Below are 57,411 nucleotides of genomic sequence, written 5' to 3'. Positions count from 1 at the left end.
CGGCAGGTTCTTATCGCCTGGCCGACGGACGCGGTGGTGGCGGCACCGGCAATCAGCGCTTTGCGCCGCTCAACTCCTGGCCGGATAACGCCAATACCGATAAAGGCCGCCGCCTGCTGTGGCCGATCAAGAAGAAGTACGGCAACAAAATCTCCTGGGCCGATTTGATGATTCTTTCCGGCACCATGGCCTATGAAGTCGCGGGTTTGAAAACCTTCGGCTTCGCGTTCGGTCGCGAGGATATCTGGCACCCTGAAAAGGACACCTACTGGGGCGCTGAAAAAGAGTGGCTGGCGCCTTCCGACAGCCGCTACGGCGACGTGGCAAAGCCCGATACCATGCATAACCCGCTGGCCGCCGTGCAGATGGGTCTGATCTACGTGAACCCGGAAGGCGTGAACGGACAGTCCGACCCGCTCAAGACCGCCGCCCAGGTGCGTGAAACCTTCAAGCGCATGGCGATGAACGATGAAGAGACGGTTGCCCTGACTGCTGGTGGCCACACCATCGGCAAGTGCCACGGTAACGGCACGCCCGGCGATCTAAGCCCGGAGCCCGAAACGGCTGGCCCCGAGCTTCAGGGCCTTGGCTGGATGAAAACCAAGGGGCGTGGCATTGGCCGTGATACTCTGGTAAGCGGTATTGAAGGCGCCTGGACCAAGAACCCGACGCAGTGGGACATGGGCTACTTCGAGATGCTGTTTGGCCACGAATGGGCGCTGAGAAAATCCCCCGCCGGTGCTTCGCAGTGGGAACCTGTCGACATTAAAGAAGAAGATATGCCGGTAGACGTGGAAGACCCTTCCATCCGCTGCATGCCGATCATGACCGATGCCGATATGGCCATGAAGGTCGACCCAATTTACAACGAAATCTGCCAGCGCTTCATGGCGGACCCGGCGTACTTTGATGATGTCTTCGCCCGCGCCTGGTTCAAGCTGACTCACCGCGACATGGGCCCGAAAGTACGCTACGCAGGCCCGGACGTACCTCAGGAAGACCTGATCTGGCAGGACCCGGTGCCCGCAGGGCCAGCCGACTACGACGTTGACGCCCTGAAAGCGCGTATTGCCGCCAGCGGTTTGAGTATCAGCGATATGGTCAACACTGCCTGGGACAGCGCACGCACTTATCGTGGCTCTGACATGCGCGGCGGCGCCAACGGCGCACGTATCCGCTTGGCACCGCAAAACCAGTGGGAGGGCAACGAACCCGAACGCTTGGCCCGAGTGCTGGCCGTGCTTGAGCCCATCGCCCAGGCAAGTGGCGCAAGCCTTGCCGATACCATCGTGCTGGCGGGCAACGTAGGCATTGAACAGGCGATAAAAGCCGCAGGCTTAAGCGCCACGGTGCCCTTTGCCCCCGGCCGCGGTGATGCAACGGATGAGATGACCGACGCCGAGTCGTTCGAGGTGCTTGAGCCGCTGGCCGACGGCTTTCGCAACTGGCAGAAAGATACCTACGTGGTCAGCCCCGAAGAGATGCTGCTGGACCGTACCCAGCTGCTCGGCCTGACCGCAGCGGAAATGACCGTACTGGTAGGTGGCATGCGCGTATTAGGCACCAACCACGTAGGCACTAATCACACAAACATCAGGCACAGCGTGTTCACCGAGCGCGAAGGCGCACTGACCAACGACTTCTTCGTCAACCTGGTGGATATGGCCAATACTTGGCACCCGGCGGGCGACCATTATGAGATTCGTGATCGTCAAACCGGTCAGGTGAAATGGACCGCCACCCGTGTGGACCTGGTGTTCGGCTCCAACTCGATTCTGCGTGCCTATGCCGAAATTTATGCGCAGGATGATCACGTCGAGAAATTTGCCCGCGACTTTATTGCCGCCTGGACAAAAGTAATGAACGCTGATCGGTTTGATCTAGCGTAACGTCACGCGCCCCAGAAAGGGCGCGTGAGCAGTAAGTACCATTGATGTACCCAGTCTTGCCCGCATCGAAAGATGCGGGCTTTTTTAGGGTAGAAGAAAAGGTTTAAAACGCTTCCCACTCGGGCTCGGCGACGGCCTTTCTGGGCTTGAGCGTTGAAGGCGCAGGGGAGGCGGCCGGTAAGCGAGGGCTGCTTGCTGGGGGAGTAGCGCTTGTGGAGATAGCTAGCGGCTGTGAATCGCCCAAAATAAACTCGCTCATCAACTGAGCCAGGCGCTCGGCGTTGTTACGCATCTGCGCGGCAAGGGAGGCATTCTGGCTAACCATGGAAGCATTCTGCTGCGTCATGGTATCCATTTCCGCAACGGCGGTATTGACCTGTTCGATACCTGCGGTTTGCTCGCGGGCGCCAGCGGTAATTTCACCAATCACGTCAGACACCTGAGTGATGCTGCGATGAATTTCCTGCATCTGCTGGGCGGCAGATTTAACGATATGGTTGCCTTCCTTGGCATGATTAACCGACACATCGATCAGCGCGCGGATATCTTGAGCAGCAGTTGCCGAGCGACTGGCTAGCGTACGTACTTCGTTGGCCACTACCGCAAAGCCGCGCCCCTGCTCACCGGCTCTTGCGGCTTCGACCGAGGCGTTAAGCGCCAGGATATTGGTTTGGAAGGCGATGGAGTCGATCAGGCCGATAATATCGCTGATCTTGTTGGACGACTCGCTGATCGCGCCCATCTTGCTTTCCATCTGGGTCATGGATTCAGTGCCGCGTTTGGAAGCGCCTGCGGCTTCAATCGCCAGGCCATTGGCCTGCTCAGACGCTTGCGACGTGTGCGCCACCGTTGAGTGGATCTCCTCCATAGAGGCGGAGGTTTCCTGGATGTTGGCCGCAGCCTGATCGGTACGTGAGGAAAGCTCATGAGTGCCATCCGCCATGTCGCTGGCACCAGCGAGTACCGTTTGGGCGTTATGGCGCACTTCCTGAAGGGTGCCCTGCATACGCTCAACGAACGCATTGAAACCGCGCGCCAGATCACCGATCTCGTCTTGTGATTTAACCTCCAGACGGCGAGTCAGATCACCCTTGCCCTGAGCAATATCGGCCATGGCACTAGCCGTATGCTTGATTGGCGCAAGCGAGCGGCGTGCCGCATAGGCAACTACCACGAGAAGCAATATCAGCAGCAACCCGCCCGCCAGCAGCAGGGATTTCAGCAAGCTGTTGGTTACGGCGGTAAAAGCGGACATCGGAACGGTCACGCCGACAACCCAGGAGGTACCTTCCACAGGACTCCACATAAGCCGGGTACGTTCGCCACTGGGCATGGTGATTTCACCGGAACCGGGGGCGCCGCTGAGAATTGACTGACTCAGCGCATCCAACCCCTGATACCCCTGAGTGCGGTCGGCGTCGGTATAGTTCAGCGACATGCGATACTCTTCTACCGGGTGGGCAATGACCTGACCCTGGCTGTCAATAAGCCAGCCGTAGCTCCCGTCGCCGACATTGATTGCCGAGGTGATATCAGACACAGCCGCCATGGACACGGTGATGCCGAGTAGCCCTGCGCGATTGCCGCGTTCATCGAAAACGGTATCGACTACTAACGCCGTTGGCAGTCCGCTGACCATGGAGATCACCGGGTCGACAAGCAGGCTATCCTGGCTGCCTTCAGAAATGAGTGTCTTGAAGTAGGAACGTTCCGAGATGTCTAGCGGCACGCCAGCATGGGTTATCGTGTCGCCCGAGGCATTAGAGAAAAAAAGCGACTCGATGGTGCCGCCCGGCGGGTAGCGTTTGGCGAGCCAATCAAGGTGTGAGGCGACAGGAACGTTTTCGGCGAGACGCTCATCCTTGGCCAGCACCGCATTCCAGTTACGGTAACCGTTGATCCAGCGGCCTATCTCGTCGGCGCGTGCCTCAACTTGCCGTGTACCGGCATTGTCGATCAGGTCAGGGATAGCTTGGTTGAGCTGCTGATTGACAATAACGCCGAGAATGACGGCAACAATCAGTAAAGGAAGAGCGACTGCACTCAGCAATTTTTGTGTTAATGATAGATGGGAAAACTTACTCATTTAGAGCCTCAGTAGATAGAAAGATGACCGTCAGGGTCAATGCTAATGCGCGCGTGTTTTTTTTATGGCGCAGAAACAGCTTTAGTTACTGGCGTACGTCTTAATAACGACTGTTTGTGCGCCAACTTGAATGAAATGTTAGTTTTTAACCGGTGCATACCGTGCAGAAACAAATGATTATTCATGCGCTAATAGCGACACTGCACATGCTTCTCCCAGCTTTGACAACCCAAGGTGAATCGTGAAACGAGGCAAGTGGATAATGACCGTTTGGCTAGTGGTACTGCTCAGCTGCGTAGTGCCCTACACCCTTCTGACAAACACTGCAGCCTGGTACGGCAGCTTTCTCTTCTGGGCTTGCGCTGGGCTCGTGGTGATTGCGCTCAATATCTTTATTACCCGGGATTTTAAGGAACACGATCGTGACTGAGGCGATGATCTGGGGGGCCATTGCCCTCTACCTACTGATAGCGGTCGGTATTGCGGTTCTCTCGCGGCAGGGGGCTGCGAACAGTATGTCGGGATATTTCCTGGGTAACCGGCAGATGAACGGATTTGTCTCGGCGCTTAGCTACAGCGCAACCACCTATAGCGCTTTTATGATGGTGGGGCTGGCGGGGCTAACCTACGCCGGTGGCGTCGGCGCGCTGGGCTTTGAAATTATTTATTTTGCAGGCGTTTCCCTGGTAGCTGTTTTCGGTCCGCGTTTTTGGGCTGTCGGCAAAAAATTTGGCTTTGTAACGCCAAGTGAAATGCTTGGGCATCGCTATAACAGTAAGCCTGTCGCCATGGCCGTTGCGATTGCCAGCTGCATCTTTCTGATCCCCTACTCTGCCGTTCAGTTGGCCGGAGTGGGCTATCTTCTGGAAGGAATGACGGATGGCGCCATCACGTTCACCACTGGGGTGGTCATGGCGACGGTAATTGCCGTTTTCTTTTCCTATATTGCCGGTATTCGCTCGGTGATGTGGACCGACTCGTTACAAGCGCTGATGATGATTGTCGCCTCAACGCTGGTCGCTTTTTTGGTCATTCAAGGGCTGGGTGGTTTTAGCGGTCTGTTTGGTACGCTTGAGGCTGAGCATCCCGCTGCCTTGACCGTTCCAGGGCCAGGGCTTTTTAGTCTGGTTACCTTTTTGGGGCTAAGTATTCCCTGGTTCTTTTTTAGCCTTTCCAACCCGCAGGTAAGCCAGCGTCTGTTCATGCCTGCGTCGTTGCCCGCTATGCGCCAGATGCTGATTGGATTTTTGGTGTTTGGCTTTATTTATACGCTGGTGTCAGTGCTCTGGGGTTTCTCGGCACTGGCGGCGTTTCCCGATCTTGCGCGTGCCGATCTCGCCACACCGACGCTTTTGGCCTCTGACTTTGTACCGCCAGTGTTGGGTGTCATTGTTATGATCGGCATCATGGCCGCTGCCGTTTCAACGATCGATTCGATCATGTTAACCCTTGCCTCAATGCTGTCCCGGGATGTCTTTGCCAACGCCAAACCGAATGTGAGTGAAAAGCGTCAGTTGCTAATGGGCAAAATTGTCGTTCCGGTTATTGCCTTGCTGGCACTGGGCTTCGCCGAACTGCAGCTGGATTTGATCGCCGTGCTCTCTGTCGCGGCTTCATCAGGCCTGGTAGCAATGGTGCCGGCGATTATCGGGGCTTTTTACTGGAAGCGAGGCACCGCAGCGGGTGCATTGGCAAGCGTATTGGGTACCAGTGTGTTCGTGCTGGTGATGTATGCCACGGGTAATTCGCTGTTGGGTTTGCCTGCCGGCATTTGGGGAATTGTGGTGGCGACGGTGCTCTTCGTTGGTGTAAGTCTTTTGACCACGCCGCATACAGCCTCTGCGGAAGCATTCCTGAGCGCAATTAGTGAAGTGCTGGAACGTAAGAAGGGGACTCAGACTAATGCCCCCTTATCTAAGGAAGCGGCCGTGTAGGTTATCCAGTTTGAGCGGATTGTGGATGATTTAGAAAAGTGTACTGGTCAATAGGCACCTGCTCGGTGCCTATTGTTATTTACTCCCACACCGCCAGCTGGCGGCGGTGAGTAACCTGAGCCTGGGTAGCACTTACCGGATACAGCCAGACTTGTGTGCCGGGTAGGCACTGGGAAAGCAGCGCGCAGGCACTGGGGGTGAGTGCGCCGATGCGGGGGTAGCCGCCAATCGTCTGGCGGTCATTCATCAGGACGATCGGCTGGCCATCGGGGGGGATTTGTACCGCGCCCAAGGGAATGCCTTCTGAAACCACGCCTTCCAATTTGCTTTTAAGCGCTTGGCCGGTCAGCCGAATGCCCATACGGTCGGCGCGTTGGTCGACCGTCCACGGTTGGTTGAACGCCTGATAAAGGCTGCGCCCGGCAAAGTGGGCTACTTGGGAGCCCAGCACCAGAGGAAGCTGGCAGCGCTTTTGTGGCATGGGCAAACCGGCATTGTCAGGCAGTTGGCGGGGAGACAGCGCATCGCCTTGCCAGCTTAGTTGATCGCCAGTTTGCAGTGGCTTGCCGTCTTCATGCAGGCCACCAATCATTTCCCGCGCGGTGCAGGCACGGCTACCGAGTACCTCGGGGGCCTGCAGCCCGCCGGGAAATGCCAGATAAGCGCGTAGCCCGACGCACGGCTGGCGAAACGTCAGGCACTGCCCGGCTTTGAGAGTAAAGCACGCGTTAGGGGCGAGAGGCTCGCCGTTGATGCGGGCATCGAGATCGGCCCCGGCCAGCGCAAGGCAGACGTCGCTGTCGGCTTCTAATGTCAGGTTGCCGCCCATGACGATTTCCAGCGCTGCACTATTGGCCGGATTGCCTAGCAGCCAGTTCGCCCAGTGATAGGAGATCCAGTCGGCAGCGCCACTCTGGGTAACGCCCAGGTGGCCCACGCCGAAGCGCCCCGCGTCCTGAATCAGGGCAAGCGGCCCGGCCTGTTTGACGATCATGCTGCCCTGGCTCATGCGCGCTCCTCCAGTGGTGTGGTATCGCCGCCGGCGGCTTCAAACTCAGCTCTGGAGATGGACGTGAAGCGTACTTTGTCACCGGGGCGAAATAGCGGCTCACCGCGCCGGGCGTACTCGAATAGGGGAACCGCCGTGCGGCCCAGAATATTCCAGCCACCGGGTGAGAGCAGCGGGTAGATGGCCGTCTGCCGGTCAGCGATGCCTACGCTTCCGGCGGCTACGCGACGTCGTGGTGTCTTTAGGCGTGGCGTAGTCAGGCTTTCATCCACTAGCCCCATAAACCCATAGCCAGGAGCAAAACCAAGGGCGAACACGCTGTAGTCGTGGCCGCAGTGACGCTCGATCAACTGTTCAACGCTTAACCCCGCACGCTTGGCCACCTGTGGCAGCTCAGGGCCAACGCTTTCGTCGTACCACACCGGAATCTCATGCAACTGGCCGTTTTGGGTATCAGCGGGCTGCAAGTTTTTCAGCGCTTCGCGGGCAAGGGCCGTGGCCTCGACAAAGTCCATGGCCCGACAATCGTAATGAATCAACAACGTCGTGTAAGAGGGGACAAGGTCGATTAGCGCATCGCCAAAAGCGTGACGCAGGGCGGTGTCGGCCGCCATGACCCAGGCCATGTTGCGCTCGTCGATCGCATCGAACAGACGTACTGTCAGCGCATCCATGGCAGCGGTTTCAAGACGCAGTTTCACGCGGACTCCAACGCTTTGAAGGCATCACGGATGGCCCGTACGGCCGCAATTGATTCGGGGTTGTCGCCATGCACGCAGAGCGTATCGCAGGGCAGATGAAGCGCTGTGCCATCACGTGCGGTCAAGGCTTCGCCCTTGGCCAGCGCAATGGCCTGGGCCACGATAGTCGCCTGGTCGTGATGAACTGCACCCGCCAAGCGGCGCGATGCCAAGTGACCGTTGGCCTCATAGGCGCGGTCGGCAAAGGTCTCAAACCAGAGCGTGATGCCCATTTTAGCGGCTAGTTCACGGTGTGGCTCGGGATCGGCGGTGGCCATCACCACCAGCGGAAGGCGTGCGTCAAACGCTCGCACGGCGCGCATTGCGCCTTCCAGCAGCTCAAGGTTGGCAGCCATATCGTTATACATGGCGCCGTGCGGCTTGATGTAGCTAAGTTCGCTACCCTCGGCGCGACAAATACCGGCAAGCGCGCCCGCCTGATAAAGAATCATATCTTCGACTTCAGCCGCCGAGCAGGCCATGGTGCGCCGCCCAAAACCCATCAAGTCGGGATAGCCTGGGTGGGCACCAATGCGCACGCCATGCTGGGCCGCTAATGCCACGGTGTGACGCATAACGTGGGGGTCGGAGGCGTGGTAACCACAGGCGATATTGGCACAGTCAACGTAAGGCATGACCTCAGCATCAAGGCCAAGTGTCCAGTTGCCGAAGCTTTCGCCCATGTCGCAGTTGAGTAGGGGGATGACCATAACGACTCCAATTATTATCACGAGGGTTATTTGGGATGCGTTATTCAAACCAAACTAATATAGGGGAGAGGTTCTTTCACTTGCCAATCGTTTTTCACGATACTTAATATCGGCATCTTCTATCGTATTGTTATTTCTTAGAAAAATAGTTGACGATAGGGAGTAATGCTATTATCAACTAAATAAAAGCTCTCGATATAAAATAAAGAAAAGCGCGTGTTTGACCTAAGCTACTCACAATAACAGGTCGATAAAAAAGCGTTTTCCGGAGTGAATCATGCACTTGCCAGCCACGCACCATCAACGGGGCGGTTTACTGTCAGCGTTGGACTTGAAATTACATTGCAGGGATAGCTCGCTCTGCGGGCCAGACGTCTGCTTTGTGAGTCGATGCGCTTCGATAAGCAGCGTCGGTGTCTGTTGGTCATTGTATGTGTGGATTAGGCAACATTATGCTCGATTTCAAAGAACTTGAAGCCTTTGTTTGGGCCGTCAAGTTAGGGTCTTTTCGTAAGGCAGCCGTGCGCCTGCATCTGACCCAACCATCGGTCTCAGAGCGTATCTCGCGTCTAGAGGCAACGGTAGGCGAGCTGCTGCTTGAGCGCTCCGCCCGCCCGGTGCAACCTACAATGCGCGGGCGTGAATTTTTCCTGCATGCCGAGCGCATGCTCAGCCAGCGCGATGAAGCCATGAAACTCTTCGACAGTGAAGAGGATTATTCGGCACCTCTTCGGTTAGGCACTATCGAAACTATTGCTCACAGCTGGTTCCCTGAGTTCATGCGTCAACTCACCGAACGTTATCCGCGGTTAACCATCGAGCTTACGGTGGATTACTCGCCGGCGCTCAACGAGCGGCTGATGAATAACGAGCTGGATATTTTACTGGCAATGAATGGCTACCTACCGTCCAAGCAGATCGAATACGAAGCGTTAAGCCCGTACGAAATGGGCATGTTCGTATCTCCACGCCATGCAGAGATGCTCAGTGAGAACGCTGAGACTTGGTGCAAAAAGCTGCCGTTTATTTCGTTTGGCAAGTTGGCTCGACCCTACGAAGAGCTGGTCCAGTATCTGGCCGAGCAGGGCGTTACCAGCCCGCGTATTCATAGCGTTAGCACCCTGATGACCATTGCGCGCATGACGATGGAAGGCTTGGGCATTGGTGCGCTGCCGGTAGCCACGGTGCTTGATGAGTGGCGGCGTGGCGAGCTTTTGCGTCTGGCGTTACCGGTGCCGCTACCGGCGATGAACTATGATGTGATATGGCGTCGTGCCAATCATCCCCGCTTTTGTCGAGGCGTTGGCCGTTTAGCCCAAAAAACGGCCTGTGCCTACGCGCAGGAACGCCGTGTCGAGATGACCAATGCGTTATTTTCTGGGCACTGGATTCAACCGGGTGCCCCCGTAACCACTCCCAACGTAACCACTCCACTAATATGAATAAGAGGACTTATTCCATGCGTATGCGCATTGCGACCCCCCTACTGTTTGCTACCGCCTATGGCTTGGCAGCGACAGCTTCTGCCCAAGCGGCTGAATGGAACATGGCAACACCCTACGGTGATGCCAGCTTTCACACCAAAAATACTAAACAGTTTGCTGAAGATGTTGCTGAAGCAACCGATGGCGAACTGACCATCACCGTGCATAGCGGTGGCTCGCTCGTCTCCCACGGCGAAATCAAGCCGTCGGTACGCCGTGGCACGATTGATGCTGGTGAAGTTTTCATGTCGGTGCTGTCCAACGACGACCCGATTTTTGAGGTGGATACGCTGCCCGGCGTGGCTGGCAGTTACGATGATGCTTACGCGCTATGGCAAGCCACTAAGCCTATGATTACGGAGCTATTTGCCTACGAAGGCTTGATTCCGCTTTACGCCGTTGCTTGGCCAGCGCAGGGAATTTATACCGCCAATGAGCTGACAGACCCTGCGCAGTTTGAAGGTTTACGAGTGCGGGCGCCTAATATCAATACCCAACGGTTTGTGGATAACCTCGGCGGTAGCCCCACCGAAACCGAAGAGTCAGACATCCCCACTGCGTTCAGTACCGGCCGTGTAGACGCCATGATCACGTCAAGCTCTACGGGTAATTCCATGACGGCGTGGGACTACGTGTCCTATTACACCGACGCCAACTTATGGCTTCCGAAAAACATCGTGTTTATCAGCCAGCGCAGTTTTGATCGTCTGGATGAGGCGACTCAGGACGCCTTGATGGAAGCGGCTGAACGCGCTGAAGAGCGCGGCTGGCAGATGAGTCGTGACGATAACGATGCGAGCCTCGCTGCACTTGAAGAGAACGGCATCGCCGTATCGACCCCGAATGAAGAAGTCGCCGCGGCTCTTCAGGATGCGGGCGACAAGCTCTTTCAGGATTGGCTGAGCCGTGCTGATGACGAAGCAGAAGCTGCCTTGGAAGGTTACCGGGAGCAGCAAGGCAACTAAACGGCATAAGCCCTTTACGGAGGCGGCATTGGCCGCCTCTTTTTACCCACGCGCTCGGTGAGATAACGAACATGACGTTTAAATTCGACAGACTCTACCGTCTAGGTGCTTGGGGTGCCGCGGTGTGTATGATCGCGATTTGTGCCCTCATTGCACTGCAGGTAGCTTTTCGAGCCATCGATGCGCTGTTGATACTGGTAGGGCTAAACCGCCTCGGCATCAGTATTACCGGTGTTTCCGAGATGGCGGCCTATTTATTGGTGGGCGCCACCTTCCTGGGCTTGGCATATACCTTTGTGCATCACGCCCATATTCGCGTGACGCTTTTGATTTCACGGCTGCCTTCCGCCATTCGGGTGTGGTTTGAAGTGGCCGGTCTGCTGATTGCTTTAGCGATTAGCTTAATACTCGGTTATGGCCTGATTGGGTTGGCAAGAGAAAGCCTTCAATACAACGATGTCTCATCGGGTTTTTTATCCATACCGTTATGGATACCTCAAGGCGTCCTGGTCATCAGCGTAGGACTGCTTAGCCTGGCTCTTATCGAGGCGCTGATTATTGCACTGCGGATAGCAACGCGTGACCCATCTAGTTTTCGCGAAGCGATGTCCACCGATGACAGCGAAATGCACTAACTCTCTGCCAGCACTGCTTGGCCACGTTATGTTGGAGAAGACCTTGTGTTAACACTCAGTTTGGCAACGATTTTTACGTTATTGCTTTTGCTGGGCGGGGGCGTGTGGATCGCTTTTGCCCTAATCGGTACCGCGTGGGTAGCGCTGGCATTTTTTAGCTCGTTTGACCCAGGGCCGATTCTTGCGTCTGATTTTTGGGGGGCGAGCTATGGTTGGGATTTAACGGCGCTGCCGATGTTTATCTGGATGGGCGAGATCCTGTTCCGCTCTGGGCTTGCGGATAATATGTTTCGCGGGCTTTCGCCCTGGCTCAACCGCTTACCTGGGCGTTTGCTGCATACTAATATTATCGGTAGCGGTATGTTTGCAGCGGTGTGTGGCTCATCTGCCGCTACTTGCGCCACCGTGGGTAAAATGACTCTGCCGGAGCTTGAACGCCGCGGCTATGACAGCAATATGGCTATTGGTACGTTGGCGAGTGCCTCGACGTTAGGCCTGCTGATCCCGCCTTCCATCATGCTGATTGTTTACGGTGTCGTGACCGAGCAATCGATTTCACGACTATTTATGGCGGGCGTGGGCCCAGGCCTGATGATTCTGGCGATGTTTATGGCCTACCTCATACTCTGGGCATTGATTAAAGGTAATCGAGAAGGCCTTACCGGCGAAGATGAGTCTGACATGAGCTTCGCTGAGAAGCTGCGTAACACATGGGCGTTAATGCCAATTCTACTGTTGATTGGCGGTATCATCATCTCGATCTACGGCGGGCTTGCATCACCCACCGAAGCCGCGGCGGTCGGGGTCGTACTATCCATGGCGATTGCCCGCTGGAACGGTCACTTTACGAGCCAGATATTTAAAAGCTCACTATTCGCGGCTATTCGCACGGCGTGCATGATCGCGTTTATTATTGCCGGCGCCTCGTTTCTTACCTCCGCGATGGGCTTTACCCAAGTGCCCATGCAGTTGGCCCGCGCGATTGGTGAAATGGGATTATCACCCACCATGCTGCTCATCGCCCTGACCGTGCTCTTGCTGATTATGGGCTGCTTTTTAGACGGCATTTCACTTATTTTGCTGGTGACCGCGATTATCATGCCGGTGGTCAGCGCTGCGGGGTTCGACCTTATCTGGTTTGGTATTTATCTGGTGGTTGTGGTGGAAATGTCGCAAATTACCCCGCCTGTGGGCTTTAACCTGTTTGTTATTCAGGGCCTGACCGGCAAGGATATTTTAACCATCACACGCGCAACGCTGCCTTTTTTCCTACTGATGCTGCTGGCGATTGCCTTGATGCATGTTTTTCCCGCAATAGCGCTTTATCTGCCTTATGCGATGAATAGTTAACCTGACAGGCCGCGATCGCGCGGTCTGTTGGTGAATAAGCTTAAGGGGATACGGCTATTTGTTTTTCGGCCTGCGGATTAAGCCTGAACGCTGGCCCTTGAGAGAGGCATCCCACCGACTATGCTCTTTTTGATTTTCATCAGGGTAGCGTAAAGAGGCTAGGGCTTGTTTTTGATCTTCTAGTTGGGAACTCAGCATTAGCGTATGTTGGAAGAGCAACTGGTGAGCTTCCGCCAACAGGGTCATGCTATCGACCTCAACGGACGTAGTCATATTCAACGCATTGGCAAGTATGTCAGTTTGCTGTTGAACATTATGCAACACTTCATCAATTTTCAATGCACTGATATAGCTAACCGTCTTTAACTGATAAAGCACTGCAGCTAGCTGCGACGCTGGGCTTCTTGATAACCAGGCATCAGCAATTGGCCCCGACAAGCGAATACAGAGTAACGCTTTGTCGTTCAATAGAAAGCTTTCATGGCTTTGGCGTATGGTCATAACAGTATGGTCGGGCATCCCCCACTTGGCTGCCAGCCATGCGCCAACCAGCGTATGGTCACAGCCAAAATATGCCTGCTCTGACAATGTTATTTCACCATGCGATAGCGCAGTATCTGCGTATAACGCTTCCGCTTCCTCAGGGTAAGCGGCTTGCAGCGCCAATATGCCAATATCTTGTAATAACGCCAGGGTAAATGTACTGCCACTTTTGTCAGGACATAGCTGCTCAGCTAGATAACGGGCTACCAGGGCTGAAGTGATAGCCCGCTGCCACGTCCGGTTACGATAATTGCCTCCTTGGGCATATTGAAACAGGGTAAAGCCCAGCACCACTGCCAACGTGGCATTTAAACCCAAGCGTTGCATGGCTTCTATACAGGTATGGATGGAAGTTGAGGCGCGCGCGTAATAGGCGCTGTTCGCCAGTGCAACCAGGCGCATAGTAAGCGCAGGGTCGTGCTCAATTGCCTTGGCGTAATCATTTAAAGTTGCTCGAGAGGAGCGGGCTATATCAAGTACCCGAAGCGCAACAGACGGTAAAGCAGGCAGGCTTTTACATTGCAAAAGCGACTTACTCAAAAAAGCTGGCAGCTCGTTGGTGAGTGCCATATAAAGCGAATCGCTTGGGGATGATAGGCCCGTCATGTGGTCTCCTCATTCGCTGTCAGCGTAGCGGGCGGTAATAATATTGATCCAATATCATATACTTCCTAAGCGTTAACGTCTTCTGTAAAGGCAAAGAATACCGAGATAATAGTTAACGTTAAGGAAGATTGAAACTCCGTGGTTAACGGCGAGCATGTTTGTTTTACGCTAAAAACGATAACTAGTATTGTACCGGCTCATTAAAATATGGCCTGCCAAACCAAGTTGCCTCCCACCAAAAACATCGCAAGAATGACCAGCTGATAAAACAGCTTTTCATTGACGCGGCTTTGCAGCCAAAAGCCGTTACGTACGCCGATCCAGGCGATAGGTACCAGCAGTAGTGAGGCCCAGGCGCTGGTGACGTTTACCTCTCCCAGCCACAGATACGGACCTAGTTTGATCGCATTAACTACCGCAAATGAGACGGCGCAAGTGGCAATAAACGTCTCTTTGGGGAGCTTGCGTGGCAGCAGATAAAGATTCAACGGTGGGGCACCGGCATGAGCAATAAAGCTGGTAAAACCACATACGCTGGCGGCAGGCAGCGCCCAGCGGGTGGAAATGGGCTTTTTGGCCACTGGCTTGAACAGCATATAGGTGGCAAACAACAGCGATATCCCCCCAAGCACCAGGCGTATTCCCTGTTCGCTCAGACGGTCAAATAGCAGCGTGCCCACCGCTACGCCAACCAGTAGGCCCGGCAAAAATCGCCATACTTCGGCCATATCATGCTTGCCCCACCACGCCTTTACCGCAAACACATCCATTACTAGCAGCAATGGCAGCAGAAGGCCAGCCGCCTGGGTGGGGCTGATCGCCAGTGCCATCAGCGGTACCGAGAGTGTGCCGAAACCACCGGCAAAGCCCCCTTTGGAAACACCTGTTAAGTAAACGGAAAATACGATTAACAGCCAAGCGATAGTTGAGTAATCAGGGAGCACGGCAATTCCTTGGCAGTCGCGGAAAAGTACAGCATTTAATGTGAAAAACCCTGCATTATGCAGGGTTTTCAATCACGTTGAGGTATGTGCGAGATAAATACTAGCAGGCGAATAGGTCTGTATCCCACCTACCTTCTTGGTAAGCTACGCTCACAGTATAATCAACGTGGCGAGCCCCAAAAAGGATAGAAAACCAACCACATCGGTTACGGTCGTCAAGATCACTGCACCCGATAAAGCGGGGTCAATCTGAAGTCTTTTCAAGACTAGGGGGACCAGTACGCCTGCGATGTTAGCCAGGCTCATGTTGATAAAAATTGCCAGGGTTATCACCAGCGTGATCAGAGGGTCGCTAAACCAAACATAGGCAATTAGCCCGACCACTAATGCCCAAACCAGGCCATTACACATGCCTACCCATAGCTCTTTATTGTAGAGCCAGCGTTTATTGTTACCTGCGAGCTGGCCCAGCGCTAAACCGCGTATAACAACGGTCAGCGTCTGACTACCAGCAATACCTCCCATGCTTGCGACTACCGGCATCAAAATGGCCAGGGCCACAATTTGTTCCAGCACGGCCTCAAATTGCCCGATAACAAACGCTGCTAGAAAAGCGGTCAATAAATTGATACCCAGCCAAATGCCTCGGCTTTTGGCACTGCGCATAATCGGGGTAAAGACTTCCTCTTCATCACTGACGCCTGACATATGCTTAAGCGTCATGTCGGCATCATCCTGGGTGATTTCTAATACGTCGGCGGCGTTTAGTTGTCCGACCAATAAGCCGTCGCTATCGCATACGGGTACAAAGTGAAGTTCTTTGGAGCGCAGCAGCGCCGCCGCATCGCTGACTTTCATTTGGTCATTAAGGGTAAAAAAAACATTTATGTAATCATCAACCACGGCATCCTGCGGCTGCTTGATTAAATCAATGAGGGTTAAGGTGCCTAGTAACCGCTTATCCTTATCGGTGATCATGATCTGCTGCGACTCATCGTCAAGCAAATGATGAATTCGGATATAGCGTTGCACAGCTTCCAACGACACGCCTTGTTTTACGTTAACGGTTTCTGGGTCCATATAACGACCCACTACATCATCCTCATAGGCATGAAGATTTTCGACCTGGGCGCGAATCTCTTGGTCCAGACTGGCGTAGACGCTGGTTTTTATGGACTCAGCAGCAACGTCCAGTACTTCTGCAACCTCTTGAGCATCCAGGCCTTTAACAATTTGCTCAACGTCACTGGCCGATAAATCTTCGATATAGTCGGCACGAATATCTTCGTCAACTTCCGCGAGAACCTCGCCGATCACCTCGTCCGGAATAAACTCCCAAAGAAAATCGCGTGTTTTGGCCGGGAAGGATTCAAGTGTTCGCGCAATGTCTAACGTATCGAGTTCAGTGAAAAACTCGTGTAGAGCTGCTGTTTCTGGGATGTCTAAAAGCTTTTGAAGGTGAAGCAGGAGCTCTTCGTTATTGGTATATTTTTCGTCATCGCGCATAGCGTCCGTCCTTTTTGGAAACTAGGTGTTGAAGGCAATAAAATTGCAAACTCTCGGCGGCTCGCTCTGTTGAGTTTATAGGCTGGTTGGATTGAACGCCACGCGCTGCTGAGCGGACACGGATGACACATCGCTACCTATCATTGCAGCGGTAACATCGGCCCAGGCCAGCAAGGGGCCAGCCTACGTACTCTCGCCCACCTGAAGCGTAAAGTTCACGTCGTGCTGGCGGCGGTAAACGCTTTTGCCGCTTAACCTGCGAATGAGTTCTTGCGCGGCCAGGCGGCCCATGTCTTCGCGTGGAGAGAGGATAGTAGTAAGTTTTGGGGTGATATGTTGACCTAGCGGTAAGCCGTTGAAGCCCGCAATGGCGATATCGCCAGGCACCTGGAGGCCCTGGCGCTGGGCGGCCAGCAGGGCACCTGCGGCAAGGTCGTCGTTGGCAAAATGGATGGCCTGAGTAGCAGGATAGTGCTGCAACACTTGGGCCAGACTTTCTGCCCCCGCCTGTAGGGTGCCCAGCGTGTCCATTTCTAACAAGGGGGCCTCCAGTCCCTTGGCCTTCAGCACCGCTTTGTGCCCCTCATAGCGCATTCCCGCGCGATAATCATGGGAGAGCCGCGCGCCAACATACACAATTCGCTGGTAGCCTCTATCGACAAGGTGGCTGGCCATGCAGCGACCGGCAGCCACATGATCCAGCCCAACGTTAAGATCTATGCCGTTACCAAGCTCCATCACCTCCATGATCGGATGGCCCCAGTTGGCTAAGAGCGTATGACATGCATCGTTATGGCGTAGCCCGGCGGTGACCAGGGCCGAACATGACCAGCCTAAAAACGTACGCACCAACTGATACTCACGGTCCAGATCATAATCAGTATTGCCGAGCAGGATCTGATATCCCTGCGCTTCCAGCGTTTCCTGCAGGCCTTTGATGACTTCCACAAATACGCTGTTGATCAGCGATGGCACGATGACGGCAATCAGCCGAGAGCGTGAAGACGCCAGGCTTCCCGCTATCAGGTTGGGCACATAGCCCAGGCGCTCTACGCTTTCCAAAACGCTTTGACGGGTACTGTTGCTTACTTTATCAGGGTGGTTCAGTGCTCGAGATGCCGTAATCGGGGAAACCCCTGCGGCCTGCGCCACCTGGCTGAGCGTGATTTGATCGGAGCGACGGCGTGACTTGTTAGCGGCCGGGAGGTCTTTAGACATTAGTCACACGTCCTTGATGTTCAACTTGTCGATAAGCTGAGAGTAATCTAGAAGTAATGGTAGCGCTATCATGACAGCGCTACCATTTTCCTTGTTAAGGTGAACGATCAGAACAGATTCAAGGGAAAAGTAAGGCATCGCAACGCCAGCAATTCATACAACAAAAGCGAGGTGTCGACCGGTGAGTCAACACGATAAGCAATCACTTCAAGTAGGCGTTATTGGCTTGGGTGCGATGGGGATGGGCACCGCTACTACCTTACATCACCAGGGATTTAACGTGACTGGATGTGATATTGCTGCTGGGTCACGCGATGCTTTTGTCGCGGCAGGGGGCAAGAGTGTGGCAACCCCTATGGAGCTCGCTCACTGTCATATTGTGCTGGTAGTGGTCGTCAACGGTAGCCAGGTTGAGCAGGTGCTGTTTGGTGAGCAGGGCGTCGTTGAGCATCTAGCGCCAGGCAGCCTGATCTTGCAGTGCGCCACGGTGGCGCCCAGTCAGGCGAAACAGCTGGGCGAGCGCTTGGCGGCAGAGGGATTGATGATGCTGGACGCACCGATTAGCGGCGGTGCTGCAAAAGCCAAAAGCGGTGAGCTATCAGTGATGGCATCGGGCGCCGCGGAGGCATTTAGCTACGCAAGTGACGTGCTTGATGGCATGGCCGCCAAGGTTTATCGCCTGGGCGATGACCCCGGCGTGGGCTCCAGTATGAAGCTGGTCAATCAGCTGTTGGCAGGCGTACATATCGCGACCGCCGCTGAAGCCATGGCGTTGGGTATTCGGATGGGGCTTGATCCCGAGGTTATCTTTGAGGTGATTACTCACTCGGCGGGCAATTCCTGGATGTTCGAAAATCGCGTGCCCCACATTCTTAAAGGTGACTACACGCCGCTTTCGGCCGTAGATATCTTTATCAAAGATCTCAATATTGTGCACCAGACCGGGCGCGAGCTTTCAATGGCAACGCCGGTTGCCGCCAGCGCGTTGCAGCAGTTTACCTCGGCCAGTGGGGCAGGCTTCGGTCGAGAGGATGATTCTGCGGTTATCAAAGTCTATCAGCGGCTATCAGGTATTACGTTGCCTGAAGCGGCTAACGATGCTCAGGAAACCTAGAATGAGCATGGAGCAGAGCATAGCCCCTGAAACGATAGCCCCTGAAACGATAGCCCTTGAAACGATAGCCCTTGGAGCTATCGCCGACGACTTTACCCGGGGCAACGGATCTTGCCAATAACCTTGTACGTGGCGGTATGCGCTGTCTTCAGATGATCGGCGTGTCATAGGAGGCGCCAAGAGGCTGATGCGGTAGGGTAGCCTTGACATCGCACTCCTGTCCGATTGACGAGACCATTACAGCTAAAGATAAAAACAAAGAGGTATCGATACACCATGATTCGATTAGCCGCCAACCTTAGCATGCTGTTTAACGAGCACGATTTTATGGACCGTTTTTCGGCGGCGGCTGATGCGGGGTTTAAAGGGATCGAATACCTGTTTCCCTACGCCTATAGCGCTCGAGAGCTGCGCCAGGCACTTGATGAAACACACTTAACGCAAGTGCTGTTCAACTTGCCGCCGGGGGATTGGGACGCCGGTGAGCGAGGCCTTGCTAGCCTGCCTGGGCGCGAAGCTGAGTTTCGTGATTCAGTCATCGAGGCGCTACGTTATGCCGAGATGCTCAACTGCCCACACGTTCACGCCATGGCGGGCTTGCTGCCTGAAGGTAGCGATGCGACGACCCAGGCCGATCATCAGGCTACCTATCTGCGTAACCTGCGCTACGCCACTACTGAGGCCGCCAAACTGGGCAAGGACATATTGATCGAGCCTATCAATACCCGCGATATGCCCCATTACTTCTTATCAAGACAGGCGCAAGCCATGGCGGTATTGAAAGCGCTGGGGGCGAGTAATCTGAAGCTGCAGTTTGATCTCTATCATTGCCAGATTATGGAAGGGGATCTCATCCGCCACCTTGAGCACCAGTTTAGCGCTATCGGCCATATTCAGGTGGCGGGAGCGCCGGAACGGCACGAGCCCGATGTTGGCGAGGTCAACTATCCGGCGTTATTTACCAGACTTGAAGCGCTGGGCTATAGCGGTTGGGTTGGCTGCGAATACAGGCCAGCCGGCGATACGCGCCAAGGTCTGGGCTGGGGGCGACATTACGGGCTTCGCACATGAGTGAGTAGCCAAACATGGTCTTAAACGCTAACAACCAACAATTAAAGCGAGGACACCTGAATCATGCATATCTTAATCACGGGCGCCGCCGGTTTTCTGGGACAGCGCCTTTTACATCGTCTGATCAACCGTAAAGAGCTGTGCGGTCAGCCGGTCACCCACTTGACCCTGGTCGATCAAACCCAGGCTGCCGTACCCGACGCGTCTGATATAACGATCCGTAACGATGCTGTAGATATTACTGCTTCAGATGCCCTGGGTAGTGCGCTTGATCGAAAGCCCGATGTCATCTTCCACCTGGCTGCGGTCGTAAGCTCCGCAGCGGAGGCCGATCTGGATCTGGGGATGGCGGTCAATTTTGATGCCACTCGTGCTCTGCTGGAAGGTTGCCGTGCCCGGGGTTTGCATAAGACGCGCCTGGTCATGGCAAGCTCCGTGGCGGCTTACGGCGGGGATCTACCCGATGTGCTGGATGACATGACGGCTTCGCAACCGCAGACGTCTTATGGCACGCAAAAAGCAATGTGTGAGCTTCTAATCAACGACTACAGTCGACGCGGCCTGATTGACGGCAGAGTACTGCGTTTGCCGACTATTGTGATTCGCCCAGGGCGGCCGAATGCCGCGGCGTCGAGCTTTGCGTCCAGTATTCTGCGCGAGCCCTTAAACGGTGAGGAAGCCATTTGCCCCGTACCGTTGGATCAGGCGCTTTTCGTGATGTCGCCGGATAAGGTGATCGACGCGTTGATACATGGCGCCGAAGTGCAGGAAGAAGCGTTGGGTAAGTTTCGCGCTTTTATTTTGCCGGGTATCACGACCGATGTTTCCGAAATGCTTGAGGCATTGCGCGAGGTGGCGGGCGATGAAGCGGTGGCGCGTGTACGGCATGAACCAGACCCACGCATCGAACCCTTGGTGGCAAGCTGGCCCGCGCGCTTTGAAACGGCTAAAGCGAACCAACTGGGTTTTGCCGGGGACCGGGACTTCAAACAGATTATCGATGCCTATGTAGCAGAGCATCGTTAATGGATCTTCGCCTGCCTAGCGGGCGAGCAATAAGGGGCTACTACTCCCCATCGTTCTTACCAATAAATACAATTAGGAGTATTACCATGACCATTCGTTTCGCTCGGCGTACGCTTGCGACCGCCATCGGCACCGCTACGACGCTTGCCCTGGCGGGCCTGGCATTTCAGGCTCAGGCCGCCACAGAGGTAAGTGTGGGCTACGCTATCTCCAGTGACTCTCACTATGGCGCCGGTTCGCGGGCATTTAAAGAAACCCTCGAAGATCTCTCTGATGGGGCTTTTACCGTAACGGATCACCCTAGCGGCTCGCTCGGTGGGGAGCGGGCCATGATCGAGGGGCTGCAAATAGGCACCGTCGATATAGTGATTACTTCCTCCGGGCCATTGGGTAACTTTGTCCCAGAGACGTATGTTCTCGACCTACCGTTTTTGTTCACCAGTTACGAACAAGCTCGCTGCGTACTTGATGGCGAGATTGGCCAGGAACTGCTCGATAAGATGGGTGACCATGACCTGGTCGGCCTGTCCTGGTCGGAAAATGGCTTTCGCCACATTACCAATAGTCAAAAAGCTATCGACACGCCTGAAGATGTACGTGGCCTGAAAATTCGTACTATGGAAAACCGTATTCACCAGCAGGCCTTTGAAGGGTTAGGGGCAAGCCCAACGCCTATGGCGATGCCGGAGCTGTTTACTGCCTTGCAACAAGGCACGGTGGATGGCCAAGAAAACCCCATTACGGTGATTGTGGCTGCGAACCTCTATGAGGTGCAGGATCAGCTATCGCTGACCGGGCACGTTTATTCACCTGCCATTGTGCTCGGCTCACCGGTGCTAATTGATGGGCTGAGCGAGGAGGAGCGTGAATGGTTTAATGAGGCCGCTCAAGCCGCTACTGAAGCTACCCGCGCTGAGGTGTCACGTTTGGAAGAGGAGGGCGTGGCTTTCCTACAAGAGCAGGGTATGACGGTCACGGATAATATTGATCCAGCACCGTTCCAAGAAGCGGTAGAAGCCGTGCATGCTGATTTTATTGAGCAGTATGGCGATGAGATGTTAGAGCGCATTCGTAACAGTAGCTGCTGAGCCCATCCCGTGGCGCCTTTGGGCGCCACTTTCCCATAACCTGACGGGATGAGGTGATTTATGGTGTCCTGGTTTCTGCGTGTCGAGCATGTGTTGACTCGGCTGGCGCTGGCGATCGCTATTTTGATGTTGATCGTTTCAGTGTCGTTGGGGTTCTATCAAGTGCTTACACGATTTATCTTCAATGCGCCCTCGACGTGGTCGGAGACGCTGTCACGGGCGACGATGATCTGGTGCGTGTTTATGGCCGCAGCCGCCACGTTCCGCGGCGGCTTTATGATGGCCGTAGAGGTTATCTACAAGCTTGTGCCCAAGCCCACCCTGCTGGCGCTTGAATGGTTTATCGGCCTGTACTGTCTTCTGGTGCTCTTTGTATTGGTGTTCTACGGCATCCAGATGACCCAGCGGGTTAGCAATCAGACGCTGTCCGCACTCGAGGTCTCGATGTCCTGGGCATATGCAGCTATTCCCGTAGGCAGCGCCTTTGCGATGCTGGCCGTTATTGCGCGGCTGCTGGCCCAAAGCTGTGGTCTTGAGCCCCTGGGGCCGATGCACGACGAGGCAGCGGAGCCAGAGGAGATCGCCACGTCCGCTGCCCAGCCCGACGGGAGTTCATCTGCGATTTCCGTTACTACGCATAAAGAGTCTCGCTTATGAACCTTGCCATTGGTCTGTCGCTATTGATTTTGTTCGCCACCGGCGTGCCGATCGCGATCTCTATTCTGCTGGCATCGATAATTGGTATCGAGTTTTTCTCGCGTTTTCCTTTGATGATGGTGCCCCAACAGCTGTTTGTAGGGCTGGATAACTTCCCGCTGATGGCGATTCCTTTTTTCATCTTGGCGGGCAACCTGATGGCGGCCGGTGGTATCTCTAGCCGACTGGTTGATCTGGCCAAGTCAATCGTGGGCGGTGTTCAGGGCGGGTTGGCGATGACCTGCGTGCTGACCTGCATGATGTTTGCGGCAGTGTCAGGTTCCAGTGTGGCGACGACCTTTGCTATCGGTGCGATCCTTATTCCAGCAATGGTCAAGCACGGTTACCCCAAACCCTTGGCCGCCTCCATCCAGGCTTCATCGGCAGAGCTGGGGGTGCTGATTCCGCCCTCTATTCCCTTGATTCTATTTGGGGTAAGTACCAATACCTCGATTGGTCAGCTGTTCATTGCAGGCATTGGCCCAGGGTTGTTGGTCGGCGGTGCGCTGCTGGTGTTTGTGTATATTTTCTGCAAGCTGCGCGGTTTTGGTCTTCAAGATCGCAATGACCGTACCCGCTTCACGACGGCCTTCCAGCGCGCCTGGGCGGCGATGCTGATGCCGGTGGTGGTCATCGGCGGCATCTATGGCGGGATTTTTACCCCTACTGAGGCCTCGGCAGTGGCGGTGTTTTATGCCTTGGTCGTCGGCGCTTGTTACCGTGAGCTTAAGCTTGCCGACCTGATGCCCGTGCTGCGTCAAAGTGTTGTGTCTACCGCTGCGGTAATGCTGATTATCTCAGCGGCCGCTCTGTTTAGCTTTCTGATCAGCCGCTCCGGTCTTCCCGCCCAAGTCGCCGCTGGGGTCACCGCCATGTTCGAAAGCCCCTGGGCTTTTTTGCTGGCCGTTAACGCCCTGTTGCTTGTGGTGGGAATGTTTATTGAGACCGGTGCAGCCATCCTGGTACTGGCCCCGATCCTAACCCCGATTGCCATGCAGTTTGGCGTTCACCCAGTGCATTTCGGGCTAATCATGGTGGTCAATCTGGCCCTGGGAATGATTACTCCGCCGCTGGGCGTAAACCTGTTTGCCGCCTGTGCAGTGGCGAAGATTTCCATTGATCAGATGCTGCCCTGGCTGGTGCGCTTTGTGCTGGTGGTGCTGACGTGTCTGATGGCAATTACCTATATGCCCTGGATCTCCATGGGCCTGGTTAACCTATTGTATGGCTAGGAGTTTGTTGATGATTGATTTTCCCGAATTTCCACCCCAGGCGGCGCTGATAGGCAATACCTGGATTGATACCGGCGCGACACTACCGGTAGAGGCGCCCGCCCGTGGCGACGTTGTTGCGCACATTGCCCGCTGCACGCCCGAGCACATTGATGATGCCGTCACCGCGGCGCGGCGCGCCTTTTCTGGTGAGCTGGGGGAGTGGGCTCACTGGAGTGCCCGCCAGCGCAGTACCTGGCTATTTGGCTTTGCTGATGCCATCGAGGCCAACCATGAGCATCTATCGGCGTTAGAGTGCCTGGACACGGGAAAACCCTTAACCCAGGCGCGCGCGGATATTAAAGCCTGCGCCCACTACTTTCGCTTTTACGCCGGTGGCGCCGATAAATTACATGGCGAGACCCTGCCTTATGAAGAGGGCTACACCGTCATGACGCTGCGTGAGCCGTATGGTGTTTGCGCCCAGATTATTCCCTGGAATTACCCGTCACAGATATTTGGCCGCTGCGTGGCCGCCGCCTTGGCTGTTGGCAATACCGTGGTTCTCAAGCCTGCCGAAGATGCCTGTTTGAGCGTCTTGAGCCTGGCAAAACTGGCAATAGATAGCGGCTTGCCAGCCGGAGTGCTCAATGTGGTGCCGGGGCTTGGGCGTGAAGCTGGTGCCGCCCTGGCCGCACACTCGGGTATTGATCATCTCTCGTTCACCGGCTCGCCTGAGACCGGCACCCAGGTAACCCAGGCGGCGGCAAAGCACCACGTGCCCGTCACGTTAGAGCTGGGCGGCAAGTCGCCGCAGATTGTTTTTGCAGATGCTGACCTTGATGCGGCTTTCGAAGCGGTGGTGCGTGGGATTATCCAGAATGCCGGGCAAACCTGCTCGGCGGGAAGTCGTCTGTTGATACAGCGCGACATATCGCAAGCGTTTACGGATCGTCTGATAGAGCGCTTCTCGACACTGCAGTGTGCATCGGGCGAGGAAGACGCTGACTGCGGCCCGTTGATCAATGCCCGCCAAAAATCACAGCTCGATCAACGGCTAGCCGCGGCTGAAGCAGACGGTATTCACGTTGCGGCAAGAGGGCAGCTCGCTAAAAACACCTCCCCGGCCGGGCATTTTGTGGTTCCGCATCTACTTACCGATATTCCCGATGATCATGATGTGCTGCGCGAAGAGCTGTTTGGCCCCGTGCTGGCTGTCCAGATATTCGACGATGAAGCACAAGCGCTGCGCCTGGCCAATGCAACCGATTTCGGGCTGTGTGCCGGCGTCTGGACGCGCGACGGTGGCCGCCAATTACGCTTGGCAAGAGGCATTCGCAGTGGCCAGGTTTTTATCAATAACTACGGTGCGGGCGGCGGTATTGAACTGCCTTTCGGCGGTGTCGGGCGCTCAGGATTCGGGCGGGAAAAAGGCTTCGAGGGGCTGCGCAGCTATACCCGTATAAAAACGGTCGCCATTCGCCATGGCTAGAAAAAAATCATAATTAAATCAGGTTAGGAGCTTATTTATGAATCAATCCGTTCGTACAGAGCACCGCATCGGCATGGTAGGTGTGGGGTTAATGGGCCACGGCATTGCCAAGAACATTCTTAACGCGGGGTATTCCCTGGCCTTTCTGGACCACCCTGGCAACCAGCCCGTGGACGACCTGCTGTCAGCGGGCGCCGTGCCGTGCTCAAGCGCCCGGGAAGTGGCCGAAAAAGCCGACGTGGTATTGCTGTGCGTAACGGGGTCGCCCCAGGTGGAGGCCGTGCTGTTTGAGCCAAATGGCGTGCTGGAGGGACTCGCTCAGGGCGCCATTGTGGTGGATTGCTCTACCTCGTTGCCAAGCTCCACAGCTAACGTCGCCGCCAGGGTAGATAAAGCGGGTGGCCATCTGGTCGACGCGGCGATGACGCGTACTCCCAAAGAAGCCGAGGAGGGGCGCTTAAACCTTATCGTCGGTGCCCATGAGACGCTATTTGAAGCGTTGCACCCGCTACTCGCAAGCTTCGCTGAGGTCATCACCCACGCAGGAGATGTAGGCTCAGGGCATACCCTTAAGCTACTGCATAACTACGTGTCGTTGGGCTTTTCAGCCGTATTGGCCGAGGCGACTGCGGCTTCCCGGCGGGCGGGTATCGATGACCACGCTTTTCTGGAGGTCTTGACCAAGGGCGGCGGGGGCGGAGTGGTGCTGGAACGGCTACGCCCCTTTATTGAATCAGGCGATGCTTCGGGGTTTCGGTTTAGCGTGGCGAACGCGCATAAAGACCTGGGCTACTACCACACCATGACCGATGAACTTAATACGACAAGAGGCTTGGCTGGCGCGGTGGCGGCACTGTATGCCGGTGTGGAGGATCAGACCATGGCGGTGCCGGAGTTGATTCGCCTGCTTGAAACGCGCAACGAATCCTGATGCGGTACAAATTCGCCAGGCGCATAGCTTGGCTGAATGGGTATCAGCTATCGTCAGTGGTAATCGATAAGGGCAAAGCTCAATGAGCTTTGCCCTTATGTTTTAAATGCTCTTACTGAATAGCTTAATCCCTTGGAAACCGGGCTTCCAATTCAGCAACCTGTTCAGGCGTCAGCGCACGTGGGTTTTCACCGCGCAACAGCAGAAACAGCTTCGCTGTTTCCTCAAGCTCTTCGGTGGCATACACTGCTGCTTCGAGATTTTTACCAGCGACGACCGGGCCGTGGTTGGCAAGCAGCACGGCGCTGTGCTTGCCTGCCAGGCCGCGTACCGCTTCGCCCAACTGCTGGTCGCCCGGGATGTGGTAAGGCACCAGGGGAAGCTTGCCCACGCGCATCGCGTAATAAGCGGTGAGAGGCGGAATGCAGTCGCAGGGGTTGATACCCGGCAGGCAGGAAACCGCCACCGAATGCGTGGAGTGCAGGTGAACGATGGCGCCGGACTGAGGGCGCTCATCGTACATCGCCATATGCAGAAACTGCTCTTTGGTGGGCTTATCACCACTGATCAGTTGGCCCTGGGTATCCAGATGTGAGATGCGTGCAGGGTCCAGGCGCCCAAGGCAGGCGTTGGTAGGCGTCATAAGCCAGCCACCGTCATCCAAGCGCACGCTGATATTGCCGCTTGAACCCATGGTCAGGCCGCGATCAAACAGCGATTTCCCCAGCGTGCTGATCTGTTCGCGCAGGTGGTTCTGGTCGTGAGTGCTCATGCCAATACCTCAAACGCTCGGGTGAAGAAATCAACGCCCCCAAAGTTGCCTGACTTGAGCGCCAGGGAAAGCGGCGCCTCGCGGTTAGCTAGTGTCGCTTGTGTCCAGGGCACGCCGGGATCAATCTGCTCGCCAATACGTAGCGCTGAAATGCCCAGGGCAGATACCACTGCCCCCGAGGTTTCACCACCGGCAACCACCAGTCGGCCAACGCCTTCATTGACCAGAGTAACGGCAAGCTGGCTTAACGCTTCTTCGACTAGCTGGCCAGCTTGCTCTACGCCCAGTTCCGCCTGAGCGGCCTTGACCTTTTCAGGATCGGCCGAGGCGTAGATCAGAGCAGGTGCATCTTGTTCAAGGCGCTCGAACGCGAAGGCCAGCGCCTGTTCCCACTGTTTATCGCCCTTGGCCAGGGCCTGGGGGTCAAGCGCAAAGCCCGCGCCAGGATGACGGGCCAGAAAATCAGCGACCTGAGCAAGCGTTGCTCGTGAGCAGCTGCCTGACAATACCAACATATTGCCAGAGGCAGGCTGAAGGCGCCCTGGCTCGGCAATTTCGGCAAGCCAACCCTGTTTACGGTACTGGGCAGGCAACGCCTGGCCAAGCCCTGAGCCGCCGGTTACCAGAGGCATCGTTACCGTTGCCTCCGCTAATACGTCAAGATCGCTGTCATCGACGCTGTCGCAAATGACATGGCGTATGTTTTCAGCTGCTAAAGCGTCAAGGTGTTGACGAGTAGCCTCGCCGCCTTTGGCTAGCATAGCGCGGTTGGCCAAACCAACGGCGTGAGAGGTCTGACGTGAAAGCACGCGAACCAGATCCGCATCGGTCATGGGCGTTAACGGGTGGTGCTGCATGCCGCTATCGTTAAGCAGGCGGTCGCCAACGAACAGGTGCCCTTGATATACCGTACGGCCATTAATCGGAAACGCCGGGACCATCACGGTTTGCGAGACGCCGAGTCGATCAAGTAGCGCATCTGCAACCGGGCCGATGTTGCCCTTGTCGGTTGAATCAAAGGTCGAGCAGTATTTAAAAAATATCTGCCGTGCACCTTGTTCACGTAGCCATTCAAGAGCTGCTAGTGAATCGCTAGTAGCTTCTTCAACCGGACAGGAGCGCGACTTGAGCGCCACTATCACGGCATCTACGTTGCTTAAGTCGGGTGGGGTGGTCGGCACGCCGATGACCTGAACGCAGCGCATACCGCCGCGTACCAGGTTGTTGGCAAGGTCAGTGGCACCGGTAAAATCGTCGGCGATAGCGCCCAGTACGATGGTCATAGCATTCTCCAGGATACGGGCTTCAGGTAGTGGCCTTGCGATGTGCGCGTTTGATCAGCGGCGTAATCAGCGTGACGGCCAGCAGAATGAAAGCAATACTCAGCAGTGTGGCGCTGATAGGACGATCAATAAAGATGCTGAAGTCGCCTTGTGACATGGATAGTGCCCGGCGCAGCTCGCTTTCTGCGATAGGGCCCAAAACCAATCCCAAAATAATCGATACCAATGGAAAGTTGATTTTCTCAAGCAGATAACCCAACACGCCAAAGCCCATCATCAACCATACATCAAACATAGAGTTGCGCACCGAAAAAGTCCCCACGATGCAGCACATGATAATGATGGGGCCAAGCGCGGAATAAGGTACATTCAGCAATTTGGTAAACAGCACGATGAACGGCTTTGAGAAAAGCAGAATCATGAAATTGACGATAAACAGCCCGGCAAATACCGCGTAGATCAGGTCACTGCTGGTCAGCATAAACATTGGCCCAGGCTGCAGGCCATGCATGATAAAAGCGCCCAGAATAACGGCCGTAGTGCCACTACCCGGAATACCCAGCGCAAAAAGCGGCACCAGTGCACCCATGGCCGCTGCGTTATTGGCAGACTCCGGGGCGGCAATACCTTCCGGCGCGCCCTTGCCAAATTTCTCAGGATGCTTGGACCAGCGGACCGTTTCACTATAGCTCACCATCGCCGCGGTACTGGCACCGATACCCGGCAGGATACCGATGACGACCCCGATAATGGATGAGCGTGACAGGGTCATGCCAATCTGGCGCAAAATGGGAAGATCAAAAATCTTTACCTTCACCTTTTTCAGCGGTTGATGGCTTTCATGGTCCAGCGTGCGTTTCATGACTTCTGACACGGCAAACAGGCCGACAATAACCGGAATCAAACCCACGCCTTCGGCCAGATTAAGATTGCCAAAGGTAAAGCGGCTGGTGCCGGTGAGCGGATCAATACCAATAGTGGCAATGAATAAACCTAGCGCCGCACCAATCAAGCCAAATATGAGACGACCGCCTAATGAAGCTACCACGGTTAAACCGAGTACCGCCAAGGCAAAGTACTCGGGAGATGAAAACTTCAAGGCCATTTTGGCCAGCATGGGCGTGAATATAATCAGTGCCACGGTGCCTACAAGCCCGCCGATAGCCGAGCTTAAAACGCCGATGCCTAAGGCTTTGCCTGCTTCGCCACGTTGCGTCATGGGATAGCCGTCAAACGCCGTCATTACCGCTTCAGGCGTGCCGGGAGCCCGGTAAAGAATAGCGGTAATCAGACCCGAAAAGACCGTGGCGCCATAAATAGCGGTCAGCACCATAAAGGCCGTGGTCGGCTCCATGCCATAAGTAACCGGCAGTAGGATAACCACCAGAATAACGCCGCTGATGCCGGGTAGTGCGCCGCCAATAAAACCGATAAACACGGCAGAGGTTAAGAGCAACAGGTTGAGTGGCTGCATCACCACGGCTAACCCGCCCAAAAAATGTTCTAGCATAGTCGACTCCCTAGAAGGTTGGGTCGGTTATGGGGCAGCCTTACGGCATGGGGATACCGAGCAGCGAAACGAAAACGCCCTGCATCAGTACGCCAGCAATAACTAACGTAATGGCAATGGTCAGCCATGAGCGGGCACCCAGAAGCAGTGTGCCAATAAAGGTAAATATCAGGCTGGCGATTAAAAAACCGACGCTGTCCATCAAGAGCGTGTAAGCGATAGCCGCCGCTATAAACCACCAGTGACGAGTGCGTCCAAGGGAGAAACGTGACGAAGATAGCGCTGTTTCAGCCGCGGTGTCCGACGTGGACTGATGCTCAGTGGCTAATGCCTTCTTGCGGTCACTCCATGTGATGGCGAGCAGTATAAGGCCCAGCGTAAACAGAGCGATCAGCAGTGTTAATGGCCAAACGCGAGGCCCGATAAACGTGGACACTTGAGCAGAGCTTGGGAATTGCAGCGTGGGATAAAGACTCACCACCGCGAGTGACACGACCCCCAGCGCAAAAAGAGTGATCCTGGCGTGCATGGTAAACCCTGAAGGGGACAGTGAAAGGTCGGCCCCATAAGGCCGATCTTTCAAATGGATACAGGAGGGGCATGCCCCTCCACTCACCAGTAACTACTGGTTTAGTCGTTTTGCAGCAAGCGTGAGTAAAGCTCATAGTTGTTCTCAAGCCGCTGGCGGTATTCGTCGCTACCCATCCAGCCTGCACGGTAGTCAAGGTTTACACGCTCCGCGTAGCTCTGATACTCCTCGGAGTCGTAAACATCCTTGAAGGCGCCTTCCAGACGTTCCAGAATCGGCGTTGGCGTATCAGCATGTACAAAAATGGCGCGATCGTTACCGTCGGTCAGATCCCAGTCGTTTTCAACCGTGGTCGGCACATCCGGGTAGTCTTCAAGGCGCTCATCGCTGAAAACCAGAATCGGCATCATCTGGCCGGCTTCGATGTAGCTTAATAGTGGGCTCAGCGAGGTGGTGGTCGCATCAATATTGCCGCCCAGCACGTTAGCAGTGGCATTGCCGGTGCTGTCATAAGGGATAAAGTTCATGTCCAGACCCGACGCATCACGCAGCGACAGGAAAGCCACGTGGTCAGGACTTGCCGTATGGGTACCCCCAACGGTGACTTTGCCAGGATTTTCCTCAGCGTATTTCACGAATGATTCAAAATCAGGAAAACGCTCCGGATTAACAAAAAGCGCCATTACGTCAGACTGCATACGCGCAACCGGCGTTAACTGATCCAGACCCACTGGGTTCTGGCCCGCCGCAAGTGAGGTCACAAGCGTCGTGGAGGCAAAGTCCAGAGTGTGGCCATCAGCCGCGCTTGTCGCGGTACGCTGGTGGGCTAAAGCGCCGGACGCGGCGGGCAGATTTACTACCGTAATGCGCGCGCCGCCAATAGCTTCTTCAAACATCGGGCGAACGACCCGAGCGAAGTTATCAGTACCACCGCCAGCACCCGCGGCTACCAAGAACTGGATCGGCTTGCTGGGGAAGTTATCGGCATCGCTTGCACTTGCGCCGGTAGCCGCACCGAGCATGGCAAGACCTAGAGCAGCGTATTTAACACTATGTTTAGTAATCATAATTTTCTCCATGGTGATTGTTATTGCTTTTAGGGGCCATCAATACAGAAAGTAGGCACTTTAAAAGGCGCTCTACCGCTAGTTACTGGCTGTCGGCTGTAAAAAACAGATCATCCTGTTTAAGACGAAGCTCATGTAATCGGGAAGATGGTAGCGTGACATCGGCTAGGGTAATGGGTTGATTAGGCGCAATATCGCGAATAACGTCGGCGCCTGGTAACAGATAAAAGGGGACTTTTGCGCCATCGGAAAGCGCCGCAGCGGGGTGAAGCTCTGGACGCAGCCCTTCGATGTGCCGATGGTGGCCTTTCATCTCAAGGCGTTGGCCCGCTTTGATCGCTTGAGTGGCGCGCGCGGTCAGATCGAATTTAGGCGTGGTGGCATGACCGCCACCGGACGTTAAGCCGTTGAGTACCACATCGAGCAGAGAAATGGGCGCTTCCAGGCCCAGCAAATGGCGCGGCAGATAAACCATGGCGCTATTGCCGCTGCGGCTTAGTACGTGACCTTTATCGCGCAGCAGTGTCCAGACATGCGGGTCTTCACAGCGCACCACTACAAACACACCGCCAGCAAAGCTCAGCTCGTCTGGACGGCGCAGGCAGTTAAAGACTTCAAGGCGCTGGTTACCTTTTAGAACACCGCCCTCTGCCTGGGTATCCAGAAGTGTGGGCACTTCTGTGGTTCGCAGTACCATGGCATGAAATTCGGGCAGGTCAGGCTGCAGGCCGGTTGCGTTGGCAACGTTGACCATCTCACATAGGTCAGGCACTGAAATCTGCGGAATAGCGGATAGAGCCTCGCCGCGGGATTTGACTGTGGCGCGTGCATCGCTATCGTCAAGCTTCCAGAGTGCGGCCATTTCAGTGGCATCGTACTGGGTGCCGTTACAGGTTACGGTGCCTTGCGCTTCATCCCAGATAAAGTCGTATTCACTACTCTTGCCAGCAGAAATGATCTCAAACCCCAGCGTTCTAGCCCATGTGACAAGGCCAATCAGCAGGCTTGGCTGGTCGCCATCCAGCGGCGTGAAAAGACGCCCCTGGTCTTCGGCCAAGCGAGTCAGGTAAGGCCCGACCACCGATTCGGTTTCCTTGGTGGCAATACCGACATGTTTACCCGCCAGCAAGGCCGCTTCTGCATAACGGGCGCCGACATCAGGAATACCGGTAGACTCAACCAGAATATCGAACGGAAGTGCCGCGACCGTTTCGAAAGAAGCCGTGGCAATAAAAAAGCCTTTCTGCCAAGCGTCTTCGGCATCGCTTTCAGAATGGCATACCATTATTTGCGTGTCGGGAATACCCGCATGGCGCAAGGCTTCAGCCGCCTTTTCAGGATTGATATCGATCGCAATACGCGCCGACAGTCCTGGCATCTGGCGGGCTTGACGCAATACGCCACGACCAAAATCACCAGCACCCGCGATACAGGCTTCAACTACCTTGGTCGTATCAAAGTGTTGTAAGTAATTCATATGTAAAAGGTATTTCCTGTTTAGGTCAGAGCTTTCTGAACGGTGACCATGAACGTATTGATGTTTTTTTGTCACGCAAACGTAGTATACAGATGCTGAAATGTAGTGGTATACCATTTTTTGGGTCAATATACGTGGCCTAGTACTTTAGTATTGCCATGTTTGTTTATCCGATTAAATTGTTGATTTAATTAAATTATTTAATTAATTAATATTTTTCTATATGCGTTATTATTTGAAAGGAAATTTTTGGTATGCCATTCTTGGTGGTCGCTAATTAAAGTGAATAACTCCATGGAAGATATCGCCCCAATCAATCACGCCGGGCTTGTTGAAAAAGTCGCGCATTACTTACGCGAACATATCGTAATGGACCATTTTCAACCGGGGCAGCGGTTACCCGAGCGTACGCTGGCCGTTGAACTGCAGGTCTCGCGCACGCCGCTACGCGAGGCGCTCAAGATTCTCGCGACAGAAGGTTTAGTGGTGATTTCCCCCAACCGCGGGGCGGTGGTGGCTGAGGTCAGCGCGGCTGATATGAAAGAGAAAGCGTATGTTTTGAGTGTGCTTGAACAGGCGGCAGCCGAACTCACCTGCGTTATTGCCAGTGATGAGGATATTGCTGAGTTTCAAGCGCTGCATTATGAAATGAAAGCAGCCTTTCTAAGGCGCGACCGACAGAACTACTTTCGTTTGAACCAGGATATCCACAACCGTATTGTGGCTTTGTCAGGTAATACGACGCTGATTGACATGCACGCCACGCTTAGCCGGCAGCTATACAGGGTGCGGTATCTTTCTAATCAGAAAAATGAGAAATGGGCAACCGCCATGGAAGAGCACGAGGCCATTCTAAAGGCGCTGGAGGCTCGTGATGGCGTACGCGTTGGGCGCGAGTTGCGCAACCATTTAGGCAAAACCTGGATAAAGTACGCCAACGGCGAGCCGGTAACTGGCTAGCTATTGAAGATGAGACAAAAGCGTATAAAAAACGGACCAGTAAGTAACGTCTTTATGGGTAAGCTAAGCATCTCACTGCCCGGTAATGCTCTATTGAATATGCCCTTCCAGTTACTATCGGCGCTTCAACAAACGTCAGCTGACCTAAAGTATCCGTTTATGATGCCGATATTACTGACGCGCTATTAACTTTCGTAATTCAACTGATGGGTCAGGTATCACATGAGTGGTACCGGTGATGATCCAGTAAGTGCTGCTGAAAGGCATACTTTTAGCCTTGGCTTACGTATGTAAATAGTTGTTTTTCTTTCCCTCCCTTCGCTCAGATAAGTTCGACGAAAAGTTGAGCCTGCTCATCATGGCGACGCCTCCCCTGGAACGCTATGACAACCCCTTTGGGCTGGCTTGAGACAATCGCTAATCCTTGTTGCATCCTGGAGCATTAAAAATGCAGTTTAGACATTTATCAATCAGCAAACAGATTGGGCTGGGCTTCCTGGTCGCTGTGCTGTTTTTGGTCCTTAGTGGTCTGTTGAGTTCGTTTAGCCTTCGAAACGTTAATCAAACTATGCAATCCCTTTATGAAGATCGCGTGGTTCCATTACGGGGGCTCAAGATTATTTCCGATGCTTACGCGGTTAATGTGATTGATGCCGTCAATAAAGCCAATGCGGGACTGATTACCGCTGAGGAGGCATTGCAAGCAGTGCAAAACGCACGTGAGGTCATTGATCACGAGTGGGCATCTTACATGGCGACGTCACTTACTCCCGAAGAAGCAAGTATGGCTTCTGAGGTGCAAAAGCGCAATAGTGCCTTGAGTGCTTTGGAAAATACGCTACAAACCTACTCCGGTATGGTCGGCGGTGAGTTGAACGCGTACAACGGACAGCTCTATTCATCTATTGATCCTATTAGCAGCGTCATCAGCGAACTCATTGACCTGCAGCTGACTGAGGCCAGGCATGGTATGGAGCGCGGTGATGCTCAGTACCGTACGTCCATGATGGAAACGATTGGGCTAGGAGCGGCAGCTGTACTGATATCAATATGGGTCGCTATTGTTATTACACGAGGTATTACCCGCCCACTGGGCCAAGCGGTCAACCAGGCGCAAGCTGTAGCGGAAGGTGATCTGTCTGGCAGTATCGAGCCATTCTCAAATAACGAGATTGGCCAGCTCCTGATGGCTCAGAAAACCATGGTCAATAGCCTGGCCGGGGTAGTTTCAGAAGTGCGGAGTAATGCAGAGAATGTGGCAACGGCCAGTGTTCAAATAGCGCTGGGCAATAACGATTTGAGTCAGCGCACTGAAGTGCAAGCTTCGGCAATTGAGGAAACGTCAGCTTCTATAGAGCAGATGGGATCAAGCGCTACGCAAAATGCGGACAATGCGCATACCGCCAGTCAGTTGGCCGTCAGCGCAAGTCACGTGGCGAAGCAGGGCGGTGACGTGGTTGAAAAGGTGGTACATACCATGCGAGATATCAACGACAGCAGCCGCCAGATCAATGATATTGTTGGTGTTATTGATAGTATTGCATTTCAGACCAATATTTTGGCACTGAACGCTTCAGTTGAGGCCGCCCGAGCGGGAGAACAAGGCCGTGGTTTTGCGGTTGTGGCTAGCGAAGTTCGCAATTTGGCTCAGCGTAGCGCTGGAGCGGCAAAGGAAATCAAGGAACTGATCGGCGTCAGCGTTGAGCGTGTTGAAAAAGGATCAGTGTTGGTTGACCAGGCTGGCACCACCATGCAGGAGATCGTCACGTCGATTCAGCGGGTCAGTGATATCGTCAGTGAAATCAGTGATGCAAGCAACGAACAAAGTACCGCAGTTGGTCAAGTAAGTGAGGCGATTAACCAGATCGATCAGACAACTCAGCAAAACGCTGCTCTAGTTGAGGAGTCTGCCGCGGCGGCTGCTAGCCTCAAGAGCCAGGCGCAGCTGCTGGTTACCGCCGTTGAGCGGTTTAAGCTGGCTAATCATCAGAGTCTCAGCTCACATACCGAACAGACATATTTGCCGAGCAACTCGCATTATTGAAGCTGTGCAGGCACTTTTCAGGCAGAAACTAAGACGCTATCTGATCATTGATAGATCGTTTAGCCCACCAGTCGGTTCCACGTGTACGTTAGTCGTTTAGCGTAGGTTCCGACCGTGTGACTAGCCATATTGCCACGCCTATCAAGAGCGCGATAATACTCCACCGTAACCAGCTGTTACTCAAATGCAGTAGGATAAATAGCGCGCTTGCGCTAATCATGCTTACAGCAATAAATTTGGCGCGCCGGGAGATCGCCCTCTCGCGCTCCCAGTTATTGATAAGCGGCCCTACATAGCGGCGCGAGCGAATCCACGCTTCAAAACGTGGTGATCCTTTAGAGGCGCAGTAAACGGCGCCCAGCATAAACTCAGTGGTCGGCAGCAAGGGCAAGAAGATACCGATGACGCCAATGCCGAAACTCAGTGCAGCAAGGCCTACCCATAAGGCACGTACTAGCGTGATGGGTTGCTTTGAGTGGCGCTTTTGGGGCGAGCCGATGGGTGATTTCTCGTTCATGTATCCAGCTTCTCATGGATAACCGTGATTAGCGATGCGCCAGGTCAGTTTTGACAGGCTAATACGTTAATGCGCTAAGCATACTACGCCGTATTTAAAACTGCTTAACTCTCTCGACGCATTAGCGTGCCAGGGCAAGAAGCGGAGGAGACGCTGCGTGGTTCGCGGTCGCTTGAAACTCTGCGCCGTACACATCAGCGATGCGGGCGGGGGTTAGCACGTGATGCGGCTTGCCGTAGGCTATACGCTGCCCCTGATGAAGTAGCCACACCCCGTCGGCGTAAGTAGCGGCTAGGTTCAGGTCGTGTAGGACACATACGATGGCCATATGATGCTGTGTGGCCCAGGTGCGTAGTTGACGCATTAGCCGCTGCTGCTGGCCAATATCCAGCGCGCTAGTAGGTTCATCCAGCAGAAGCAGGCCGCCATCCTTTGCTGTGTTTGAGCGCCGCGAGAGCAACTGGCAGGCGCCGCGGGCGATCATCACTCGCTGGCGCTCGCCGCCCGAAAGCGAGAGTACGCTGCGCTTGGCGAGCGGGACGAGGTCCAGGTCATTGAGCAGTTCGGCGATGAGTGCTTTTTCAGGGTTGCTCCCCAGACACACCAATTCTTCCACTCGCCAATCGAACCCGACAGGTTCCTGCTGAGCGACTAGCGCACGGCGGTTGGCGAGCGCGTTGACCTCCCATTCATGCAGCAAGTGGCCATCCAACTGTACGCTGCCCTGTTCGCAGCGGCGATAGCCTGACAGCATGCTGAGCAGCGTGCTCTTGCCCGCACCATTAGGCCCTACAATCGCGAGCAGTTCGCCCGGGTGGATATCGCCATCGAAAGGCGCTAGTGCGGGAATCGAGGTGAACCCCGCTTGATGCAGGGTCAGCATGACGGGCTCCGGCGCATAAGCAGATACAGAAAGTAGGGCCCGCCCAAAAGGCTCGTTAGCAGCCCGACCGGGATCTCGGCAGGTGCACCTAGCGTACGTGCCAGGGTGTCTGCGACCACTAACAGCAGCGCCCCGCCCAGCATTGAGGCAGGCAGGAGTAGCCGGTGCCCAGGCCCTAGCCAAAGCCGTAAACAGTGGGGAACCAGCAGGCCAAGAAAGCCAATGACACCCGTGAGTGCCACGCAAAGCCCGACGCCAAGTGAGGTGGCCACGACAATGCGGCGTTTCAGGCGGTTGGCATCCAGCCCCGCCGCATGGGCTGTGGTCTCACCTAGCTGAAGCAGGTCAAGTTCGCTGGCGCTGCGCATTAGCATCCACAGTGCCAGGCTAATCAGTACCAGGGCGATAGCGGTGGTTCGCCATAAGGCATGGGTTAGCGTGCCCATCCCCCACAGGCTCAGTTGGCGCAGCTGTTCATCACTGGCGATAAACGCAAGGACACCACCCGCAGCACCGGCCAGGGTGTTAATCGCCAGGCCCGCTAGCAGCAGGGTCATAACAGCGGCACTGCCACCCTGGCGTTTGGCCAAGCCAAACACGATCACACATACGCTCAGTGCCCCCAAAAAGCCCGCAGCGAACTGACCGTAAAGGCTGTTGGCAGCGCTATCCTGAAAAACAACGATCCATAGCGCCACAAATAGCCCGGCACCGCTGGCAAGGCCGAGCAGCGTTGGGTCGGCTAAAGGGTTACGAAATAGCCCCTGCATGGCTGCGCCGCTGCCCGCGAGCATGGCGCCTACGGCAACCCCCAGCAGCAAGCGCGGTAAGCGCAGCTGCCACCAAACCTGTGTGCTGAGCGTATCTGCATTGCCGCTTAGCAGTGCCCATGGGGAAAGCCCTAACGCTCCTGACGCCGAGCCCCACGCCAAGGCAAGTAACAGCGCAAGCGTTAAACCGATAAGGACTCGTGGAGCGCGCCCCATCGGTCGCATCGTGCGCTGACGATAAGCCGTTAAGCTGACCATTACGGCGCAGCCAGCGCAGTGGGCGAGACGTTAAGTATCGCTTCAACATCCTGGCGTAAGGCTAACAGCAGGTCGGGCGCACGCGGCCCAAAGCCCAACAGTGCCTGATCATCGATAACGATTAACCGCTGCTTCTGGCCTGCCGGAGTAAGTGCCATACCGGGTAATTGCCATAAGGCCGTTGGGCCGCCCATAGCCTCTAAACCGCGCGCCGACATAATGATCAGCTCAGGCGCCTCGCGCACCAACGCCTCGGCGCCAACGCTGTGGTAGCCCTCCATTGCTGCGAAGGCGTTTTCCAGCCCGACGGCTTCAAGCGCCGTATGCGCCGCGGTTTGGCGACCAGCCGCACGCGGCGTTAAGCCGCTATGCTGGAGAATAAACATCGTCCGAGTTGAAGGTAAGGGGGGCAAATCGGCTAGGTATTCAAGCTTGTCAGTCAAGGTTTGCGCTAAAGCGTTGGCTTGTTCAGGCCGGTCAGTGTAGCCACCCACCGCGCGAACCTTTTCAGCAATGGCCGCTAGCGTAGCGGGTGCGTTAACCACATCCAGCGTAACGCCGACAGCGTCCAGCTGCTCAAGCACTTCTTTAGGGCCGGCATGCTGATTGGCAAGGATACGGTCAGGCTGAACCGACAGTACGCTTTCGGCCGAGAGCTGGCGCAAGTAACCTACGGAGGGCAGCGCTGTCAGGGGCTCAGGATAGAGAACCGTATCGTCGCGGGCGACCAAATTAATGTCAGCATTCAAGGCCGAAAGCGTTTCAGCAATATCGCCGCCCAGCACAACCCAACGTTCGCTGGCGCTCGTTTCCAGGCTGAACAACAGCGCAAGCAAAACGCTGGAGAGCAGTCGAATATGCTGCTTCATGCCACGGCCTCACGCTGATGAAGCTCATTCAATAGCTGCCGCCAGGCGGCGGATTCTGGGTTGCCCTCGCGGCGCTCGGCATATAGTTGCAGGACTAATGAGCCTTGTGCGTCAAACGCTTCAATACTGGTGACGCCTCCATCACGATTGGGTTTAGACACTTGCCACACCTGATCAATGGCAGTGTCGTCCAAGTGCAGGGTAAAGCTATCGCCAAACAGATTCAGCCAGCCCCGTGCGCGCTGGGGTGTGGGCAGTGTGCCCGTGCGGATTTGTACGCAGCCGGGGCTGGCGACAAACAGCATGAGTGGCAAGGTGTGCTGGCTTGCCTGATGGAGCACGTTTTCCAATATGTTAGCCGGTAGCGCTCGGGTGTAGTGGCCCTCCATCAGCTGGTTGGCCTCAATACGCTCCAGGCGATGGCGCTGCAGCAGAGCGAAGAATTGATGCACGTCCTGCATCGCTCCCCATTCGCTCGCAAGGTCGGGGGCGTTGGGAAGCGGGCGTTTTAGGCGCGGTGCACTCTGAGTGAACGCCGGAGTGTCCTGGGTGCCGAGTGCTGCTAACGCGTTCCAGGCGCTGGGAAGCGGTGTTTCCAGCGCAAAGCATTTGTGCACGGCGCAGCCGTGCTGGTTAAATATTTGCAGGCTCCAGCGCCACTCCTTTGAGCCATCTTGCGAAGGCATGGCATCGCGAATCAAGCACACCCAGTGCCAGTGGGGATACAGCAAGCGAAGATCCAAACCGCCAGGGTCGAGCAGCAGACCTGTTTGGGATCCGCCACGCAGTTCAGGATAGACCCCGGTTTGCTCAAGTACGGCCAGGCGTGAGCGGGTCAGCGATTTTACGCGGCCAAGCGTGGGCAGATAGCTTGCGATCTCGCTGGGTGGCAAGGGCAGTGTCCATACATCACGGCCCAGGCGAGCCGCCTGTAACTCGCCTTCGCTAATGGCTAGACGCTCGGCAATGTCGATGGCGGGCAGACGCGGCTGGGCCGCCCGCGCAGCATCAAAGGCTTCCAGAATAGCGATTTGTTGGGATTGAGTCATAGCGCACCTATATCGAGTTCACTGAATGGATTTACCACTGCCAGTTGAGGGTAGCGAACAGGCTGCGCCCATCGCCTAAGCTGCCATCGGGGCGGTACCACACTTTATCGCCCAGGTTGGCCAGGCGTAGCGAGGTATCAATGGCGGGGGTAAGGCGCCAAGCCAGGTGCACATCGTGCAGCCCATAGCCAGGCAGACGCTCGTCATCGCCCTGTTTATCAAAATCACGCGCCAAGCGGCTTTGCCAGCCGATACGCACATCATGGTTGTAGAGCGCCACTTCACTGCCGAGGGTCACTTCCATGGGGGTCTGACTGCCTAGCGCGCCGCCGCTGTCGCGGTCTTTACCGGAAACTTCTGAGAGTCCTATAAAGCTTGTAAGCAGAGGAAAGGCGCCGGGCTGCCAGGCAACGCGAGCGTCATAGCCCCATAGTTGGGCGCGCTGTACGTTCACGGCCTGAGTGGTACCCGCCATAATGTCGACCTGGGTGTCGATAAAGTCATCGGCGCGGGTGTCGAAGTAGCTGGCGCGCACCTGCCAATCGCCTTGATGCCAGACCACGCCACTTTCCCAGGTATGGCTGGATTCAGGAGACAGGTTAGGGTTAGGCACCCAGTAATTGTCGGGGGTACAGAAGAAAGGCCCGGCGCAGAAACCGGCAAAGTGGCGCTCGTTGGCGTATAGCTCAGAAAGGCTCGGCGCGCGGAAGGCTTCGGCGTAACCGGAGAACAGCATCAGCGCTTCATCGGGGCGCCAGGCCAGGCGAAAACGTGGCGAGACCTGGTCATGCACGCTATCGGCATCGCCTTGGCCGGTGGCGTCGTAACGGTCATAGCGGGCCCCCAGGCCTACATCAAACTGGCCGGCACCGCCCTCTGCTAGATAGCGGCCAGCGGTTAGCGTGGTGTCTAAATAAGCGGCCTGAGTGTCGATATCGGCTTTTGGAAAGCCGTTGGCGTTACCCTCCGGGCGCTGGCGCGCCTGCTCCAGTTCGCCACCAAATACCAATGTTTGGGAGAGCCAGCCGTGATTGATGGTGTGGTAGCCATCGCTTTGCAGGCCAACGCGTTCCAGCGTGCGGCTGGCTTGGGGCTCATCAATATCCTGCTGGCTAAACGTCAGTCGTGAGGTGATTTCTGTCGCTTGACCGGGCTGCCAGCGGTGGCCAAGCTGTAGATTGTTACTTTCGACATTCCGGTCGCGCAGCGGGTTACTGGCATCGCGTGATAACTGCTGAGGGTTAGCGGGCTGGGTGGCACGCTCATCGTAATGCTGCCAGCTGATAAACACCCGCTGATCGCTACTCGGCTCCCAACCGCCTTTGACCAGCAGGCTGTTGAGCGAGGCATCGTCTTCGGCCTCCTCGCCACCTGCGCGGCGAATATCACCGGACTCGCTACGGCCTATTGAAATCAGGCCATCCACTTGACCACTGGGTGCAGCGTGACGCCCAAAGGCTGTCAGACTGCCACGTAGCTCATCATTTGCTGTAGCGCCGCCAACAGAAAGCCGGGCGCCGCTGTCTTGGCCGGGGGCAAGCAAGTCCTTGGCTTCTACGCTCGTGAAACTTACCACGCCGCCCATGGCGTTACTGCCATAAAGGCTTGATAGTGCGCCTCGCGCTATCTGGACTTCCTGGATCAGCGCTGGGTCCAGGAAGAAGTTGCCTACGTGGCCAGTGGAAATATCCTGGCGAACGCCATCCAGTCGAACCAGCACGCCCTGGCGGCCAAACCCCCGCATGCTCAGCGTTTGACCGTTACGCCGTCCTGGCCCGGCCACATGCAGGCCTGGTTGACGGCTCAGTACATCTTCAATGCGGCCAGCGGTAGCCAGAACGGCATCATCACGGTCGATAATATCGATAATCAACGGTGCGCGAGAAAGGTCGGTAGGCGTCCGCGTGCCGGTAACGGTCACTGGATCCGCCGTTGATTGCGCTAACGCAGGGGCGATAAGCAAGGGGCAAAGAGCAAGGTAAAGCGGGCAAAGCGAGTAAACACGTTTCATGAGCCAGACCGTTCCAACAATAAGGAGGGTAATTGAAGCTGGCTGGGTGCGTTGGCTACCTGGCTGGCGTTAAGCGGCGTAAGAACTGATGGAGCGTTACGCCGTTAAAATAAGTTTTCCGCTTCTGGTAATACGCAATACGTAGCGGCGATTGTCATGTTGAATCACCAGTTGACCTTGCGGCCCAAGCAATTCGCGGCTTTCGACCTCACGAGGCGCAGGCGTATTGTCTGATTCTGTACCTCTATCGGCAAACTGCATGAGATACTGTCCCTTATGTTAATGATAATTATTGCCGATAAGATAGCAGGCCATTTGCGTCGGCTCAAGTAGATGAATAAGGAACCTGACCAAGCGTAGGGGAAGGGGGAGAGAAAGGCGTAGACAATGAAAGCGCTTTGAATCGTGCTTAATGTTTGAATTCAGGGGCGCAATATGGCCTTAAAAGTTATGTAGGAAATTTAGGTGAGCTATCAACTATCAGCTCACCTAAGTTAATAAGACTTAAAATTGGCTTTCAATGAAGCAATATCATATAGGTTGGATATTAATAATTAACCGTTTGTTAGATAACGTACGGCCAATACGACCAACCATTGATGGCTACTTCATTAAAGGGGTTTTATCCCGCTTTTTGGTTAACCAGCGTCTTAGCCAACTGGGTTAGCTTATTATCGGTGTTCTTTTCTTCTTCAAGCGTTTCAGCCAGAATATTTTTGGCTTCGCTATAGCCTAGCTGCTCGGCAAGAGCACACAGGGTGCCGTAAGTCGCAATTTCATAATGTTCGACTTTCTGAGCCGCGCCGATCAGGCCTGCATCGCGCACCGGGCCTTTCTCAGTGGCATCTATCAGCTCCTGGCCCTCTTCGATCAAGCCTTCCATTGCATGACACTTCATGCGCTTGATTCGAATATCTGGCAGGCTGTCGGCTACTTTTTCAAGCCTTTCCAGCTGGCCTTGGGTTTCTTCCAGGTGGTGCTTGAATGCCTCAGCCAGTTGGGGGTCATCAGCTGCCCGAGCTAATTTGGGTAGCGCCTTTGTTATCTGCTTTTCAGCACTGTTCGTGTCGGAAAGAAGATGAATGAAAAGGTCCTTGGCGTTTTTAATAACCATCGTATCGCTCCTGCTTGATTAAAAAGGATCATCCGTAATAAACGTTTACAGCCCTTTTAAAACTAGCAGGGAATTTGTGCCGGATAAATTTACGTAAGTTAAGCTTTGAGTTGTATATTAAGTATTTTAATACATCATTTTTTAAAGTTTTCAAAAAGGAGAGTTGATGAAAGTTAAGGTGGTAAAGGTGGCTGAATAATATACGCGCTACAGCCCACCGATAAGCAATTGAGCAGCCACGCTAAACATCATAAGCGCTACGCCAATATCAATAAGACGCCAGGTAACTGGGCGCGCAAGCCAAGGCGCAAGGCTTGCGCCACCCAAGGCCAGTGCGCTGAACCATATAAATGAGCCGCTAGTGGCCCCCAAGGCGTAGGCGCCGGGCATTGGCTGCTGGGCGCCGAGTGCGCCAATCAGCAATACGGTATCCAGGTAGACATGCGGGTTAAGCAGCGTGACCGCCAGTGCGGCTAGCATTACGGCGTTTAACGAGCGGGATGATGTGTCAGTCGCCCGAAGCGCTTGCGGGCGCCAGGCACGGTATAACGCCTGGCTGCCATACCAAAGCAAAAACGCAATGCCGCCCCAGCGTGCGATGGCAAGCAGTAGCGGGCTTTGCGTCAATATACTTGCCAGGCCAAATACGCCCGCGGTTATTAGCGTGGCATCACATAAAATGCACAGCAACGCGACCGCTATATGGTGCTCACGCCGCAGGCTTTGCGATAAAACGAACGCATTCTGTGCGCCAATCGCCATGATCAACCCAATTGCCATCAGCAGGCCGTTGCTGTAACTCTGCCACATTGCGTGTATTCCTTATTAATCGCTATTTAGGGCGCGTTATGCCGCCCGTAGTGGCCCAGTTTGCTAGAATCGTTTTTATAAGCAAAATGAATACTCCTGATGCCCTATAAGGAAAACTGATTGCTCGACTATAAATTGCTGGCCGCCCTGGCCGCCGTGGTAGAACAGGGCGGTTTTGAGCGCGCCGCGAATATGCTGGGGATATCCCAGTCGGCGGTATCGCAGCGGGTCAAGCTGCTGGAGGCGCGTATCGGCCAGCCGGTGTTAGTGCGCGCGACGCCGCCTGCTCCCACCGAAATCGGTCGTCGGCTGCTCAACCATGTACAGCAGGTACGCTTACTCGAGCGTGATCTCACGCGCCAGGTCCCCGCGTTGGATGACGCAGTGCCGGAGCGCCTGCGCTTGGCGATTAATGCAGACAGTCTGGCCACCTGGTGGCCCTCGGCGGTGAGTGGTTTTTGTACCCACCAGAACGTACTGCTGGAGTTGGTCGTCGAGGATCAGGAGGTGGGATTAAAACGTATGCGGGCAGGCGAAGTGGCAGGCTGTGTATGTGCGGCCGAGCGCCCTGTCGCGGGGGCAAGCAGCGTCGCGTTAGGCGCCATGCCGTATCTGGCGGTTGCAAGCCCAGCCTTTATGAAACAGTACTTTGCTGATGGCGTGGATGCAGACGTCTTGCCCCAGGCGCCAGCTATCGTGTTTGGTACCGATGATTTGCTACAGCATCGCTACCTAGCGGCGCTTGGTATTATCGGCAGCTTTGCCTATCACCTGTGTCCTTCATCGGAAGGTTTTGTACGTTTGCTGGAAAGCGGACTGGGCTGGGGAATGGTGCCGGAGCTTCAGGTGCGTGATGCGCTGGCGCAAGGCAAGCTGGTGGAGCTGATACCCGGGCGCGCCATCAATGTACCGCTCTATTGGCATTACTGGCGCAACGGCGGGCGCTTGCTGGCAGGTTTGACGCAGCACCTTCGCCGTGAAGCGTTAGAGGCATTGGTGCCGCGTTAGGTATAACGCTCGTTAAAAGATAGCGCGAACAGCAAAATACAGGACTGAAGGGGCAAGCAGCGCGCCGAGGCCAGTGTAGAACGTGGCCGTCATGGCACCATAAGGCACCAGCTTCGGGTCGGTGGCGGCAAGGCCAGCCGCCACGCCGCTGGTGGTGCCCATCAAACCGCCGAAAATCATCGCTGAACGTGGGTTATCCAGGCCGATATGACGGGCAGCGACAGGGGTTAGGATCATCACCAGAATCGATTTGAATAGGCCGGCGGCAATCGAAAGGGCGATGATCTCGGAAGACGCGCCAATTGAAGCACCCGCAATGGGTCCGACAATATAGGTTACGGTACCGGCGCCAATGGTTGTCAGCGAAATGGGGTCGCGATAACCGAACGCGTAGGCTACCGCCACCCCGGCAATGAAGGATACGAACACACCTAGAAACAGGGCGATAATACCGCTGAGACCCGCCTCGCGAACTTCTTGAAAACGTACCCCGTAAGCCGTGGCTATAATCGCCAGATCGCGCAGCATGCCGCCGCCCATTAAGCCTAGCCCGGCAAATAGGCTGATATCGGCAAGACCTCGCGTACCGCCCGTATGAATACCGCCAAAATAGGCCAAGCCTAGCCCCACGATAATTGCAATGGCCGAGCCGTGAATACGCCCCTTGGTCAGTTTGTCGCTGATCAGATAGGAGAGGTACATGGCGCCGCCCACTAAGGCAAACGCCGCGATCAGGTGCTGTTTCTCAAGCTGAGTGACTAACGATTCAATCATAATAGTGGCCCCCAGTTAGCGGGCATGGCGCGCGCGAGCACGAGCATGAGATGGTGAGGAGGCACTTAACACTTTACGCGGCTTGTGTGGCGGAGTGCTTTCCTGAGTATCGGAGGCCTTGGGACGGCCAAGCTTGTTGAGAAAGGGAATTAACGCAAAGCTTGCGACTACCGCGACCAGGCTTGCGAGTAGCGCAATCAGACCGCCATCAATCGCGGCGGCGACATTCTGGCTGGCGGCCATTGCGACCACAATCGGAATATACATGCCGTTCCAGAACTTGATACCGTCTTCCGTGCTGGCGGGCATCTTCTTTTTGTCCATCAGATAGCCGCCCAGGAAGATCAGCATCAGCATGGCAATGCCAACACCCCCTACGTTCGAATTGACGCCGAGCAGCATGCCCAGCACATCACCAGCCCATAGGCCGACCAACATACACCCTGCCAGAAGGGCAACACCGTAAATCACCATGGCACAATTCCTGTCTTATCGTTGTTGTGAGGAGCACTTTTTATGGCCGCAGTCAGGGCTTGGCCCGATCCCCTGCGGCGCGGGAAGTAGGCTCAAACGTTAGCCGTCGCACGCTCTTGAGTGAATGTATCCGTGTAGGTGGTGCGCAGCTGATTCTTCTGAATTTTGCCCATCACGTTGCGCGGCAACGACTCGGCAAAGAAGACTCGCTTAGGCTGTTTGTAACGGGCTACCTGATCCTTGAGAGCTGCAAGTATCTGCGCTTCGCTAATCGCGTCTGAAGCGCTGGGCACGACCACTGCCACAACCCCTTCGCCAAGATCACCATGCGGCACGCCAATGACGGCGGATTCCATCACCCCCGGTAAGTCATCGATCAACTGCTCGACTTCTTTCGGATAGACGTTGTAGCCACCGGAAATCACCAGGTCCTTGTCACGGCCCACGATGTTCAGGTAACCGTGTTCGTCGATAAGCCCCAGGTCGCCGGTAATGAAGAAGCCGTCATCACGAAATTCGGCCTGAGTTTTTTCCGGCATACGCCAATAACCCTGGAAAATATTCGGGCCGCGTAGCTCAACCATGCCGGTTTCGCCCTGAGCGAGCGCCTTGCCGCTTTCGCGGTCAGCGATACGCACTTCTACTCCGGGAAGCGGCATGCCTACCGTGCCCGGGCGGCGCTTACCGTGGTAAGGGTTGGAGGTGTTCATATTGGTTTCGGTCATGCCGTAACGCTCAAGAATGGCATGGCCGGTGCGCTCTTCGAATGCTTCGTGGGTTTCAGCCAACAAGGGTGCCGAGCCTGAAATAAACAGGCGCATATTGGCAACCACCTCGCGGTTCAAACGCTCGGAGGCAAGCAGGCGGGTATAGAAGGTCGGCACGCCCATCAGCACGGTGGCGTGGGGCATGAGATCCAGCAGCTCATCAACATCGAGCTTGGGCAGGAACGTCATCGAAGCGCCGTTGATCAGCGTGATGTTGCACGCCACAAACAGGCCGTGGGTATGGAAAATCGGCAGTGCGTGGATCAGGTGATCCTGCTCGGTATACTGCCACGCTTCACTAAGCGACTGGCTATTGGAGGCCAGGTTCTTGTGGCTGAGCATGGCGCCCTTGGAGCGCCCGGTGGTGCCAGAGGTATATAGAATTGCCGCCAGATCGTCGCCTGCTACTTCGCACACCTGTTCGGTTTCCGGCGCATTAGCGACTTTTTCCATCAGGCTGCCGTCGGCCTTGGTGCCCAGGCTTTCTACATGGGCAACGCCACTGGTGCTGGCGCGTTCCTGAGCCTCTTTGAGTACTGCCGGGCGGCACACGTAAAGCTGTGGTTGCGCATCTTCGAGAAAGTAGGCAATTTCGCTGTCGGTATAGGCCGTATTGAGCGGCAGATACACTGCGCCGACCTGTAGGCAGGCAAGATACAGCATGACGATTTCAGGACTTTTATCGACCTGGACGGCGACTCTGTCGCCCGGCGAAACGCCTAGTTCCAGAAGGACGCTGGCCATTTTTCGGCTGGTCGTTAGGACATCGCCATACCGGTAGCGCTTACCCTCCAGCGTATCCATCAACACCTTGTTGGGCTGACGTTCAAAGTGCGGGTAAAACTGCAGGTAAAGGTTGTGGTTCATGAAAGGTGCCTTGTTATTTTGCGAGCGCTAACCGTTAAACGCTCGCTTCAGTATTGAAATGCTGGCTAGCCTGGCTTGCCAGTCGACGAATATCATTGGCGCATACCACGCTGTGGTCGCGGGTGTAGGCTTCATGATTCTGTTCGATACGGTCCAGCTGGTAGAGGTAATTGACCATCAGCCCGTGCGCTTGTTGGCGCCCTTTGGAGGAGGTGTCGCCCAGCCAGTTAAGCCGGTGAAGGCTTGCGCCATTGCCTAAATGGAAGCGCGCGACAGGATTAAGCGGTTGGCCGCTTCGGTGCTTGGCCTCGACCAGATAATGCGCGGCGAGGCGCATGAATTCCTTATGTGCGGCCGCCGGTAGCTCGTTTGTTTCAGGGGTGTCCAGAAAGGCTTCCAGAGGGCCGGACGGCGTGATGGCCTGAGAGGTCCGCTGCTCGGCCAGCCAGTCAGCAAAGCCCGGTACCGGTGACAGGGTGACGAAGTTCTTGAGCTGCGGCAGCTCGCGGCTGAGTTCCTGAACCACCTGCTTGATTAAGAAATTGCCGAACGATACGCCTTTAAGCCCTGCCTGGCAGTTGCTGATGCTGTAGAAGACTGCGGTATCGGCTTCATCCAGCGGCACCTCTTCGCCGTGTTCCAGAATGCGCTGCACGTTGTCGGGGATACCTTTGCATAGCGCCACTTCCACAAAGATAAGCGGCTCATCACCGGTTGCCGGGTGAAAGAAGGCGTAACAGCGGCGATCTTCCGGGTCTAGTCGGCGGCGCAGGTCACGCCAGTCGCTGATGGCGTGCACGGCTTCGTATTGAATCAGCTTTTCCAGCACGGCGGCGGGCGTGTTCCAGTCGATGCTTTCCAGCACCAGAAAGCCCCGGTTGAACCAGGAATTAAACAGATGGGAAAAATCGCTATTCAGCGCGGCAAGCTCGGGTGCGTGACGTAGCTGCTTGAGCAGGTCGGCACGCATTTTCACGAGCTCAAAGGTACCGCCCGGGCAAAGGTTCAAGCGGCGCAGTAAATCCTGGCGACGTGGCTCACAAGCGTTAAACAGCTTTTCAAGGGCCGCGTTATCTTCAGTCTCACAGTAAGCCTGGTACGCGGCATGAATGGCCCCTGGCTCGGCAGCGTAATCACTGGCAAGCAGCGAGAAGAAGGCCAGGCGCTCTTCGGGCTCCAGCTGCTGATAGTGGGTTAAGGCGCGCTGCGCGGTCATTATCTGGGAGGCTTCACCGCCGCGCTGCATCAGCGTTTCACAAGCCGAAGAGAGAGCGTGAAGGTGCGCATCACTGCTTTGCGTGGCGTTAGCAGCGCTGCCTAATAGGCGAGTACGCGTGCTGATATTGGAGAGTAGCCCTTGAAGAAACGTCATGTTCACATTCATGCACATCGACCTCTGGATGGACAATTCGCTAGCAGCGCACGCTCGATGGCGCTAGAGAGATGTATCAGGTGGCTTGTTATATATAACAAATAGAGGTTTAAAATATCTGGGTCAAGAGGCAGAAGGGTAGACATAGGGCGAAGAGGTCGCTGAAAGCCACAGCCAGACGGGCTTTAGCTGGAATGGTGAGGTGCAAATGAAGTGTGAAAAGCGTATTGCAGAGCAGTAGAGTGGCTTCGGTACTGAGGAATTAAAGCTGCTGCGCGGTCAGGACATGGCATAGAGCGCATATCGCCATGATCATCACCGCACAGCCGTCAAACTTTCAGGCAGTTGTTTAAAAAGTGCTTATGCGTTTTACCTGCGCTTAGCCGTTATTCGGCGTCGCGGTTGATGTTAAACGGCGACCACGCCTGGCGAACCGGCATGATTTCCAAACGGTTGATATTGATATGCGCAGGCAGCGTGGCGAGGTAATAAAGCTGCTCGGCAATATCTTCGGCCTGTAGCGGCGTGGTGCCGCGATAAAGCGCATCAGACGCCTCCTGGTTGCCCTTGGTGCGTACCAGCGTGAATTCAGTTTCTGCCATGCCGGGGGCAAGGTCGGTCACACGAATACCGGTGCCCAGCAGGTCACAGCGCAGGTTGTAGCTAAATTGCTGAACGAATGCTTTGGAGGCGCCATACACATGGCCGCCGGGGTAGGGCCACTGGCCAGCAACGGAACCAAGGTTAAGAATGCTGGCGCCTTCACCCTGAGTAAGCAGGAGTGGAAGTGCGGCGTGGGTAACGTTAACCAGGCCCGTGATGTTGGTGTCGATCATGGTGTGCCAGTCTTTAAGATCGACCTTCTGTGCCGGTTCTGGAGCTAGCGCCAGACCTGCATTGTTGATCAGGCAGGTGAGGGGTAAAAAGCTTTCGGGTAGCTCGCCCAGTGCCTTGGTGACAGCATCGCTATCGCGAACATCCAGGGTCAGAGTGAGTACCGGCACCTGCTTAGAAAGTTCTTCCTCAAGCGCCTTTAGGCGCTCTTCCCGACGGCCGGTCAGAATCAATGACCAGCCGGCTTGTGCAAAACGCATGGCGGCGGCTTTACCAAAGCCAGAGGTAGCACCGGTAATTAAAACGCTAGGCATCGCGAAGACTCCTTCATCAAGGGGGCAAATAGGCTCAGCTCTAATGTAGCCTGTTTGGGCTTACTTAATGAAGAGTTGATGGCTATTTGCTCTTACCGTAAGCGATTGGGTGTGCAGAGCAAATACTGCGCTTTTCAGGCTAGCCAAGCTGACGCCGCCAACGGTTTTCGATGGTTTCAGGCTCCGTCGGGCCGTAGTAAACGCTGTTGGTGCCTGAATTGCTGCTGGCACAATAGTGCCCCCACAGCTGATCGCCCAAGTCGTAATGCCACCACTCGCTGGGGAGGTTGGTGAAACCTTGCTCAGCCATGGTGTGGTAGAGCAGGCGGCGGTGGTCGCGGGCGTTACGCTGATTAGCAGTTAGGCTATCTAGCTTCTCAAAGTGATCCGTATGAGAGGCGGGCAGCGTTTCATCAAACAGGGTGCCCATGTCTAGTGGGACGCCATCTGCGTCGCAAAGCGTGACATCCACCGCGCCGCCGGTTAGATGAGGGCTTGGGGCGCTGGGATCTTGGCTGGGCACGGAAACAAACTCGCGGGTACGCGCTAAGAGCTCGCTTTCCGATAATTCAGGCTGACGGTTTTGAATCGCCGCCTGCAGGGTTTCAAACAGGTATTGCTGGACCCGCCACGGGCGCCAGCCATCCAGCACAATAAGCCCGATGCCGTCAGGCAGGCTGCGTGCTGCGGTCATCAGCGCCCGGTAAACGCCTTCGCGCACGAAGCACTCGTTCACAGCACCAGGGATGCCCAGACGTGCGTAAGCCGGGAACACCCGAATAGGAGCGGGTGCCAGACTCATGGGAAGCAAGCGCTCGCCGTTATCGGTAATGGACAGGCGGCTGACCTTGTCCCACTGGGGAGCCGGGTGGCTAGGTATAGGCGACAAGGCCTTATCAGAAATCGAAGGTGCAGGCATTGTCTTATCCAAAAGTAGAGGGCAGCCAGAGCGCAAGCGCGGGGAAGAAAATAATCAGTAACAGTACGGCAATGGCGGTTAGTACAAAGGGCCAGATCGTTTTAAACAGCGAGACGATCTCTAACCGGCTCACGGCCGCGGCCACAAATACACAGGCGCCCAAAGGCGGTGTAATTAACGCAATGGTGATATTGAGCGTGATAATGACGCCCAGATGCACGGGGTCGATGCCTGCCATCATGGCCACCGGTGCAAAGATAGGCGTGAGCAGCATCAGCGCCGACACTTCTTCCATAAACATGCCGGTCAAAAAGGTGATGGCGCTAAGCAACAGCAAAATAATAATCGCGCTGTCGACATAAGGTGACAGCAGCGAGACGAACTGACTGGGCACCTGGGCATAGGAGAGCAACCAGCTAATGGTCGCCGATGCCGCCATAATCAGGAAAATAGCGCAGGTCAGTCTTGCCGTATCGATAATCGCCCGCCAGCAATGGCGCAGACGCAGGTTACCCAGCAGGACACCACATAGCGCGACATAAAGCGCCGTCAGGGCGCCAGATTCGGTGGGCGTTACAAACCCCAGCACGATGCCGGCCACGATAATCACCGGCGCTACCAATGCGGGCATGGCAGCGACGAACGTAACGGTGAGCTCTTTAAGTGTGGGTAGCCGTCCGCTTTTAGGTAGCCGATGGCGCCAGGCATACCAGGCGTTCATGCCCATAAAGGCAGCACCCAACAGCAGACCGGGAATAATACCGGCAAGAAACAGGTCGCCAACTGATGTGTTGGTTAGTGACGCATACAGGATCATGAAAATACTGGGTGGAATGATCGGTCCAATTAGCGAGCTGCCGGCCGTCAGACCAGCGGCAAACGCCCGCGAATAGCCTTCTTTCTCCATGGCCGGAACCAATAGCGAGCCAAGCGCTGAGGTGTCGGCCACGGCTGAGCCATTGACCCCGGCAAAGAACACGCTCGAAACCACGTTAACGTGGCCCATACCGCCGCGTAGGTGGCCAACCATCAGGCGTGCAAAGCCCATCAGGCGCTCGGTAAGGCCGCTGGCATTCATTAAGTTACCCGCCAGAATAAACAGCGGGATGGCCATCAAGGAGAACACGTTGATGCCGCCAAAAAACTGCTGTGGAAGCATGCGCGGAATCATCGAGGGGTCGACAAAGATGAACCCGACAATGGCTGTTACCAGCAGCGAAAGAAAAAGCGGCAGCCCAAGCAGCACATGGACAAGAAAGACTCCCAGCATGGTTAAAATCATGCGGTTTCCTCCACGGTTTTAAGCGGTGCAGGCCCATACAGCACGGCATGCCAGGCAAGCAGGGCAAAGCCTAAAGGAAGCGAAAGGAGTGGTATCGAACGGCTGATGCCCAGCCCTGACGAGGTGAACATGCTCACTGAGAGCGCATAACGGTAGCTGATGACGGCGCCGCCCAAGGCGATGATTAAAGTAAGCAGCCACTGATAAATATTTAACAGGCGGGCCAGAGACACTGGCAGCAAGCGCTCCAGTAGCCCAACACGCATATGCCCCCCTTCTGACCACACGGCACCCGCCGCCAGCATTACGGTGGCGATAATCAAGAAGCGCGACAGCTCGTCAGTCCAGATCGGCGCGCCGCCAACAACATAACGCATCAAGACGCCATACAGAATGGCGAGTACATTAACGGACAGTAAAGCGCCCGCGAGGGTAAGCGTAACTGGACGGCTAATCGTCAGCAGCCGGTGTCGAAGCGAAGTCAGCATGAGAGTACTTCCGAAAGCACGAATGGAAAGGGCCGACGTTAATCGGCCCTGATGATTACGCGTCAGTCAGTGGCTGGTTAGTTATTCAGCTCATCCATACCAGCATCTTCGAGCGCCATGTCGATCCAGCGCTGCTCGATGCCACGTTCAGTCAGCCACTCAAGGTAAGCGGGCTGACCAATCGTACGGAACGCTTCCAGGTCATCATGCGAAGGACGGATGACTTCCATGCCCTGCGCTTCCAGGTACTCGATGCGTGACTCTACCTGAGATTCGTTGGATTCACGGGCATTGTGGTTAGCCTCGGCAACCGCTTCCATAAACGTAGCGCGAAGCTCTTCATCCCAGTTGGCGATCATGTCGCTATTGCCTACCAGGAACTGGTCGGAATACTGGATGTTGGCAAGCGTCAGGTACTTTTGCACTTCGTAAAGACTTGCAAGAGCAATGTACATCGGCGGGTTCATCTGCCCATTGGCAACGCCGGTACGCAGGGCCATGTAGGTTTCGGTCCACGGGATGGGCGTGCCGGACGCGCCGAAGGACTCATAAAGCGCTACCTGGCTTGGGTCCATGGCCCGGAAACGCAGCCCTTTAAAATCATCCGGGTGGCTGATCGGGCGCTCGTTATTGGTGAAGGCCAAAAAGCCGCCTTCTTCAACCACTGCGAGCATATCGATACCGGCACGCTCGGCAAGTGTGTCAGTTAACTCCTGCCAGTAATCACCTTCATCAAAGAAGGTGCGGGCGGCATCGAAATCGTCAAACAGAAAGGGGATGGCGCTAACGAACAGCTCTTCAACCAACGGGGAAACACCCGCGAACGACGCGATGTTGAGCATCGGCGTGTTCATGGTCTGCTCCATGCGGTCTTCTTCACTGCCCAGCATGCTGTTGGGGAAAAGACGCAGTTCGACTTCGTTATCCGTCTTCTCGGCAACCAGCTCTTTCAAGTTGGTCGCGAAGACGTGAACCGCGTTTTTTTCGGCATCGGGCTGGCCGTTGTAGCTTAAGTTGATGGTGGTAGCCGCAAAAGCACTACCAGCCATCAGTGCAGAACCCACTAGGCAAGCGCCGGTAAGTAATTTCGGCATGAAATGGGACGGTAACATGGAGATCTCCTTGCTTATTATCATAAATGGCAGGTTGAGAGAATTACCTGCTCAGGTTCTTTTTATCATTACATTAGAAGACTAGGCATTGATGCGTTGACTATGCAATACCTAAAGCGTTGTCTTTAAGACAACAGTCGGGGCGCGTCGGCAGAAAAGAAACGCATCCCTTGGCGTAATTGTTCAACGCAGGCGTGGGCGGCCACGGTAAGCTCCTGGCCCTGCAGGCTGACGATTTGTGCCCGTGCGCTATTCATTAACGGATACTTCATGGGCAGCGCGATTATTTCCTGGCGTTCAATTTCATCAATGATGGTGATCTCAGGCATAAAGGTGACGCCAATGCCTGAGCGTACAAAATTTTTAAGCACCGCAACGGAGTTGGTATAAAGGCGCGCCTCAATATGAATTCGCTCGTGCTGAGCTACCATATTGACCATTTGACGCATGCCAAAAGGGTTGTCCATTAACCCCAGTGGCCAGGGGCGTAAATCGTTTAAGTTGATTGGCCTGTGCAGTGCGCATAAGGGGTGGTCAGGAGGCACAATTAAATCCAGCGGCTGGAAGGTCTCGACATGACAATCAAGGGTAGGGTCGACGGGCGGCGCATAGAGTAGCGCAAGCTCCACCTCACGGTCTTTGAGCAGCGAGATAGCTTCATTCACGCCAGCCATGCGAATCTCGACGTTAATGCCGCTAAACATCGACATAAAATCGCCGAGCGGTTTGGCAATTAAATCAGCGATAAAGCCTTCACCCACGGCGATCCGGACATGCCCACGTGCCAGTCCTTGAAGCGCCATCAGCTGCGATAATACCGACTCTTCCTGAGCGCGCTGGGTGTGAAAATGTTGCACCAGTAACTGTCCCGCCTGGGTGGCACGCATACCGGTGCCGTGGCGCTCGCAAAGCTTGGTGTTCAGGGTTTCTTCAAGCGCTTTGATCTGGCGGCTAAGCGCCGAGGGGTCAACGTCCAGGTGTGCCGCGGCACGACGCAATGACCCACGCCGGATCACTTCGTTCAGATATGTCAGGGCGCGCTGGTTAAGCATAAGGTGATGACCATACGGCAAATGTTTAACGATGTGGCCGGAAGCTTACCAGAGGAAGCGTTAGTCAAAAGCGCAAACAGCGCAGAAAAATGCGGCGCCAACCGGTGAAAGAGCGAGCACAGAGCGTTTGCTTTGCCCCCTGAAAGGTTTTAGCCGACAATGCAAAACATCGCGATGGCTGAGCTTGAGGATTTTACATGCAGGGAAATGGATTTTTTGACCGGGTAGGCGAGACCATTGGCGATGTGATTCGTACCGTGGTGGAGTTTTTACTGGCTATCTTCACTAACTTCTTCGGTGCATTGGAAGAGTTTGTCGATGGGTTAAGCCGCTCGCTGGGAATTAATGCCTCCTTCTTCAGTATTCTGGTACTGATTATCGGGCTTTGTCTGCTGTGGGGTGGCGTGAAAGCCATACTCCGCGGGTCGATATTCGGAGCTATTTTCCGGATTGTGCTGGCGCTGTTTATACTTTCTTGGCTGATAACGTAATTAAGATAGTCAGAGTGGCATACAAGTAAGCGTGCTAAGTATTTGTATTGATAGCGTTAATTCGGGCAAACGTTTGACGTGTGAGTTCGATTCATAACGCTATGACGATTTATCATTTGCCTATTTGGTGCAATTTGCCATCATTTCGCACTTCTTTAGTGCAAAGTGAGCGAGATGAAAACGTATCTTGGCAAAATGCGTGGCGAGCGCATCCAGCGTAATTTAGTAGGATGGGAAGACGCAGTGTGGTCATGGGTTGGCGCATTTGTCGGCATGGCCGTGATTTGCTGGTTAAGTTCCGCCTGGCTTTCCCAGCAGCTGCTGATTGTGGGCTCGTTTGGGGCAACGTCAGTACTCATCTATGCCGCCCCTGAAAGCCCCTTTGCCCAGCCAAGCCACGTGCTGTTTGGCAGCGTGCTGTCGGCCTGCATAGGCGTAGGCTGCTATCAGCTGCTTGGGGCGACGCCGATTTCCATGGCGCTTTCGGTATCTCTTTCAATTCTGGTAATGCAGCTAACCCATACCGTGCACCCGCCAGGTGCGGCGGCGGCTCTAATTGCCGTAGGTGGCGGCGCTAGCGTACATCAGCTGGGCTGGTGGTATCCGTTGTTGCCTATCGGCATGGGCTGCGTGGTAATGCTGGTGATCGCCATTCTGGTCAATAACCTGGCTCGCCATCGCCGCTACCCGCGCTACTGGTAACCCTTCAACGGTTAAGCCATTAATGCCTAGAGGCTATTTAACTGCTGCTCTAGTGCGAAGATATGCGCATCCTCAACCTTCAAGTGACGCAGCGCCTGGGCCAGATTGACCAGGTAGTCGCGGTTGGGGCCGCTAGGGCCGGAGGCGCGGGCAATCTGGCTGGCCATGGCTTCAAGCGTGTCGGGCCCTAAAAATGCAGGGTTATCTTCGGTGGCCAGATACACCAATCCTGTTGTTTGCTCCTGAAACCCGTCAGTAAAGTGTAGCGGCGTCACTTCACGCAAATAGCCATTTTTTTCGCGTTGATCCAGCGGGGCCAAGGTTTCTGGCGTAATGCGGTAAGCCATACCATGGCAAATCGCACCCGGAACAGGGGTTAATGTGACCACGCGCCCTGGGGCTTCCAAGGTGCCGCGGTGGTCATGGGAACCCTGCCAGAAGCGGCGCTCCCAACCGTTAATATAAGCGCTGCGCCTTTCCAGATACGCAAAATCCGCTTTCCAGATCAGCGACCCGTAGCCAAATAGCCAGATGTCGGCGTTTTCATCGAAGTGGTTGCGCTGCTGGTTAATGGCCGTGGTATCGATCAACATGGGTAATCTGAATGTGGCTTAAAACGCCATGGTACCATGCCCTGGCACCTTCTTCTGGAGCGATCATGCGCGCTATTTTTCTCGTCGATAATGGCTCACTACGTCCGGCGGCAACGCTAAATTTACGCCGCGTGGCAGCCGCCCTCAGCCAGCAAATAGGTGAAACGGTACAGGCCGCCTCGCTGCTCCAC

The 57,411-nt window shown here is 55.2% G+C and carries 54 protein-coding genes and 2 pseudogenes (2 of these 56 cut by a window edge); 22 read left to right on the top strand and 34 right to left on the bottom strand.

What is annotated here, in order from left to right:
- Positions 1-1,889: the 3' portion of a catalase/peroxidase HPI gene (gene katG / locus INT33_RS03715; RefSeq protein WP_193091139.1), read on the top strand. Its footprint begins 277 nt before the window's first position; only the last 1,889 of its 2,166 coding nucleotides appear in the window; its start codon lies off the left edge, out of view; the stop codon is at positions 1,887-1,889.
- Between the two features lie 103 nt (positions 1,890-1,992).
- On the opposite strand, the gene INT33_RS03710 is transcribed toward katG, so the two are convergent.
- Positions 1,993-3,975, bottom strand: coding sequence for a methyl-accepting chemotaxis protein (locus tag INT33_RS03710; RefSeq protein WP_193091138.1), 1,983 nt, complete (start codon positions 3,973-3,975; stop codon positions 1,993-1,995).
- Positions 3,976-4,237: 262 nt separating this feature from the next.
- On the opposite strand from INT33_RS03710, the gene INT33_RS03705 reads away from it, so the two are divergent.
- Together INT33_RS03705 and INT33_RS03700 are read left to right on the top strand one after the other, a co-directional pair.
- A complete protein-coding gene (locus INT33_RS03705; RefSeq protein WP_225735999.1) occupies positions 4,238-4,405 on the top strand; it encodes a hypothetical protein in 168 nt (55 codons plus the stop codon).
- A complete protein-coding gene (locus INT33_RS03700) occupies positions 4,398-5,909 on the top strand; it encodes a sodium:solute symporter family protein (protein WP_193091137.1) in 1,512 nt (503 codons plus the stop codon). The genes INT33_RS03705 and INT33_RS03700 overlap by 8 nt, the downstream gene beginning before the upstream one ends.
- A gap of 79 nt (positions 5,910-5,988) precedes the next feature.
- Here INT33_RS03700 and INT33_RS03695 read toward each other — a convergent pair whose 3' ends face one another.
- Genes INT33_RS03695 through INT33_RS03685 form a run of 3 tightly spaced genes read right to left on the bottom strand, consistent with a single transcriptional unit; the run spans position 5,989 to position 8,368 of the window.
- The gene (locus tag INT33_RS03695; RefSeq protein WP_193091136.1) at positions 5,989-6,918 is read right to left on the bottom strand and encodes a 5-oxoprolinase subunit C family protein; all 930 of its coding nucleotides are present in this window, start codon (positions 6,916-6,918) and stop codon (positions 5,989-5,991) included.
- Entirely contained in the window at positions 6,915-7,619 is a 705-nt protein-coding gene (locus INT33_RS03690) for a 5-oxoprolinase subunit B family protein (RefSeq protein WP_192536674.1), read from the bottom strand. The genes INT33_RS03695 and INT33_RS03690 overlap by 4 nt, the downstream gene beginning before the upstream one ends.
- A complete protein-coding gene (locus INT33_RS03685) occupies positions 7,616-8,368 on the bottom strand; it encodes a 5-oxoprolinase subunit PxpA (protein ID WP_193091135.1) in 753 nt (250 codons plus the stop codon). Before INT33_RS03685 ends, INT33_RS03690 begins: the two co-directional genes overlap by 4 nt.
- A 452-nt stretch (positions 8,369-8,820) precedes the next feature.
- On the opposite strand from INT33_RS03685, the gene INT33_RS03680 reads away from it, so the two are divergent.
- The 4 genes from INT33_RS03680 to INT33_RS03665 all read left to right on the top strand — a co-directional run bounded on the left by INT33_RS03680 (position 8,821) and on the right by INT33_RS03665 (position 12,802).
- Positions 8,821-9,810, top strand: a complete 990-nt coding sequence (locus INT33_RS03680) for a LysR family transcriptional regulator (RefSeq protein ID WP_192536672.1) — start codon at positions 8,821-8,823, stop codon at positions 9,808-9,810.
- A gap of 17 nt (positions 9,811-9,827) precedes the next feature.
- Positions 9,828-10,817, top strand: a complete 990-nt coding sequence (locus tag INT33_RS03675) for a TRAP transporter substrate-binding protein (protein ID WP_192536671.1) — start codon at positions 9,828-9,830, stop codon at positions 10,815-10,817.
- A 71-nt stretch (positions 10,818-10,888) separates the two neighbouring features.
- Complete coding sequence (locus INT33_RS03670; RefSeq protein WP_192536670.1) at positions 10,889-11,452, top strand: TRAP transporter small permease; 564 nt, start codon at positions 10,889-10,891, stop codon at positions 11,450-11,452.
- Positions 11,453-11,497: 45 nt separating this feature from the next.
- Complete coding sequence (locus tag INT33_RS03665) at positions 11,498-12,802, top strand: TRAP transporter large permease (RefSeq protein ID WP_193091134.1); 1,305 nt, start codon at positions 11,498-11,500, stop codon at positions 12,800-12,802.
- Between the two features lie 54 nt (positions 12,803-12,856).
- On the opposite strand, the gene INT33_RS03660 is transcribed toward INT33_RS03665, so the two are convergent.
- The 4 genes from INT33_RS03660 to INT33_RS03645 all read right to left on the bottom strand — a co-directional run bounded on the left by INT33_RS03660 (position 12,857) and on the right by INT33_RS03645 (position 17,619).
- Positions 12,857-13,951 carry an HDOD domain-containing protein gene (locus INT33_RS03660; RefSeq protein WP_193091133.1) on the bottom strand — a complete coding sequence of 365 codons (1,095 nt, stop codon included), beginning with the start codon at positions 13,949-13,951 and terminating at the stop codon, positions 12,857-12,859.
- Between the two features lie 200 nt (positions 13,952-14,151).
- Complete coding sequence (locus INT33_RS03655; RefSeq protein WP_193091132.1) at positions 14,152-14,895, bottom strand: sulfite exporter TauE/SafE family protein; 744 nt, start codon at positions 14,893-14,895, stop codon at positions 14,152-14,154.
- A 150-nt stretch (positions 14,896-15,045) separates the two neighbouring features.
- Positions 15,046-16,401: a magnesium transporter gene (gene mgtE / locus INT33_RS03650; protein WP_193091131.1), complete on the bottom strand. Its 1,356-nt coding sequence runs from the start codon at positions 16,399-16,401 to the stop codon at positions 15,046-15,048.
- 183 nt (positions 16,402-16,584) lie between these two features.
- A complete protein-coding gene (locus tag INT33_RS03645) occupies positions 16,585-17,619 on the bottom strand; it encodes a LacI family DNA-binding transcriptional regulator (RefSeq protein ID WP_193091130.1) in 1,035 nt (344 codons plus the stop codon).
- Positions 17,620-17,800: 181 nt separating this feature from the next.
- Between INT33_RS03645 and ltnD the strand changes: the two genes are divergently transcribed.
- The 9 genes and pseudogenes from ltnD (at position 17,801) to INT33_RS03605 (ending at position 26,248) form a co-directional block, all read left to right on the top strand.
- Positions 17,801-18,733, top strand: a complete 933-nt coding sequence (ltnD, locus tag INT33_RS03640) for an L-threonate dehydrogenase (RefSeq protein ID WP_193091129.1) — start codon at positions 17,801-17,803, stop codon at positions 18,731-18,733.
- Between the two features lie 7 nt (positions 18,734-18,740).
- Positions 18,741-18,972 (top strand): annotated as a pseudogene (locus INT33_RS21555) (four-carbon acid sugar kinase family protein); the annotation flags it as partial.
- Between the two features lie 37 nt (positions 18,973-19,009).
- The gene (gene otnI / locus INT33_RS03635) at positions 19,010-19,804 is read left to right on the top strand and encodes a 2-oxo-tetronate isomerase (RefSeq protein WP_193091128.1); all 795 of its coding nucleotides are present in this window, start codon (positions 19,010-19,012) and stop codon (positions 19,802-19,804) included.
- 63 nt (positions 19,805-19,867) lie between these two features.
- The gene (denD, locus tag INT33_RS03630; protein WP_193091127.1) at positions 19,868-20,830 is read left to right on the top strand and encodes a D-erythronate dehydrogenase; all 963 of its coding nucleotides are present in this window, start codon (positions 19,868-19,870) and stop codon (positions 20,828-20,830) included.
- An 86-nt stretch (positions 20,831-20,916) separates the two neighbouring features.
- On the top strand, positions 20,917-21,918 hold the full coding sequence (locus tag INT33_RS03625) for a TRAP transporter substrate-binding protein (protein WP_192536661.1): 1,002 nt from the start codon (positions 20,917-20,919) through the stop codon (positions 21,916-21,918).
- A 60-nt stretch (positions 21,919-21,978) separates the two neighbouring features.
- The gene (locus INT33_RS03620) at positions 21,979-22,575 is read left to right on the top strand and encodes a TRAP transporter small permease (protein ID WP_226940059.1); all 597 of its coding nucleotides are present in this window, start codon (positions 21,979-21,981) and stop codon (positions 22,573-22,575) included.
- On the top strand, positions 22,572-23,846 hold the full coding sequence (locus tag INT33_RS03615; protein WP_193091126.1) for a TRAP transporter large permease: 1,275 nt from the start codon (positions 22,572-22,574) through the stop codon (positions 23,844-23,846). The genes INT33_RS03620 and INT33_RS03615 overlap by 4 nt, the downstream gene beginning before the upstream one ends.
- A gap of 10 nt (positions 23,847-23,856) precedes the next feature.
- A complete protein-coding gene (locus INT33_RS03610; protein WP_193091125.1) occupies positions 23,857-25,317 on the top strand; it encodes an aldehyde dehydrogenase family protein in 1,461 nt (486 codons plus the stop codon).
- 37 nt (positions 25,318-25,354) lie between these two features.
- Entirely contained in the window at positions 25,355-26,248 is an 894-nt protein-coding gene (locus INT33_RS03605) for an NAD(P)-dependent oxidoreductase (protein WP_193091124.1), read from the top strand.
- A gap of 124 nt (positions 26,249-26,372) precedes the next feature.
- Here INT33_RS03605 and otnC read toward each other — a convergent pair whose 3' ends face one another.
- The 6 genes from otnC to INT33_RS03575 all read right to left on the bottom strand — a co-directional run bounded on the left by otnC (position 26,373) and on the right by INT33_RS03575 (position 32,886).
- Positions 26,373-27,020, bottom strand: coding sequence for a 3-oxo-tetronate 4-phosphate decarboxylase (otnC, locus tag INT33_RS03600; RefSeq protein ID WP_193091123.1), 648 nt, complete (start codon positions 27,018-27,020; stop codon positions 26,373-26,375).
- The gene (gene otnK / locus INT33_RS03595; protein WP_193091122.1) at positions 27,017-28,303 is read right to left on the bottom strand and encodes a 3-oxo-tetronate kinase; all 1,287 of its coding nucleotides are present in this window, start codon (positions 28,301-28,303) and stop codon (positions 27,017-27,019) included. The genes otnC and otnK overlap by 4 nt, the downstream gene beginning before the upstream one ends.
- A gap of 22 nt (positions 28,304-28,325) precedes the next feature.
- Positions 28,326-29,813: a tripartite tricarboxylate transporter permease gene (locus INT33_RS03590; protein ID WP_193091121.1), complete on the bottom strand. Its 1,488-nt coding sequence runs from the start codon at positions 29,811-29,813 to the stop codon at positions 28,326-28,328.
- Positions 29,814-29,853: 40 nt separating this feature from the next.
- Positions 29,854-30,342, bottom strand: a complete 489-nt coding sequence (locus tag INT33_RS03585; protein WP_193091120.1) for a tripartite tricarboxylate transporter TctB family protein — start codon at positions 30,340-30,342, stop codon at positions 29,854-29,856.
- Between the two features lie 101 nt (positions 30,343-30,443).
- Positions 30,444-31,409 (bottom strand): Bug family tripartite tricarboxylate transporter substrate binding protein, encoded by a 966-nt coding sequence (locus tag INT33_RS03580; protein ID WP_193091119.1) that lies wholly within the window; start codon positions 31,407-31,409, stop codon positions 30,444-30,446.
- Positions 31,410-31,491: 82 nt separating this feature from the next.
- On the bottom strand, positions 31,492-32,886 hold the full coding sequence (locus INT33_RS03575) for an NAD(P)H-dependent oxidoreductase (protein ID WP_193091118.1): 1,395 nt from the start codon (positions 32,884-32,886) through the stop codon (positions 31,492-31,494).
- 294 nt (positions 32,887-33,180) lie between these two features.
- Between INT33_RS03575 and INT33_RS03570 the strand changes: the two genes are divergently transcribed.
- On the top strand, positions 33,181-33,846 hold the full coding sequence (locus INT33_RS03570) for a GntR family transcriptional regulator (protein ID WP_192536652.1): 666 nt from the start codon (positions 33,181-33,183) through the stop codon (positions 33,844-33,846).
- 448 nt (positions 33,847-34,294) lie between these two features.
- Complete coding sequence (locus tag INT33_RS21435; protein ID WP_193091117.1) at positions 34,295-35,890, top strand: methyl-accepting chemotaxis protein; 1,596 nt, start codon at positions 34,295-34,297, stop codon at positions 35,888-35,890.
- Positions 35,891-35,978: 88 nt separating this feature from the next.
- On the opposite strand, the gene INT33_RS03560 is transcribed toward INT33_RS21435, so the two are convergent.
- From INT33_RS03560 to INT33_RS03520, 9 genes and pseudogenes are all read right to left on the bottom strand, one after another.
- Positions 35,979-36,407 (bottom strand): YbaN family protein, encoded by a 429-nt coding sequence (locus INT33_RS03560; protein ID WP_193091116.1) that lies wholly within the window; start codon positions 36,405-36,407, stop codon positions 35,979-35,981.
- Between the two features lie 121 nt (positions 36,408-36,528).
- A pseudogene (locus INT33_RS03555) lies at positions 36,529-37,227 on the bottom strand (ATP-binding cassette domain-containing protein); the annotation flags it as partial.
- Between the two features lie 56 nt (positions 37,228-37,283).
- Positions 37,284-38,318: a FecCD family ABC transporter permease gene (locus INT33_RS03550; protein ID WP_226940058.1), complete on the bottom strand. Its 1,035-nt coding sequence runs from the start codon at positions 38,316-38,318 to the stop codon at positions 37,284-37,286.
- On the bottom strand, positions 38,318-39,187 hold the full coding sequence (locus INT33_RS03545) for a heme/hemin ABC transporter substrate-binding protein (protein WP_192536647.1): 870 nt from the start codon (positions 39,185-39,187) through the stop codon (positions 38,318-38,320). The genes INT33_RS03550 and INT33_RS03545 overlap by 1 nt, the downstream gene beginning before the upstream one ends.
- The gene (locus INT33_RS03540; RefSeq protein ID WP_192536646.1) at positions 39,184-40,236 is read right to left on the bottom strand and encodes a ChuX/HutX family heme-like substrate-binding protein; all 1,053 of its coding nucleotides are present in this window, start codon (positions 40,234-40,236) and stop codon (positions 39,184-39,186) included. Before INT33_RS03540 ends, INT33_RS03545 begins: the two co-directional genes overlap by 4 nt.
- 31 nt (positions 40,237-40,267) lie before the next feature.
- On the bottom strand, positions 40,268-42,247 hold the full coding sequence (locus tag INT33_RS03535) for a TonB-dependent receptor domain-containing protein (protein WP_193091114.1): 1,980 nt from the start codon (positions 42,245-42,247) through the stop codon (positions 40,268-40,270).
- A gap of 96 nt (positions 42,248-42,343) precedes the next feature.
- A complete protein-coding gene (gene hemP, locus INT33_RS03530) occupies positions 42,344-42,508 on the bottom strand; it encodes a hemin uptake protein HemP (RefSeq protein ID WP_192536644.1) in 165 nt (54 codons plus the stop codon).
- A 361-nt stretch (positions 42,509-42,869) separates the two neighbouring features.
- Complete coding sequence (locus INT33_RS03525; RefSeq protein WP_192536643.1) at positions 42,870-43,361, bottom strand: YciE/YciF ferroxidase family protein; 492 nt, start codon at positions 43,359-43,361, stop codon at positions 42,870-42,872.
- A 207-nt stretch (positions 43,362-43,568) separates the two neighbouring features.
- On the bottom strand, positions 43,569-44,171 hold the full coding sequence (locus INT33_RS03520) for a LysE/ArgO family amino acid transporter (RefSeq protein ID WP_193091113.1): 603 nt from the start codon (positions 44,169-44,171) through the stop codon (positions 43,569-43,571).
- Positions 44,172-44,291: 120 nt separating this feature from the next.
- On the opposite strand from INT33_RS03520, the gene INT33_RS03515 reads away from it, so the two are divergent.
- A complete protein-coding gene (locus INT33_RS03515) occupies positions 44,292-45,179 on the top strand; it encodes a LysR family transcriptional regulator ArgP (RefSeq protein ID WP_193091112.1) in 888 nt (295 codons plus the stop codon).
- Positions 45,180-45,191: 12 nt separating this feature from the next.
- Here INT33_RS03515 and madM read toward each other — a convergent pair whose 3' ends face one another.
- The 10 genes from madM to INT33_RS03465 all read right to left on the bottom strand — a co-directional run bounded on the left by madM (position 45,192) and on the right by INT33_RS03465 (position 55,434).
- Positions 45,192-45,953, bottom strand: a complete 762-nt coding sequence (madM, locus tag INT33_RS03510) for a malonate transporter subunit MadM (protein ID WP_193091111.1) — start codon at positions 45,951-45,953, stop codon at positions 45,192-45,194.
- 15 nt (positions 45,954-45,968) lie between these two features.
- The gene (madL, locus tag INT33_RS03505) at positions 45,969-46,427 is read right to left on the bottom strand and encodes a malonate transporter subunit MadL (protein WP_192536640.1); all 459 of its coding nucleotides are present in this window, start codon (positions 46,425-46,427) and stop codon (positions 45,969-45,971) included.
- Between the two features lie 92 nt (positions 46,428-46,519).
- Positions 46,520-48,061, bottom strand: coding sequence for a malonate--CoA ligase (locus INT33_RS03500; protein WP_193091110.1), 1,542 nt, complete (start codon positions 48,059-48,061; stop codon positions 46,520-46,522).
- Between the two features lie 34 nt (positions 48,062-48,095).
- Positions 48,096-49,433: a malonyl-CoA decarboxylase gene (locus INT33_RS03495; protein ID WP_193091109.1), complete on the bottom strand. Its 1,338-nt coding sequence runs from the start codon at positions 49,431-49,433 to the stop codon at positions 48,096-48,098.
- A gap of 386 nt (positions 49,434-49,819) precedes the next feature.
- Positions 49,820-50,581 carry an SDR family NAD(P)-dependent oxidoreductase gene (locus INT33_RS03490; RefSeq protein ID WP_192536637.1) on the bottom strand — a complete coding sequence of 254 codons (762 nt, stop codon included), beginning with the start codon at positions 50,579-50,581 and terminating at the stop codon, positions 49,820-49,822.
- A 139-nt stretch (positions 50,582-50,720) separates the two neighbouring features.
- Positions 50,721-51,500 carry a M15 family metallopeptidase gene (locus tag INT33_RS03485; RefSeq protein ID WP_192536636.1) on the bottom strand — a complete coding sequence of 260 codons (780 nt, stop codon included), beginning with the start codon at positions 51,498-51,500 and terminating at the stop codon, positions 50,721-50,723.
- A gap of 4 nt (positions 51,501-51,504) precedes the next feature.
- Positions 51,505-52,782 carry a TRAP transporter large permease gene (locus INT33_RS03480; protein ID WP_192536635.1) on the bottom strand — a complete coding sequence of 426 codons (1,278 nt, stop codon included), beginning with the start codon at positions 52,780-52,782 and terminating at the stop codon, positions 51,505-51,507.
- Positions 52,779-53,270, bottom strand: coding sequence for a TRAP transporter small permease (locus INT33_RS03475; protein WP_193091108.1), 492 nt, complete (start codon positions 53,268-53,270; stop codon positions 52,779-52,781). The genes INT33_RS03480 and INT33_RS03475 overlap by 4 nt, the downstream gene beginning before the upstream one ends.
- 77 nt (positions 53,271-53,347) lie before the next feature.
- Positions 53,348-54,382, bottom strand: coding sequence for a TRAP transporter substrate-binding protein DctP (gene dctP, locus INT33_RS03470; protein ID WP_192536633.1), 1,035 nt, complete (start codon positions 54,380-54,382; stop codon positions 53,348-53,350).
- Between the two features lie 125 nt (positions 54,383-54,507).
- Complete coding sequence (locus INT33_RS03465) at positions 54,508-55,434, bottom strand: LysR family transcriptional regulator (RefSeq protein ID WP_193091107.1); 927 nt, start codon at positions 55,432-55,434, stop codon at positions 54,508-54,510.
- A gap of 197 nt (positions 55,435-55,631) precedes the next feature.
- Between INT33_RS03465 and INT33_RS03460 the strand changes: the two genes are divergently transcribed.
- Positions 55,632-55,925, top strand: coding sequence for a hypothetical protein (locus INT33_RS03460; protein ID WP_193091106.1), 294 nt, complete (start codon positions 55,632-55,634; stop codon positions 55,923-55,925).
- A gap of 174 nt (positions 55,926-56,099) precedes the next feature.
- Entirely contained in the window at positions 56,100-56,627 is a 528-nt protein-coding gene (locus tag INT33_RS03455; protein ID WP_192536630.1) for an HPP family protein, read from the top strand.
- 26 nt (positions 56,628-56,653) lie between these two features.
- Here the strand turns inward: INT33_RS03455 and INT33_RS03450 are convergent, their stop codons facing one another.
- Entirely contained in the window at positions 56,654-57,220 is a 567-nt protein-coding gene (locus tag INT33_RS03450; protein ID WP_193091105.1) for a gamma-glutamylcyclotransferase, read from the bottom strand.
- A gap of 65 nt (positions 57,221-57,285) precedes the next feature.
- Here INT33_RS03450 and INT33_RS03445 point away from each other — a divergent pair, with 65 nt between their 5' ends.
- On the top strand, positions 57,286-57,411 hold the 5' end (the start) of the coding sequence (locus INT33_RS03445; RefSeq protein WP_193091104.1) for a sirohydrochlorin chelatase. It continues 738 nt past the right edge of the window; 126 of the gene's 864 nt are visible here — the first part of the coding sequence; it begins with the start codon at positions 57,286-57,288; its stop codon lies off the right edge, out of view.

It is taken from the genome of Halomonas colorata, from assembly GCF_014897985.1.
GTDB lineage: Bacteria > Pseudomonadota > Gammaproteobacteria > Pseudomonadales > Halomonadaceae > Vreelandella > Vreelandella colorata.
Note: the sequence above shows the minus strand (reverse complement) of the source record. Positions and strands in the feature narration are given on the sequence as shown.

Bases quoted from the DNA above. Each gene is read 5' to 3' on its own strand.
- INT33_RS03710 (WP_193091138.1), bottom strand. From the start codon at position 3,975: ATGAGTAAGTTTTCCCATCTATCATTAACACAAAAATTGCTGAGTGCA.
- INT33_RS03705 (WP_225735999.1), top strand. From the start codon at position 4,238: ATGACCGTTTGGCTAGTGGTACTGCTCAGCTGCGTAGTGCCCTACACC.
- INT33_RS03695 (WP_193091136.1), bottom strand. From the start codon at position 6,918: ATGAGCCAGGGCAGCATGATCGTCAAACAGGCCGGGCCGCTTGCCCTG.
- INT33_RS03685 (WP_193091135.1), bottom strand. From the start codon at position 8,368: ATGGTCATCCCCCTACTCAACTGCGACATGGGCGAAAGCTTCGGCAAC.
- INT33_RS03680 (WP_192536672.1), top strand. From the start codon at position 8,821: ATGCTCGATTTCAAAGAACTTGAAGCCTTTGTTTGGGCCGTCAAGTTA.
- INT33_RS03675 (WP_192536671.1), top strand. From the start codon at position 9,828: ATGCGTATGCGCATTGCGACCCCCCTACTGTTTGCTACCGCCTATGGC.
- INT33_RS03670 (WP_192536670.1), top strand. From the start codon at position 10,889: ATGACGTTTAAATTCGACAGACTCTACCGTCTAGGTGCTTGGGGTGCC.
- INT33_RS03660 (WP_193091133.1), bottom strand. From the start codon at position 13,951: ATGACGGGCCTATCATCCCCAAGCGATTCGCTTTATATGGCACTCACC.
- mgtE (WP_193091131.1), bottom strand. From the start codon at position 16,401: ATGCGCGATGACGAAAAATATACCAATAACGAAGAGCTCCTGCTTCAC.
- INT33_RS03645 (WP_193091130.1), bottom strand. From the start codon at position 17,619: ATGTCTAAAGACCTCCCGGCCGCTAACAAGTCACGCCGTCGCTCCGAT.
- otnI (WP_193091128.1), top strand. From the start codon at position 19,010: ATGATTCGATTAGCCGCCAACCTTAGCATGCTGTTTAACGAGCACGAT.
- denD (WP_193091127.1), top strand. From the start codon at position 19,868: ATGCATATCTTAATCACGGGCGCCGCCGGTTTTCTGGGACAGCGCCTT.
- INT33_RS03625 (WP_192536661.1), top strand. From the start codon at position 20,917: ATGACCATTCGTTTCGCTCGGCGTACGCTTGCGACCGCCATCGGCACC.
- INT33_RS03620 (WP_226940059.1), top strand. From the start codon at position 21,979: ATGGTGTCCTGGTTTCTGCGTGTCGAGCATGTGTTGACTCGGCTGGCG.
- INT33_RS03615 (WP_193091126.1), top strand. From the start codon at position 22,572: ATGAACCTTGCCATTGGTCTGTCGCTATTGATTTTGTTCGCCACCGGC.
- INT33_RS03610 (WP_193091125.1), top strand. From the start codon at position 23,857: ATGATTGATTTTCCCGAATTTCCACCCCAGGCGGCGCTGATAGGCAAT.
- INT33_RS03605 (WP_193091124.1), top strand. From the start codon at position 25,355: ATGAATCAATCCGTTCGTACAGAGCACCGCATCGGCATGGTAGGTGTG.
- otnC (WP_193091123.1), bottom strand. From the start codon at position 27,020: ATGAGCACTCACGACCAGAACCACCTGCGCGAACAGATCAGCACGCTG.
- otnK (WP_193091122.1), bottom strand. From the start codon at position 28,303: ATGACCATCGTACTGGGCGCTATCGCCGACGATTTTACCGGTGCCACT.
- INT33_RS03590 (WP_193091121.1), bottom strand. From the start codon at position 29,813: ATGCTAGAACATTTTTTGGGCGGGTTAGCCGTGGTGATGCAGCCACTC.
- INT33_RS03585 (WP_193091120.1), bottom strand. From the start codon at position 30,342: ATGCACGCCAGGATCACTCTTTTTGCGCTGGGGGTCGTGTCACTCGCG.
- INT33_RS03580 (WP_193091119.1), bottom strand. From the start codon at position 31,409: ATGATTACTAAACATAGTGTTAAATACGCTGCTCTAGGTCTTGCCATG.
- INT33_RS03575 (WP_193091118.1), bottom strand. From the start codon at position 32,886: ATGAATTACTTACAACACTTTGATACGACCAAGGTAGTTGAAGCCTGT.
- INT33_RS03570 (WP_192536652.1), top strand. From the start codon at position 33,181: ATGGAAGATATCGCCCCAATCAATCACGCCGGGCTTGTTGAAAAAGTC.
- INT33_RS21435 (WP_193091117.1), top strand. From the start codon at position 34,295: ATGCAGTTTAGACATTTATCAATCAGCAAACAGATTGGGCTGGGCTTC.
- INT33_RS03560 (WP_193091116.1), bottom strand. From the start codon at position 36,407: ATGAACGAGAAATCACCCATCGGCTCGCCCCAAAAGCGCCACTCAAAG.
- INT33_RS03550 (WP_226940058.1), bottom strand. From the start codon at position 38,318: ATGGTCAGCTTAACGGCTTATCGTCAGCGCACGATGCGACCGATGGGG.
- INT33_RS03545 (WP_192536647.1), bottom strand. From the start codon at position 39,187: ATGAAGCAGCATATTCGACTGCTCTCCAGCGTTTTGCTTGCGCTGTTG.
- INT33_RS03540 (WP_192536646.1), bottom strand. From the start codon at position 40,236: ATGACTCAATCCCAACAAATCGCTATTCTGGAAGCCTTTGATGCTGCG.
- INT33_RS03535 (WP_193091114.1), bottom strand. From the start codon at position 42,247: ATGAAACGTGTTTACTCGCTTTGCCCGCTTTACCTTGCTCTTTGCCCC.
- hemP (WP_192536644.1), bottom strand. From the start codon at position 42,508: ATGCAGTTTGCCGATAGAGGTACAGAATCAGACAATACGCCTGCGCCT.
- INT33_RS03525 (WP_192536643.1), bottom strand. From the start codon at position 43,361: ATGGTTATTAAAAACGCCAAGGACCTTTTCATTCATCTTCTTTCCGAC.
- INT33_RS03520 (WP_193091113.1), bottom strand. From the start codon at position 44,171: ATGTGGCAGAGTTACAGCAACGGCCTGCTGATGGCAATTGGGTTGATC.
- madM (WP_193091111.1), bottom strand. From the start codon at position 45,953: ATGATTGAATCGTTAGTCACTCAGCTTGAGAAACAGCACCTGATCGCG.
- madL (WP_192536640.1), bottom strand. From the start codon at position 46,427: ATGGTGATTTACGGTGTTGCCCTTCTGGCAGGGTGTATGTTGGTCGGC.
- INT33_RS03500 (WP_193091110.1), bottom strand. From the start codon at position 48,061: ATGAACCACAACCTTTACCTGCAGTTTTACCCGCACTTTGAACGTCAG.
- INT33_RS03495 (WP_193091109.1), bottom strand. From the start codon at position 49,433: ATGACGTTTCTTCAAGGGCTACTCTCCAATATCAGCACGCGTACTCGC.
- INT33_RS03490 (WP_192536637.1), bottom strand. From the start codon at position 50,581: ATGCCTAGCGTTTTAATTACCGGTGCTACCTCTGGCTTTGGTAAAGCC.
- INT33_RS03485 (WP_192536636.1), bottom strand. From the start codon at position 51,500: ATGCCTGCACCTTCGATTTCTGATAAGGCCTTGTCGCCTATACCTAGC.
- INT33_RS03480 (WP_192536635.1), bottom strand. From the start codon at position 52,782: ATGATTTTAACCATGCTGGGAGTCTTTCTTGTCCATGTGCTGCTTGGG.
- INT33_RS03475 (WP_193091108.1), bottom strand. From the start codon at position 53,270: ATGCTGACTTCGCTTCGACACCGGCTGCTGACGATTAGCCGTCCAGTT.
- dctP (WP_192536633.1), bottom strand. From the start codon at position 54,382: ATGTTACCGTCCCATTTCATGCCGAAATTACTTACCGGCGCTTGCCTA.
- INT33_RS03465 (WP_193091107.1), bottom strand. From the start codon at position 55,434: ATGCTTAACCAGCGCGCCCTGACATATCTGAACGAAGTGATCCGGCGT.
- INT33_RS03460 (WP_193091106.1), top strand. From the start codon at position 55,632: ATGCAGGGAAATGGATTTTTTGACCGGGTAGGCGAGACCATTGGCGAT.
- INT33_RS03455 (WP_192536630.1), top strand. From the start codon at position 56,100: ATGAAAACGTATCTTGGCAAAATGCGTGGCGAGCGCATCCAGCGTAAT.
- INT33_RS03450 (WP_193091105.1), bottom strand. From the start codon at position 57,220: ATGTTGATCGATACCACGGCCATTAACCAGCAGCGCAACCACTTCGAT.